Source organism: Aurantibacter sp., assembly GCF_039941195.1.
In the GTDB taxonomy this organism is placed as follows: Bacteria; Bacteroidota; Bacteroidia; order Flavobacteriales; family Flavobacteriaceae; genus Aurantibacter_A.
Window position 1 is genome coordinate 1 of the sequence record NZ_JBDVFA010000010.1, and the last position, 57,671, is coordinate 57,671.

The window sequence follows — 57,671 nt, forward strand, 5'->3', positions numbered from 1 at the left end:
ATTCTATACTATAATGGCAAACCCAGATTAATTGATGTTGGAGTTGATACGTATACAGCAAAAACTTTTAGCGATGAACGGTATTCCATTTGGACGATGCAATCTGGATATCACAACTTACCAACCATAAATGGTAGCGACCAAAAAGATGGAGTTGAATTTAAAGCTAAAAACAGTATATACGAATCTGATGAGGAAAAAGTATTTTACTCACTTGATATTTCAGATGCCTATCCTAAAGAAGCTAAAGTTTCTAAATGGAAACGTAATTACACACTTCTAAGAGGAAAAAGTTTTGAAATCTCAGATTCTTATTCGCTTTTAGAAAGGGTAGGTGAGACCTACCTAAATTTTATGGTGGCATCGGAACCAAAAATTTTAAAGTCTGGTCAGTTACGAATTGGCCAGCGTAAGGATGCTTTGCTTATGCAATACAATTCTGAAGTTTTAAATCCTGAGATAGAAAAAATAGTAATTGCAGAAGATTCAAAATTATACCCTATATGGGGGGGGGAACTTTATAGAATAAAATTTAATGTATTAAAAAACCTATTAGAACAAGATGTTAAAATCTCGGTTATTCCAGACTAAGTATAACAAGTTTTAATGCAATTATTTTAGTTCTTATTTTTAATTTCAGAAGCTCCAGACAACTTTTTACGAGCGATGGTGGCGTTGCCTTTAAAGTTTAATTCACTTGCGCCAGACGCCTCAATATCGATAGTCTTATTTACAGACAAATAGGCTTCACTTGCACCTGTCATATCCAAATTTAAATTATCAACGGAAAGATCGTAATCTCTAATGTCGCTACTACCAGATAAGTCTGCATGTAATGAGCCTATTTGACCATAAATATTAGCGGCTGATGCACCCCGTAAATCTAACTCTAATTGATTGGCAACAATTTCGCCTATAAAATCAGCAGCCCCTGAAAGTTCAACACTACCATTTTCAATATTCCATTGGTTTTCTAAAAAAAGACTAGAGGCTCCATTCATGTCAAATTCATTAATATGCTTAGTAGTTATATATGCATTTAGAGTGGCATTACCTTTAACATTTGTAATGTTCTTTAAACGAATCACCAAACTATTGCCATCTCTTTGTACAATTACTCTATCATGAACATTTTCGTTTGCTTCAATTCGTATGCTTTCTTCGGTATCTGAAAAAGTGACATAAGTGTTGAAGGCATTTGAAACTTTAATTTTAGAATATTCAGGTACAGAATAACTTAATGATGTTACTTCTCCTGATGCTCTAATAATGTCATGGTCGCAAGAAGTGAATAATCCAATATTTAAAAATAGCGCAATTAGTAATTTTTGTGTTTTCATTTTGATTGATTTAATAACCTGGTTAAAAACAGGTTAGATTGATGATTGATGAATGAAGTTTATTTATGTAAACTTTCTTTTAATTGTAATACAGGTATCCATTGAAAATTTATTGGGTACCATGTATCATTTTCATTTAATGCAGTTTCTTCAGAGTTTCCTTTAAGAAATACTTGATTCTTATGATTGAATACATGTTTCGTCTCAATATTACTTTTGGGTGTAGTAAACCATATAACTTTATTTTTCATAGCGTGTAATTTTATATTTTCTTCTTGTATCTATTTCTTCCCATATTAAAAACTCCTACTTTAATTCCAATGCCGGCTGAGAATCCATTTAATCTATTTACACTATTTGGCACCAAATCAATTTTACTCGTAAAGCGATATTTAATACCAGCTTCTAATTGTAAATATCTGGAAACATTAAATAACACATTTACACCGGGTTCGGCTACAACAAACCCATCGAAATCATCTTCGTCTAATTCTTCATTAAAGTCGTTGTCATTGTAATCGTTATCGATATAGCCAACACCTCCAGCACCGATTAATAATGGAAAAGATAAATTTACTCGTGACTTACTAAAGAGAATAGGCTCTAAGTGTAAACCACCATACGCACCTATTAAATCTTCATGTCTGGCAAGGGTAGTATTATATATGTCTTGTTCTGAATACAGAAAATTAGCTTCAAATCCCACTTCAAATTGTTGATTTGCTACATAGGCTATTTTAAGACCAGCCATATAGGCATCCTTATTCATTATTTCACCTAAACGCATATTTAGTCCGAGGTACACTCCATGTACTACATTATTTCGGTCATTGAATTCTACGTAATCATCATCGTTATTTTCATTCTCTTGTCCGTAGCTAAATATGCAAACAAACAGAAATATCATTAAAGCTATTGTTTTTTGATTGTTCATTTTTATTAGTTTTTTGATTGATTACTTTAAAGACAACTGCAATTATAAATAGTTGCATCTATTGCCTTATTCTTTTAAATTTTTTTTATATCGATTTTTACCCAAATTAAATACCCCAACTTTAAATCCTACACCAGCAGAGAATCCATTTAAATTTGTAACAGGACTTGTCTTTAATTCAAAATCACCAGTAACCCTATATTTAATTCCAGCCTCAAGTTGTAGATAACGCGAAACATTAAAAAGCACACTAACCCCTGGTGTAACTAATGGTGTTAGATTTACATTTTCATATTCTTCATCAATAAAATCATCATCAAAATCTCCATCACCTTTAGTTGTATAGCCAACCAATGCAATTCCGAATACGACAGGAAAAGACAAACTCACTCTATTCTGACTGAATAAAATTGGCTCTAAATGAATTCCAAGAGAACCGCCAGTTAGCTTGTTATCTATAGTATCACTTATTATAAATTGTTGATTGGATTGAAGTACATTAATATCCAAACCCATTTCAAATCTTTGATTAGCTACGTAGGCAAACTTTATCCCTAAATTATATGAAGGTTTCTTAAAGGTTTCTCCGTAATGGCCATATAATCCTAGGTAAACCCCATGTAGCACATTATTTCTATCATTAAATTCTACATAATCTTCACTGTCTTCTTGTGCATAATTTGAAACACAAATCAATAAAATGATACTAAAGGAAATTAATTTTTGAATTTTCATTTGAATGCTTATAAGATGTAAAAACTGTAGGTAAAATTTTTAATTGAAATAATTATAGTTCTTTTAATAATACCAATCCTTTGTTACCGGTAATGGAAATAATTCCAGTTGTGTTATTACCATAGGTCGCTTTTATTTCACGAAGTTTTTTACCCTTATCTAACATTTTGGAATTTATATTTTCAAATGATTTTGGTAGTCGCACCAAACCTTCTTCAACAGTAGCATCAAACCGATGTGAAAAATTGGTCACATTCAAACTTATTTCTGATGATTCTTGATCTAAGGTGATTTCCGCATTGGGATTTATAATTTGAGAAACTCTAAAATCAGATATTTTTAATGATAGGTCTGTGTTTTCGCCCAACCGTTCTAAAACCAGCGTTGTAAATTTTAGGCTTCCATAAATTGTTTTTACTTCTGCTAAAGTGATATCATCTTTATTAGAATCTATTTCAAGTGATCCAATATTTTGTAATACGATATCGGTACCACTACTATTAATTCGTAAACTTTTTGAATTGACCAAATTAAGACCACCATTCTTAATTTCTATACTAGCATAATTAATATTTTGTGCTCGCAATTTTCCATATTTCATAGCTACATCAGCATTATTTAAATTATCATTTATGTATAGGTCTCCGTGTTCTATAATGGCCTTTAATTTACCTTTCCAATCTTCTATAAAAACATCTCCAAATGTATTTGTAATATTCAGTTTAGATTTTTCAGGCATGTGTACGGTATAATCTATTTGAATATTACTTCTATTAAAATCAAATGGATTTGCATCTTCAAAGAGTTTGGTAAAAAAACCGCTACTCTTTTCCTCTATTTCATATTCAATGGAAAGAAAGTTTCCATTATGCTGAAAGCTAGGGCGAATACGATCTAATAATTCTTGTGCATTATCTCTTTTTCTATAGCTAACAGTTATCGCAATATCGACTGAAATTTTGTCTTGATCCCATCCATAAATATGCACATTACCATATTTGTTTTCCAGTTCAAATTCACCAGCATTTGTCATGGTATATGATTTCGATATCTCTTTAGATACGGTATCTTGTGCCATAGCAACCGACTGTCCAAGAAGCAGCACTAAGGCTAGCCACAGTAGTTTTTTACAATGTGTATCCATAATCTTCTTCTGTTAGTTTAGAATCGTTAATCTGTTTTAATAGATGCTCAATAAGCTCAATTCGCTTTTTATAATTAGAAACAATAGCCTCTAAGACCAATTCGTTATCTAAATTCTTTTGCATTTCTAATTTTAAATAATCGTATTCGACATCAAGTTCTTCCATAAAGGATAAAAACTCAGTTTTATCCTCTTTTGATAATTTTGGATGATTTTGCACCAATTGCACCTGATAGGAGACTAAGTTTTTATAGTGCATATCAATATCTAAAAGTTCACGCGATGCATATTTTTCTTCCATAGAAACACTATTTCCAAAGACCGATATTCCTATAAAACCAGCAAGTCCTAATATTAGTAGTATGCTAGCTGCCATTTTTAACATTGGCGATTTCCAGAAGGATATTACTTTAGGTTCTTCGCTTTCTAGCTCTAGTGCAATTTTCGACCACATAGCATCCCGATCAGCTTTATGCTCGTCGAACGCACCAGCATTCTCTCGTATATGTTTTTCAAAATTGTCCATTACAATTCCTTTATCAGTTCAACTAATTTTTTCTTTGCGCGATGGTATTGGGATTTTGATGTTGATGTTGAAATATCCAATACTTCACTTATTTCGTTATGATCATAACCTTCAATCAAATACAAATTGATTATCTGCTTATAACCGCTTGGTAATCTTTCAATACCTGCCTTTACCTTTTTTATATCCACGACATCAGTTTCAATCACTCTTTCCTCCTGCAGATGATATTCATGGGCCTCCATTGGTACAACAGGTAATTTTTTTGCCTTTAGATGGTTTATACTTTTATTAATCACGATTCGCTTTAGCCATGCACCAAATGAACTATCATAGTTAAAACTTTCCAGGTTTTTAAAGGCATTAACAAAACTCTCTTGTACGATGTCTTCTGCATCTTCTTTGCTGTCTAACATTCGAAAACCTATGTTATACATGGCATCTACGTAAAGCGAGTACAGTTCATACTGCGCACTACGATGCCCTTTCTTGCATTTTTCAACAAGATTTTCGTGTGTAAAACGTATATCGGTTTTCAATGAATTCAGCTTGGTTTTAACCTACTCAACTATCTATTGTTATTCTAAAGACAAGCGCTACTATAGAAGGTTGCATTATTGGAGAATTATTTTTACTAAAATATATTATTTTGGCTATAAATATTTACTATTTGTTGTAGATGAGATGATTAGAGATGTGTAAAGTGGAAATTTCACTTTGATTTAAGTTCAAAATGAATTTGTCTTCCCTCACGAATTACAATTTCAATAATTTCATTAATGTCTTTTTCTGATGTTCTGAAATTTACAATACAAGCACGCAAACAGTAACTATTGTTTACTATGGCATTTGATAAGAACACCTCACCGCCTGTTTGAAGTTTGTTTAATAACTTTTCATTTAGACTATTTAAATAGATGTCATCCGAATTGTATTTATCATCAGATGGTATATATCTAAAAGTAGTAATACTTAAATTTTGAGATATCGCCTCTAATTCTTGATGTTGTTCTGCTTGTTTAAACAGGAGTTTTGATAATTCTATATCTTCTCTAATTAATTTTATATATCCGTTTTTACCCAATTGTTTTAGTGTAAGCCAAACTTTTAGAGCTCTAAAACCTCTTGAGTTTTGTAGACCAAACTCGTAAAAGTTCTGGGCTACTTCACCTTCGGTACTTGTAAAGTTGTAGTACTCTGGGTGAGAGGAATACGTATCAATTAAATGCTGTGAATTTTTGACCAAAGTACACCCTGCTTCTAATGGACTATATAACCACTTATGAGGGTCAAGCGCAATGGAATCTGCTTTTTCAATTCCATTAAAAAGATTCTTCAGTTCTGGAATAATTGCAGCAGGTGCTCCATAAGCACCATCTATATGAAACCACAAATTATATTTTTTACTAATTGTAGCAAGGTTATTTAAATTATCAACTACGCCCGTGCTTACATCACCTGCAGTACCAACGACCATTAAGGGAAGGCATCCATTTTTTAAATCTTTATTTATAGTTTCTTCTAAGATTTCTTCATTCAATTGGTTCGATGTTGTAGTGGGAATCCATCGTATAGATTCGGTTCCAAACCCAAATAGAATTGCTGCTTTTTCTATCCAAGTATGGGTAGCTTTAGAGCAATACACAGTAAGTTGATTTGTTGCATTTGAAACACCTTTGTTTTTAATATCCTTAGGTGCTTTAGCCGTTCGAGCTGCTAGGAAGGCGGTAAAATTTGCCATATTCCCACCACTGACTAATATACCACCATAATCTGAAGAAACACCAATAAAATCGGCTAGCCAACCTATAGTTTGCTTTTCAATTTCTGTTGCAATGGGACTCAAAATATGAGCACCTACATTTGGATTCACAGAAGCTGCTAATAAGTCTGCCAGTGCTCCAATAGGTGCAGCCGAAGAGGTTATATAGCCCATAAATTTTGGGTGCCCATTAAATAGTGAATGTTCAAATAATAATTTTGAAGTATCAGAAAGAAGAACTTCTGCCGACATTCCATTTTCAGGTAATGAATAAGCGCCTATTATCTTTTGTAAAGTAGATGGTAGTTCGTTTGGAGTTACCTGTTTCTCATCAATGGTATCAATAAATTCTGCAATATCATCTATTAATTGATAGCCTATTTTTTTGAAATCACCTTTATTAATTTCAATGGAATTTTCTCGTGATTTAGTCATGATATATTCTTTGTTAAAAATTATAATGGGGAACAATCAAAACTAGCATTCTTATAAAAGTACTAGATTATCGCAAGAATTGTATTTAGTCATCTTAAACCTAAAGAGACAAATAAAATTTATTATCGTTTGTTTTTCCTTTTCTTATTCTGAATTTTATCTCCTCGTCTTTGCGGTTTTTTATACTTCTTTTTTAGTTTTCTTTCGTAGCTTTTCTCTTTTGGTCGTACTTTACTATTCTTTGCAGATTTCTTATGAAAAGAAGCACCAGTTTCCAATGCCGCTTTATTGTCTTCTTCTTCCTCTAAGTTTATAGGTTTACTAATTTCCTCTGGTATAAGTTCAGCACTAATAGCTACATCATCAGGCAATTCATTAAAAGGAATTTTATAATTCATTAAATTTTCAATGGACTCTTTTAAAGGAATTTCTTTTTCTTGATAAAAAAGAATCGACTTTCCTACTTTTCCAGCACGCCCTGTTCGACCAATTCGATGTATGTAATTTTCAGGATAAAATGGGGTTTCAAAACTAATAACGGTACTAATGTTTTCGATATCAATACCACGAGCAATTACATCTGTAGCAATTAGTATTCTACTTTTACCGTTCGTGAATTTATCTATCGATTTAATACGATGATTTTGTTCTTTACTAGAGTGTATCACCGAAATTTCAGATTCAAAATCCAAAACTTCAGCAAGTCGGTCAGCATTCACTTTACTGGCAATAAAGATTAATACTTTAGTATGGGTTTCTTTATTTGTTAACAGGTGGTTTAATAAATTCACTTTAGTGTAAAAATTAGGTACAACATAGCATTCTTGACTAATTGTATCTAAGGGAGTACCACTTATTGAAATAGTTTTTTTTACTGGATTAATTAAAAAATCATCCATTAACTCATCCACATAGGTGGTCATTGTAGCTGAAAAAAGAATATTTTGTCTCTTTTTAGGTAGGTATTCAAAGATATTTTTCAATTGTGTTTTAAAGCCAAAATCAAGCATAATATCTACTTCATCTATCACTAGCTTTTTTACAGATTTTAATCGAAGAACATTTGATAGCGCGAGGTCATATAATCTTCTAGGAGTACCTACAATAATGTCTAACCCTTCAGCAACGGCTCTTTTCTGAGCTTTAATGTTACTACTACCACCATAAACGCCTGCCACACGAACGCTGAGATATGGTGTAAGTTTTTCTATTTGAGCAACAATTTGGATGACCAATTCTCTAGTAGGAGCAAGAATTAATACTCTGGGTTGTAGTTGATCTGAAAATTTTAAGTCTTGTAAAATAGGAAGTAAGTATGCTATTGTCTTTCCAGTTCCCGTTTGGGCAATTCCTACAAAATCGGCACCACCAAGAATGGTAGAATATGATTCTTGTTGAATGGGTGTAGCCTTTTCAAAACCTAAATCGTCAACAGCTCTCTTTAGTAACTTTTTTATTTTAAAATCTTCGAAAGTATCCATGCCGTAAAGTAACCAAGAAAAATTCGTATTAATGACGTAATTGCACTAATTATAGCCAATTGACCTTTTTATCCGCTTTAGAAAAACAATTTAGCTATTAAAATAGGTTTCAAAATGACTTAAGAATTGTTTCATGCAAAAATAAAAGTTGAACCATACTGTAAATACTTTGTAATTGGGATAATGTGTTTTCAGTAGAATTCTGATTTGTTAGGAGTGAGAAGTCGTATAATTAAAATTATTAAGAGTTTCATAACTTGTTATTTAACTTATAAAACTAATCTTCGGAAAGTAGATTACTTCTTTGTTTTTACTAATTCTAGATGTACTTACAAGAATTAATATAATGTTTAAAATATACATTATTAGAAAGAAAATTAAATTCAAACTATAGCTTAGTATAAAATTTTTAACACTGACAATACCATTCGACTCCGTTCTAATAATTAAAATTAAAACGCTCATTATATATCCGGAAAAAAGAATTATAGTCCATGTTATTTGAAAATTAATTACATTTTTTGCAATACGATTTACATTTTTCAATTTATCTTTTTTGGAAATCCACATTATTAATGGAACTAAAAATCCTAATAAAGGGAATACTATAAAAGTAAGTGAAGAGAGATTTAAGGCCTTTAAATAACTATTGTCCTCTATTACAGCCCAATCAATTAATTCCTCTGGTTTTACATTTAATGCATATGATATTCTTTTTAGTGTTTCACCGGTTGGTTCGTTTTCTCCGTTTTCAATACGCTGTATAGTACGTAAACTTAATCCTGAATTTTCCGAAAGATCTTCTTGCGAGTATCCCTTACTCTTTCTTAAATGTCTTACATTTTCTGCTAAATTTTTATTCTTCATATTTCTATATTTTAATTCAGCATAAAACTATTTACAATACTAAAACCATCTAGCGTCATCCTTATGACATCTTTGCGTCATCATTGTCAATACCTATTAAATTCAGCCTTTAATTCACATTTAATATTCTAAATACATAATATGATTTGGATTTGAATGCGTTTCCGATAATTTAAAATCATAGGCACCTACAATTATAAATCCCATTTTCGAATAAAATTTTATGGCTCTTTGGTTTTCAATCCAAACGGCAAGCCACATTCCTTTTTGATCATTTCTTTTTGATTTGGTAACAATATGGTCGAACAATTTTGGTCCTAGTTTATGACCATAAAATTCTTCTAAAAGGTAGATTTTATCAAGTTTAGTGATTTTTAATTGATTAATATTTTCATTGGAAACATCAAGTTCAATTTTAGAAAACCCAGCAACTTTATTATTAAAATAAATAAGATGATATTGAACTTTCTCATTTTCAAGATCTACTTTAATGGCTTCTTTGGTGTATGTTTTTAAATTAAATTTATTTACATCTTCGTCAGAAGCACTATTTCCATGAGATTCTATAAAAGTTTGCTTGCCAATAATAACAATATCATTAACATGTTCAAAATTGGCTTTTACTATTACAATCATTTCAAAATATTAGTCCATTTTCACCTTATAAACCTGCGAATTCACCCTATTTGTTTGGTCAACATCCATTTTTATAATTGCTCTATCATAAGTCATTAGACCATTAACTTCACCTTCAACATCTGTAGTTTGGGTATATATTGCAGCTGACAAACCATTTTCTATTAGCGCAGGAAGTTGATTTATTAATTTGGAATAAGACTCAAATAACTTGGTTTTGTTTTCAATATTTCGATACCCCCAATTTTTATCTTTCTGCCATAAATGATCACGCATTACCAATCCTAAACCACCAAACTCTCCAAGAATCATAGCTCTATCTTTAAACATAATTGGAGCATGTAAATCTTTGTTGGGCATACCAGGACCGGGATAAACATGTGTATCTATCATATGCCCTACAGGAAAATAATTTCCACCACTTGGACCATCAACGAGTCGTGAAGAATCATACTTCATCGTCCAATTAATTACGTTCTCAGTATCAAATTGTCCCCAAGCTTCATTAAAAGGAACCCAAACAACTATGGAGGGGCTGTTATAATTTGCATCCATTATGTTTTTCCATTCTTTGCGGTATTGATGTGCAGATTGTGGTTTTCGTTTTGCTTGAATATAATCGTATCCTGAAGGGCTTTTCCAAGTACCTAAACCATCCCCATTAGGCATATCTTGCCAAACTAGCATTCCAATTCGATCACAGTGATAGTACCATCTAGCAGGTTCTACTTTTACATGTTTTCGTATGGTGTTAAACCCTAATTTTTTAGTTGTCTCAATATCAAATAGTAAGGCCTCGTCTGTAGGCGCAGTGTATAATCCATCAGGCCACCATCCTTGATCTAGGGTTCCAAAATGGAATAGAAATTCATTGTTTAATAGTAAGCGTTTATTTCCTTCTTTATCCTCTCCAAGAGCTATTTTTCGCATTCCAAAGTAGCTTTTTACTTGGTCTATAGTTTTATTGTTTTTTAGATAACTTATTTCAAGATCATATAAATGCGGTGAATCGGGTGACCATTGTTTTTGATTTGTAATTTTTATAGAAACGGTTTCACCAAAAGTAGCCTCTTCAATTGCAATTTCTTTACCGGCATCTAGTACCTTTAATACTATACGCTCATTTATAGTGCTAGACGTACTACTCTTAACAAGAACTTTTAATGTACTATCGTCAATGTTTGGAGTTATTTTAAATGAGGAAATAGATTGTTCTGGAACAGGTTCTAACCAAACGGTTTGCCATATTCCCGATACTGGGGTGTAAAAAATACCTTCAGGTTTTGTTTTCTGCTTACCAATTGGCTGTGTTCCATTACTGGTTGGGTCCCATACAGCAACCGTTATTTCTTGTTCTCTACCTTCGAGAAGAGCATCGGTAATATTCATTGAAAACGGATCATAACCGCCACTATGCGAGCCAATTTCTAAATCGTTTATATAAACTGTTGTTTCCCAGTCTACAGCTCCAAAATGAAGAAGTATTTGTTGACCTTTCCAATTAGCAGGTAATTTAAATGTACGATGATACCATAAAACTTCTTTGTCGGAAACCGATTTTTGAACTCCAGAGAGCAAGGATTCTATTGGAAAAGGAACAAGAATTTCACTTTCAAAATTTTCAGGAATTTCACCGTCTTTTTTAATAGCATATTGCCAAGTGCCATTCAAATTTTTCCAATCTTCACGAACCATTTGAGGCCGTGGATATTCTTTTAATACATTTTCTGCAGTGACCGTTTTAGCCCATTTACTTTTAATTTGGTCTTCATTAATTTGAGCATATGATAAATAAGAGATACAGTATAAAAGGATTGAAAAAGTAATTTTTCTAGTCATGAAATTTTAATTAGTAGTTTGGTTTTCTTAGTACTATCTAGCAAAGGAGGGAATACAAATAAAACGCCAAATTGCATTTACTAAAATAACAAAAATCATTGCCAATTATACACCAGAAGTGCTACTTATTTACAATTAACATTGAGCTAAGAACAACTTGTTTTACAAAATAGTATGCGGCTAGAGATTGCTCTTTCTATGTTTAAACTTTCGCTTTGTTCTGATAACTTTATAGCGCATGTCATCATAAAATAAACTTAGAAATAAAATTACTGCTCCAAAGATTAAGGTATTTAATTTAAGGTGTAACCGTGAATACAAAAACCCACCTATAATTCCGCCAAGAAAAAAGAAGCATATGATATAAATACGAAGCTTTATTGTTTCTTTAATTTTAGCTCTATCTGGATGTGATTCAGGAAAAAATAATTGTGAAAGTTCTATTCCCAAATCTGTGAACAAGCCCGTTAAGTGTGTTGTACGAACAATAGCATTTGAAATTTTTGTCACAAAAGAATTTTGTAATCCCATAGCAAAGAGTAGTAAACAAACAATTAAGTCGGGATAAATTATTTTTCCACTAAACGTAATCATTGCAATCGAAACTAATATCAAGCATTCTATTATGGTAGGTAGTAAAAAAACATTTAGTTTTTTATTCTCTTTAAAAACTTCAATTAAAAAACTGGATAAAAAAGAACCGAAGAGAAAAGAAAATATATAGAGGAAATAAACTGTTCCTTTCCAAACCTCAAAATTTGCAACATCGTTCATAAACAGCGCAAAATGTCCGGTTACATTTGTTGTTAATTGTTTAAAAGCTAAAAACCCGGTAACATTTACTAATCCTGCAACAAAGGATAAAATTGTGGCAATTCGCAAGTTATGATTCAGGGTTCTACTTTTGCCTTGATGTCTAAACATACATATACTATTTAGTTGTCAGCATTCATCTTTGAAGCTACAATACTTATTATCAATAATTGAATCGCATGAAATAACATCAGTGGTAAAAGGATTATTCCGATGGAAGGGATATTCCCAAAAATTATCTTCGAAAAGACCGTACCGTGAACTAATGATTTTTTCGTTCCACAAAACTGAGCCGTAATTTGATCTTCAGTAGTAAATTTCATTTTATTGGCTAAGAATCCCGTTAAAAAAAATAGGATGCAAAACAATATTAAAACAGCAATAAAGAGTAAAATTAAATCTAAGATTGATACTGAACTAAAAATTTTGTCGTGAAAGGAGCTTGCAAAACTTTTAAATATTATGAGTAGAATAATAGATTTATCGAATAAGGTTAATTGTTTGCTGTATTTTTTTGCAAACTCACCAAAGAAGCGCTGTAGCAAAACCCCTATAACAACTGGTAAAATTATTTGTGCTATGAGCTTTATGTAAATATCTGTAAAACTAAAGTTTGCTTCAGCGTGTTGTACAAATAATCCCATCCACAGGGGAGTTAGAATTACACCGATAATCCCAGAAATACTGGCATTAAAAATTGCAGCAGGAATATTACCTTTTGCAATAGAAACCATTACCACAGATGAAGATACAGTTGATGGAAGTGCAGCTAAGAAAAAAAATGCCAACCATATAATTTCTTGTTCTTCATTTTGAATAAATGGCTGAAATGCTAAAACAAGTAATGGAAATATTAAAAATGTGGATGCCTGAATAAGTAAATGTAATCGCCAGTTTTTAACTCCTGATTTTAGTTTCTCCGGACTCAGTTTTAGTCCATAAAAAAAGAATATTAATGATATTCCTATTCCACTAATAGTGTCAATTGGAATTTTACTTGTTGGAATACCCCATTGTGGAAATACGTATGCTAAGCCAATTACTGCTAAAATAGATAGCACAAATCCATCAATCTTCACTTTTTTCTCGGTTTGGTAGTGCTAAATTAAGAATTTGACCAATGGTAGTTTAATAAATTCAGGTAACATTTATGCATTAATTCTGGGCAAAGAATGCGAAAAACATTTATTTTTCATTCAATCGATTATACTTTTTCAGCGTTTTAATAAGTAAATCGTGCGGTAATGAATATGCTTTGTTTCCGTTTATGCCTTCCATAGTTTCAGCTGCGACCATTGCATTTATAATGGCTTCTTCTACTGCTTGTACCGTCGCTTCAAATACAGGCATTAATAGATCATTAGACATAGATGTCACTGTAGTAGATTCATCTCTATTAAATGCTGCTTCATTAGCAGTTGAAAACGCTAAAAATATATCTCCCGAGCCATTACTACCGCGTCCACCTACTATTCCAACACCTAAAGGAATTCTTTGTGCAATTCTTTTTAATTGATGTGGTAATAAAGGAACATCAGTCGCAATTACCACGATAATAGAACCATCTCCTTCCTGTCTTCTGGATTTAGGCGGTCCATTAAACTTATATTTTAGAGTGTCTTTTAACGCAATTCCAACGGGTACACCAGCGATTGATAAATTACGCTTAGCACCAAAATTAGATTGTACTATTGCTCCCACAGTATAGGTTGAATCTTTTATAGTTATCACTCTAGAAGAAGTTCCGGTTCCACCTTTAAAACCTAAACACATCATTCCAGTACCACCACCAACATTACCTTCCGCAATCTTTCCGCTAGCTGAATTTTTAATAGCCTCTAAAACATGTTTTTCTTTCACATGAAATCCATATATGTCATTCAAGAAGCCATCATAAGTTTCAGCAACTACTGGATAGGTATACCACCAATCTTCGCCACTATACCAATCTGTGTCTACATACCATTTTAATACAGCATCGCGCACAACACCTACACTATTAGTATTGGTAATCATTATAGGGGTTTCTAAAAATCCAGATTCTGTTACCCAGGTCGTACCTGTCATTTCACCATTTCCATTTAAACTATACCAGTTAGCATAAACTGGACTAAATTTTTTAGCTTTTCCTCTGGGGAAAATTGCAGTTACTCCAGTTCGTATAGGACCTTTTCCAACAATGTTTTCTCCTTCACCAGATATAATAGTGCTATAACCAACTTCAACACCATTAACATCTGTAATTGCATTAAAAGTACCCGTTGTGCCAACAAATGGAATTCCTAAATCTCTTGCTCTAGGTTTCTGAGCGTAGGAATGAAAATAGAGAAGGAGTATAATAACAGTTACTAGCGTTCTTTGCATATATCGTGATGTTTTAGGAATAAAGTTAATGCTTAATAATAAAATTGTATTACTAACGATTTTTTTTTTGATAAAATTTGCTACTAATTATTTCTGTAATAGCTGGTTTCATTTTAATATTTTCCAATTAACAATTAGGATTTCAAAGAATCACGTTGATTGACTAAAATTCTTCACGAGATAGCTCCATATTTATAACTGCACCTACGATATTTCCAGACGACACAGCATTGGCCACAGATCGCATTCTTACGCAATTGTCTCCACAGGCGTAAACGCCATCCATGGTGGTTTTATTCATCATATCTACTTGAATATAGCCTTGATCGTTTATTTCACAACCAAGTAATTCCGGAATATCGGTATGTTGCTCAAATGGTAGTGCCGCATATGCCGCTTCAAAAGGAATTTTACTACTATCATTAAAAACAACATTTTTTAAATGGCCATTAACATGTTCAATTTCAATAATTTCAGTTTCAATTACCTTAATGTTTTTATTCTTTAATTTTTGGAGTTGCTCTTTATCAAAGTTATGTTTTGCTGAAGTTAATATTGTAAGCTCTTTAGTTAAATTGTTTATTAAAGGAACAAGGTGCATTGCTCTTTCTCCATTTGCTATAATAGCAGTTTTTTTCTTTCTTATTTCATAACCATGACAATAAGGGCAGTGTACTACGGAAATACCCCAACAGTCTGAAAGACACTTTATTGAAGATGGCATTATGTCTTTAATTCCAGTTGCAAAAACCAATTTTTTACTTTCTAGTTCTTTTCCTGATTCAGTAAAAATTTGAAAATTATTTCCTGATTTTATTCCCTTCACTGCTTTATCTTCTAAAAAGTTTACAGTATCATATTTTAAAACTTCAGATTTTGCTTTTAACGAAATTTCTTTTGGGGTGGCACCATCTTGGGTAATAAAATTATGTGAATGTGGAGTTTGTTCATTACAAGGTTTGCCACTGTCTATAATTAGAACTTTGCGTAAAGAGCGTCCTAATGCCATAGCTGCTGACAAACCAGAATAGCTGCCGCCAATTATTATTACATCGTACGTATTAATCATACCTATTTTTTTGTAGTGGTTAGAAAGTGTTCTTATCAAATCAAAAACATTAAATGCAAAAATGTCGCAATAATGTATTTCACAAAAGTAATAATATTTTGTATTATTGCAACAACATCGCAATAGGTTATAAGCCAAGAATGAAAAGAAGAAATACAGTTACTAAAGAAGCAGTACTATCGGTTATAATTTCATCTGGAAAAGCTATGAGTCAGGCTGCTATAGAAAAGAAAATTGGGGTTGATATAAATAGAGCTACCATATACCGAGTGCTAAATAGATATTGTGAAGATGGAATATTACATAAGATTGTAGCCGATGATGGTAGACAATATTTTGCGGTATGTGTAAAGTGCGACTCAGATGAAAATCCATCACATCATTTTCATTTTCGATGTAAAATATGTGAAACTATTGAGTGTTTACCAGTACCAGTTAATTTTTCATTAACCAAAGACTATAAAGTAGAAGGGGTAAATTGTGTACTTACCGGGGTGTGTAAAGATTGCAAATAGTATAGTACTTATTATTTATCAAAGTTTCTCACCTTGTATTAGAATAGAAGTTTTTATTGATTTCTCTTTTAAATGTAAAAAGCTCTTTCGCTCCTTATCGTTTTTAAAATTGTCAAAATCTTTTTGAGAGTTAAATGTTACTATATGTATTTCATAAGGTTCTTCAATAGAACATTCCAATATAGAGTTATCATTTGGTCGTATTCGTAGCAATAAGTATCCATTATATTTTAAAATTGTAGGTATGGCGATTGCTTCAAATTGGTTGAAGATTTTTTCTTGTCCCTTATTAATATAAATTAATTGTGTTATATAAATCATTTCTATGTCAATTAGGATAGTACTTAATTCGAATAACTATCTAATTTAATAACAATTATTTATTGATGCAGTTTAAACCGAGTTCCCAGCTCCTTATATCGAATGATACATAAGATAAAACTCGTTTAGGCAATCCCCGGTTTGTAGTTGTTTAGCACAATTATTTAAAGTCAAATTATCTGCCGTACTCAAAACAAATAATATAGTCTAATTATTTGAAAACGAAGATGAAACAAACAATGTTATAAGGGGTGTCGTTAGATATTTCATAAATTACGCATTAAACAGTTCTGTTCTAATAGCACTTAAATAAACCCAAGTGATATATAGAAATTGCAAGGGAATTCTAAACCATAAATAATTAACTCCTTTACCAGTATAAGTACCATTCTGATAATTTATAGATTCAATAGCCGCCTTAATATTTGCTGGTATAATGAGTATGAAAAATAGTATTAAAAGCCAAGCAGTTATTACTCTTAATTGCGCAATATGCAATGCAAACGCTGCTAAAATTTCAATAATTGCAGTTGCATAAACCAGTTCTTTTTTAAAGGGAATAAAATCTGGAATCATCATAGCCATGCCTTCAGTAAATAAGAAATGGCCTAGGGCAGTAAAAAGTAGCAACATAGACATTGCAATCCGCGCTGATAAATTAAAATTGTAAATGCCTTCTTGAATTCTAAAGAATAGTAAGGCAACTGTAAATGTTACAAGTAATAGTACTAGTGGTTTCATTTTTTTTTGTCAAATATCGGAAGATGAATCACCTAAAACTATGAACCTAGGTTAAGTTATTCGTTTTCTAATTCTACTTAATGCCTGAGGAGTTACACCAATGTAAGAGGCTAAGTATTTTAAAGGTATTTCTTTAATTAATTGAGGTCGGTCTGTAAATAGTTTTAAATATCGTTCTTCTGCACTATCATTAAGTAACGACATTTCACGTTGTGATTTTAGTAAAAATAGATTTTCTGCGGTCACTCTACCAATGATGTTTCCGATTTCTGTTTTTTTATAAATTTCTTGTAAGTCGTTATAGTTTAACCTCCACAAAGTAGTTTTTGTTAATGTTTCGGTTTGATAGGTACTTGCTTTTTGGGTTAAAAATGAATCGTAGGCACTCATAAATTGTCCTTTAAAACAAAATCCAAAAGTAATATCGTTTTCCACTTTTGGAAGGTATAATCTAATTGAACCTTCTTCAATAAAGTTTAAATGCCTTTCAATTTTTCCAATTTTTAATAACGTGGTTTTTTTCTTGAATTCAGTTTTCACGAGTTTCGAAGAAAATAACTCCCAATCTGAATCACTTAATGGAACAATTTGTTCTAAATACGATTTAATTTGATTCATGATAACCCATTAAATGTTAAGCTAGTTTGTAACGATAATCATTTATTATATACAAATACCAAAAGTTGTGAACTTAATTTGAAATCTAAAGTTAATACCTAATTGGTTTTGTTTATTAAAAATTTATGATACTTCAAGCTTTTTTTACTAGTTGAAATATATCTTATTCAATTAATTTCACAAATTTTTAAGTTCGGTGCAACCTTTACTTATTTGCATTGTCTTTCAAAGAGAATTAATAAAACAATCATCTAAAAAAAACGATCAATCAATGTTTAAACAATCAAAAAAAATTAGACTATTTCTGTTTACCTGTGTACTTGTATGCACTGCGGTTAGCGCTCAAAATAGTTATACAATCAGTGGTACCATTACCGATGCCAGTAATGGTGAAACCTTATTTGGGGCGTCGGTATTTTTAAAGGGCACTACCAATGGTGTCGTTACCAACGAATACGGTTTTTACTCTTTAACAGCACCCAAAGGCGAATACACTTTAAATGTTTCGTATATGGGGTATAATGAAATTAGTAAAGCGGTTACCCTAGACAAAAATCAAAAAATAGATTTTGAAATTTCAGAGTTCTCTACCGCTTTAGAAGAAGTGGTAGTTACGGCTGAAGAACCGGAACGTGCTTTGCTACGCAAACCAGAAATGAGCGTTGCCAAAATGAATATAGGTACGGTAAAAAAAATGCCTGTTGTTTTAGGCGAAGTAGATATTTTAAAGTCCTTACAAATGCTTCCGGGGGTCACCAATAATGGTGAAGGTACCGGTGGTTTTCATGTACGGGGTGGTGCTGGTGATCAAAACCTAGTCTTGTTAGATGAGGCTATTATTTACAATACCTCACACATGTTTGGGTTCTTTTCGGTGTTTAATGCAGATGCTATTAAAGATGTAAAACTGTACAAAGGGGGCATACCAGCTCGTTTTGGTGGGCGTGTTTCTTCGGTATTAGATGTGCGCCAAAAAGATGGTAACAACAAACGTTTTGAGGCTACGGGTGGTATTGGTATTATTTCTAGTCGTTTGGCATTAGAAGGTCCGTTATTTAAAGAAAAAGGGTCGTTTTTAATTGCGGGTAGACGTTCGTATGCGGACTTACTTTTAAAGGCAGCAGGTGAAGACAATAGTGTTAGTTTTTATGACCTGAACCTAAAAACCAATTACAATATAAACGATAACAACAAATTATACCTGTCTGGGTATTTTGGTAGAGATGCCTTTGAATTGGGTGATAGTTTTTCGAGCAGTTATGGCAACTCAACTGGTAACTTGCGTTGGAATCATATTTTTAATGAGAAACTGTTTTCAAATTTATCGGCTGTTGTTAGTAGATACGATTACGATTTGGGTATTACTGCTGCAGAATTTGATTGGATATCATCTATCAGCAATTACAATTTAAAATATGACTTGAAATATTATTTCAGCAACAATTTTAAATTGGACTTTGGTGCGAGTGGTATTTATTATGATTTTAATCCAGGGCAGATAATTCCAACTTCAGATACAGCGGAAGTGAATCCGTTACTCTTAGATAGTAAAAAGGCTTTTGAAAGTGGTATTTATGTGAACGCAGAACATAAGCTTTCCGAAAAATTAAATGCGCAGTATGGAGTTCGAATAAGTGGTTTTACTCGTTTTGGTGGACAAGCAATGGTTGATTATGCCAACGACCAACCAGTAGTTTACAACCCAACTTTAGGTATTTACGAACGAGGTATAGCTGTGGGGGAGACAGACTATGCAAAAGGAGATGCCATTGAAAGTTTTACCAATTTTGAACCTCGTGCTTCCTTAGCTTATACCTTGAATGAAAATTCATCATTAAAATTAGGTTTTTCAAGAGCAGCACAATACATACACTTATTATCGAATACAGCTTCAGCAACCCCTTTAGATGTATGGACGCCAAGTGGTGAGTTTGTAAAACCACAATTATCAAATCAGTATGCTTTCGGATATTTTAGAAATTTCAAGGATCAAGTTTATTCTATGGAAGCAGAAGTGTATTATAAAAATACGGACAATAGAATTGACTATATAGATGGTTCGGATCTAATAGGACAGAATACCATTGAAACTGAAATCTTAAATGGGGAATCTCGCGCCTACGGATTGGAGCTTTTATTCCGTAAAAATGAAGGTAATTTCACAGGTTGGATAGCATATACCTTGTCAAAATCAGAACAACGCACGCCAGGAGGTTCAGCGGGTGGATTAGGAATTAACGATGGTGAATGGTATAATACACCGTATGATAGAACTCATGATGTTTCAATTTCTGGTTCGTACAGACTAAATGATAAGTGGAGTTTTGGCACCAATCTTGTTTTTCAAACAGGACGTCCAGTAACATATCCTAATGGACAATACGAATATGAAGGTTTGTCCATTGCGAGTTATGCTCCAAGAAATTCAGATCGCTTACCTGCCTATCATCGATTGGATTTATCAGTCAACTATAAACCGAATAGAAAACCAGAAAAACGATTTAAAGGTGAATGGGTTTTGGGAATCTATAATGCCTATAATCGTAAAAATGCGGCTTCCATTTCTTTTGGCCAGAACATAGAAACGGGTGCTAATGAAGCAACTAGAACCGCTATTTTCGGAATGGTGCCTTCATTAACCTATAATTTTAAATTTTAAGAAGATGAAAAACTATATAAAATTAACAATACTATTTGTAGCGGTTGCATTCGCTTCGTGTACCGATGTAATTGATGTACCAGTACAAACCGCAGAAACGAGATTGGTGATTGAAGCTTCTTTAGATTGGGATAAAGGAACAGCTGGTAATAATCAAACTATTTCTTTGCGAACGTCTACAGCATTTTTTGAAACAAACAGTAATACTTCGGCAACCGGTGCAACAGTTACCGTTACTAATGATGCTGACAATACACAGGTTTTATTTGTTGATCAGAACAATGGTGATTATACTACTGACGAATTTATACCTGTAATGAATCAATCTTTTACTTTAGAGGTTATTTATAATGGGGAAACCTATATTGCTACCGAAACATTAAATCCGGTACCAGATATTGAAGAGGTTTATCAAGGAATAGAAGATGGTTTTAATGATGAGGAATTGGAAGTGCATGTTGTTTTTCAAGACCCACCTGAGGAAGGAAATAATGTGTTTTTTAAATTTAAAAATCAACGCGATTTACTACCTACATTAGAAGTTGGTGATGATAGATTTGTAAATGGAAACGAAATTGATTGGTGGCTTGAATTGGATGATGATGATGAAACCGATGAAGTAGAATCTTTTCAACCTGGTGATATCGTCGACATTGAAATGGCAGCAATTTCAACAGCGTATAAAGATTATTTAGAAATTCTAATCAGTCAAATCGGAGGCGTAGGACTTTTTGAAGCTACACCTGTTGCTGTAAAAGGTAATTGCGCGAATCTAACAAATCCCGAGAATTATGCCCATGGGTATTTTAGATTGACAGAAGTGAATAAGTTCAGTTATACCTTCGAATAAAAATTGATTTATGAACTTGAAGTGGGTTATTTCTTTCGGGAAATAATCCACTTTTTTTTGTGCTATTTTTTACCACCATACTACAAAGAACTTCTTAAAATCAGTAGCTGATTTTTTCATCCAAACCATGGGTGCATTCTTTCGAAGCATATGTGTTGTAAGGGCTACAATTGCTTGAAGGTGTACTATCCATTCTACATCCTCATGCGGTTCTATTACCCATTCCGATTTAGAAGGAATATAGAATTGGAAAGTTTCGAATGCGTCTTTTTTTAAATCATCTAAGCGCAGCCAATATCCAGCTATGCAATCTTCATTTATAGGGTGCAACGTTGCAATAGCAGCATCATAGGGTTTAAATATTTGACCTTTAAAACAAGCTTGATGTACAATGTTTGTAGGGCTGATGTTATTTTCTTGCAGTGCTTGTGCCCCTTCAAACGAATGTAACAATTGAAATTGTTTGTTCTTTATTTTTTGAATTTTAGCAAAGAAGGCATCCCGTTTATTTGGTCCGATTAAATTGTGAATAGGATCTGTAATATCCGGATTTATGATGTAAAATTTATAGGTTAATTCTACATGAATTAGTTGTTCGGTGGATGTATCCTTTAGTATAAAATCAATTTCACCAAGTGTTTGCTTACCCCTATAAATAGGAAGATTATGCAACAACACCTCATAGCGCTTTGAGTGATTTAAGAGCTGTTTACAAATATATTCCATTTGATGCCCTAGACGGATATTCTTGGGAATGGGAGTGGGAGTGAAATAGGATAATTCAATATCGGGAAACTCAAATTGTTGCACACCAAATTGTTCCGTATTCCATAATGGCGGAGTATTTATGAATCCGGCGCATTGTTTATGTAGAAAGTGATACGGCATATTGTAAACTTAGCCTGTTAATTTACAGCTATTATAACGACCAAAGTAATAGAAAACACAAAAATGGCTAACGTTAACTTTTCCTAAAAAACGAGATACTCAGGTTCAAATATCTTAAATTTATACTATGGCTATGACAACAAGACAAGGATTTCGGTTTACACCTTACGAAGCCCCAGAACAAACTCCCTTTGAAAAGCTTTTTGAGATTTTTCAAGAGCTGATTACACACACTTCAGGTGATTTTGATGAAGCTATTGATTGGTTGCACGAATTAGATAAAGAATACGAGCTAACTACTGATGAATATACTATTGATGATTTTATTGAAGAGCTAAAAGCGAAAGGCTTTATTCAAGAAGAGTTTGAAGATGATGGCGATGCTTCAGGCGAAGAAGGAGATGATGATGGTGACGAAACTAAAAAGGGGGTAATTTCAATTACCGCTAAAATGGAACGTATTATTCGACAACATGCTTTAGATCAAATTTTTGGTAAGTTAAAAAGGAGTGGTGCTGGTAATCATAAAACAGGAAAATCTGGACAAGGAGATGAACATACGGGTGATATGCGCGAATACCGTTATGGCGATGGTTTAGAGCATATTTCGATGACTGAGAGCTTAAAAAATGCACAAATAAATCACGGTATTGGTAGTTTTTCTTTGGATGAAAATGACCTTGTGGTGGAGGACACGCAATACAAGGCCCAGATGAGTACTATTTTAATGATTGATATTAGCCATAGTATGATTTTGTATGGAGAAGATCGTATTACACCTGCAAAAAAGGTTGCAATGGCACTGGCAGAATTAATTACTACACGATATCCTAAGGATACACTGGATATTTTAGTGTTTGGTAATGATGCCTGGCCTATTCCCATTAAAGATTTACCGTATTTAAAAGTTGGTCCATATCATACAAATACAGTTGCTGGTTTACAATTAGCGATGGATATGTTACGTAGAAAGCGAAATACCAACAAGCAAATTTTTATGATAACCGATGGTAAACCAAGTTGTTTGCGGTTACCCGATGGTACCTATTATAAGAATAGTGTTGGCTTGGATGATTACATTGTTGAGAAATGTTACAACATGGCGCGGCAAGCACGAAAGTTACACATTCCAATTACGACTTTTATGATTGCACAGGATCCTTATTTGATGAAGTTTATACGTCAGTTTACGGAAGCCAATAAAGGCAAAGCATTTTTCACAGGGTTAAAAGGATTGGGTGAAATGATTTTTGAAGACTATGAGAGTAATAGAAGGAAACGATTGAAATAAAAGGTATAGCAATAAGTCTAAATAAGAGACTAAAACTAAATGGGCACACAAAATAGATTATGGTATCAGAAAAAGCGAACATGGTTTTTGTTATTCTTTGTAATCTGTACAGGTTTATTTATTTCTACTTTGCCGAAAGAGTTACCACGAAATGTAGCCTATTTAGCAAAAGCATATTCAGAACCAGAAATAGCAGAAGGTGCGTTGGCAATTGCTAAAAGGAACCCTAAAATAATTGCCTTATTGGGAGAATTGGAACCTATGCATACATTTGATATGGTAGAAGGTTCGGTTGGGTATTCTAAAACAGGTGATTCTGTGGCAATAACTATTGGCGTACGTGGCGATAAAAAAATTAAAAATATACGTTCAAAAATGGATGTATTAGCAGAGAAAGTGAATGGAAAATGGGAATATGTCAATATTAAAGTCCGAATTAAAAAACCGGATGAATTAAAACAAACAATTCCTATTTTAGTTAAATAATAGCACAAGATATATGAGTTTAAAGTATACAGAGATTACCACTTTAAAAGAATTAGAAAATGCGGGGTATAAAAGTAAAAGCATAAAAGATGAATTGCGTGATAACCTTCGTGAAAATATTAAAGCAGGTAAAGATAGTTTTGAGGGTGTTTGGGGTTATGAAGATAGTGTAATACCAGAACTAGAACGGGCAATTCTTTCACGCCATAATATAAATTTATTAGGCTTACGTGGACAGGCCAAAACACGTTTGGCAAGATTGATGGTGAATTTGTTGGATGAATATATTCCGGTAGTGGCTGGTTCTGAAATTAATGATGACCCGTTGGCACCAATGTCTCGATATGCTTTGGAATTGATTAAAGAAAAAGGCGATGATACTCCAATTTCTTGGTTGCATCGAAACGAGCGGTTTTATGAAAAACTGGCGACTCCTGATGTTACGGTTGCCGATTTAATAGGTGATGTAGATCCAATAAAAGCGGCAAATTTAAAATTATCATATGCTGATGACCGTGTGATTCATTTTGGAATGATACCACGTGCAAACCGTTGTATTTTTGTAATCAATGAATTGCCTGATTTACAAGCTAGAATTCAGGTTTCGCTATTTAATATTTTAGAAGAAGGTGATATTCAAATTCGTGGGTTCAAATTAAGATTACCATTAGATTTGCAATTTGTTTTCACAGCAAACCCTGAAGATTATACCAATAGGGGCAGTATAGTTACCCCTCTAAAAGATAGAATAGGGTCACAGATATTAACGCATTACCCAGATGATATTGAAACTGCCCGTAAAATTACGGAGCAAGAATCTAATCTAGATCAAAGACAAACAGATGTAGTGTATGTTCCAGATTTAGCAAAAGATTTATTGGAGCAGATTAGTTTTTCAGCGCGTAATAGTGAATATGTAGATGCTAAAAGTGGGGTGAGTGCTAGAACAAGTATTACGGCTTTCGAAAACTTATTAAGTGCTGCAGAACGTAGAGCTTTATTATCAGGTGCGGAAAATACAACGGTACGACTAAGCGATTTCTTAGGGGTTATTCCAGCAATTACAGGTAAGATAGAATTGGTGTATGAAGGAGAGCAGGAGGGAGCCGATGGCGTTGCTGCAATTTTAATTGATGATGCCGTAAAAATGTTGTTTCCAAAATATTTCCCAGCAATAAAGAAGTTAGAACGTAAAGATGCAGAAACCCCATACGATGGTTTGTTGTCTTGGTTTTTTCAAGAAAGTCAAGGTTTTGAATTATTGGATGATTTCACCGATGAAGAATATAAACGTGCGTTGGATGGAATACCTGAGTTAAGTATCCTTATAAAAGAATACCAACCAGACTTTCCAAAAGAAGATATTTATTTCCTTAAGGAACTTTTGATTTGGGGATTGGTGGCGTTTAAAAAGTTAAGCAAGCAAAGATTTGCTGAAGGGTATCAATTTAATGACTTGTATGGAAGTTATATTAGTGGGTTATAAAATTTTAGTAAATAAGAAAACCCTTCAGTGTTCTGAAGGGTTCTCCTTTTAGCAATTAATTTCCCCTAGGCTTGTTGGTACGAAGGCAAGTTGAAAATAAATGAACTTCCTTCTTTTGGTTTACTTAATACCGTAATAGTAGTATCGTGTAGTTCCATAATTTTTTTAACTATTGCAAGTCCTAACCCAGAACCTTGTTTCTTTGGACTTTTATCAACTTGCTTGTAGCGATCGAAAATAAAGGGTTGCTCATTAACTGGAATTCCAGTGCCGGTATCGGTAATATTAATTTCAATATTTTTTCCTTTTTTCTCTAACGAAAGCGTCACCGTACCATTGGTTTCAGTATATTTTATTGCATTTTCAATTAAATTTTGCAGTGCGCGTTCTACCAAACTAACATCTGCAAAAACCATACAATTTTCTTTGGGGTTTTGTAATTGAAGGCTAATGTCTTTTTTAGCAGCAAGAACATTAAACTTAGCAATAAGATCATAGGACAACTCAGTAATTGAAAAAGGTTCTTTTACTGGTACCACCTGTTCAGCTTCAAGTTTAGAATACTCAAATAGTTGATTAATCAATTTAGATAGACGATCAACATTATCATGAGTGATTTGCAGATATTCTTCTTTTTCAGATGCTGTTAGGGTATCACTTTTCATCTGCAAAGTTTCGATATATCCTTTTAAAATAGCTAAAGGAGTTCTTAAGTCATGTGAAACATTTGCTATTAATTCCCTACGTAATAAATCCACAGATTTCATTTTGTCCATATTGTCTACTATCGTATCCGCCATTTCATTAAAAGAATTTGCAAAAATTGCAATATCAGATTTATTTGGGTTTTCAATTCGGGCATCAAGGTCACCCTCTTGAAATTTACGTACAGTACTAGTTATCAACCTCAAGTTTTTTGTTAAAAACCATATAGCTAGCAATCCCAAAAGCGCTGTAAATAACATTGCAAGTACTGTAGCACCTGTGCCGAGTTTTGCAAAATATTGACCCATAAGTGTTTCACTTACTTCCTGAAACTTTTTACCTGCAAGTACTATATACACATATCCATTTCTTCCATCTACTGAATATGGCGCGGCAGAAAATATTTTTTGGGTATTTAGATTAATAGGGTCATCACCTAAAACGAACTCTTTGCCTTTGGCGTCTATAAATGTTTTAATGGGTGCTAATGAAACACTTTTAGTTGGAGCACCGGCATCGTGGTCTAAAACCACAGAATACAATATTTCGCCAACATCATTTAGCAAATACACTTCAATACCTTGATTAACGGCCATCATATCATGCATTAAATCACCAAATAATTCTTTATTTACGCTTCCATCTTCAAGGAAAGGAGAATCGTTTTGAAATTTTTCAGCAATTACATGGTTTGCCACATCGGCATTTAGACGTTGCGTTGTTTCTTGATTGTGTTTTGTAGCAAAGTAATTTGTGATTAAAATATATGAAGCTCCCATGAGCAAAACCAATAATATAAAGGCTGCCCATAGCTTTTTAATCAATTTTGGTGTTAAGGTTTTTTCGGCCATACTCATAATACGATGTCTTCATTAAATTTATACCCTACGCCCCAAGTAGTAAGAATATAAGTTGGGTTAGCCATATCCGATTCTATCTTTGCACGCAATCTGTTAATATGAGAATTTACAGTATGTTCATAGCCCTCGAAATTATACCCCCAAATAATATTCAACAATTCGGTGCGTGAATAGTTTCTTCCGGGATTTGATGCCATTAATACCAGTAGCTCAAATTCTTTAGGTGAAAGTTCTATGCGTTGATCATTTAATAGAACTTTTCTTTTTTCTATATCAACTAACATACCTTCCACAGAAATAGAAGCCGTATTTTTAGTACTAGTCTGTTTTATGTCAGTTCTACGCATTACAGCTTTTATTCTAGCAAGTAGTTCTCTAATACTAAACGGTTTTGTAATGTAATCATCAGCTCCAATTTCAAGTCCAAGTACACGGTCTATTTCTTCTGATTTCGCCGTAAGCATAATAATTGGAGTGTTTTTTTCTTTCCGTAATCGTTTACAGACTTCAATCCCATCCATGGATGGCAAGGTTAAATCTAGAATAATGAGGTCATAATCATTATCCATTGCCATTTTTAATCCTAATGCCCCATCAGTTGCTTTTGAGGTGGTATAGATTAAATCTGTCAGGTGAATTTCCAGAAGTTTAATAATTTCTGGATCATCTTCTATTATAAGTATTTGTTTCATAATTAATTGATTACGAAAGAAGTTAAAAAGTATCACATAGATATCACAAGTAACTTTTAAAAGTTAAAATGCAGATTTTCTAAGGACAACTACGCTTTTCTGGTTTTAGTTCAATTGGAAAACTTTAACAATAGTCGATAAGGTCACAAAACCCTAACAAGATTGCAATAAAAGTTGAAGTTTTCGTGACTCCGATAAATTGTTATAGGTCTTAGTTTGTGGAAATAATCCTAAAAACTATTAAAAATGAAAAACTTTAGAACATTTAGAAGCTTAATTGTAATTGCTGCAATTGCCTTATTATATTCTTGTGATGAGGAAACACCAATTGAAACTATTGCAGAGGCACAAAAAACAGAAACGGAGGCAACGGCTGAACCAGAGGCTGAAGCTGTAACCGAGACAGAAGTTGAGGAGGAAATTGAAACTACTTCCTTTAATATTACTATTAAAAACGTAGTACAATATTTAAGCGCTACTGTGTTTAATATGGATAACACAGCAACAGAACCTGGCCCAGTACCGGACGCGGGTTGTTTCTTTTCCATCGATTTTAAGGCGGCTGCTCCAGGTGGTCGAGTAAGTTTCGCAACAATGTCTGCTGTTTCTAACGATTGGTTTTTTGCACCTAAAGCAGAAGGAATAGTTTTATTTGAAGATGGAATGCCAGTTACTGGCGATGTTACCGACCAGGTTTATTTATGGGATGCTGGTGTCGAGGAAGAAGATCCGGCGACAAGGGCTACTGAACCGAATGGTGGTACTGCCGGTGAGCCTGATGATGACAATACAGTTAGAATAGTAACTACTGATGTAGCTGATTTCATTGCAGCTACACTGACATACGATGAAGCATCTATGATTTTTACATTAAAGTTAGAGAATGTGAGGGGAAATAAAGTAGAAACTGACCCAATTGTAATTACACCCGGAATTGCGGTCGTACATGCACAAGACAATCCGCTATTTGAACCAGGATATCCTGATTTTGGTCATGGATTAGCAGAAATTGCGTTGAGAGGAAATCCTACAAACTTATATGAGTGGTTAACAGCTACATGTGATACAGGCGCACCATTGCGTATGTCCTCATCTTTTACAGTATTAGCACCAGGCATTGTATATGCGTACAATACGGCGTCAGATCCTGTATTCACACAAGGGGAAGCGGCAATGATAACTAGTGGAATTGAAGAAATAGCAGAAGACGGTAATGCCTCTATTATGTATGAATATATCACCAATGATTTACTTATGCCAGCTGCAAAAAGTAACGAAATGGCACCAGTAGGTCCCGGAGGTAGTTTAACTTTTACATTAGATGCTCCAGTTGGTTATAAGTTAGGTTTTAATACCATGTTTGTTTTCAGTAATGATTGGTTCATAGCAGCTGATAATGGTGGTTATCATTTATTTAATGGAGATGGCACTCCTAGAACAGGTTATACGGCAACACATCACGCTTATTTGTTTGATGCCGGTACAGAAATTGATCAACCGATAGGTTTGGGTATGGATCAAGCGCCATTTCAATCAGGGCCAAATACAGGCGCATCCGATGAAAACAATACTATAAGAAGAGTAATGCATATTGATGATGTACAATACGGAAAAGGAATTATTGAATCTTATGAAGGTGTCGCAGGACATCCTGATTTAAGAGGTGGTTATAATTTAGTACAAATCAGTATTGAGGCAAACTAAAATATTTAGTACCACAAGAAGAAAGGCCTTGGTTATTAACCAAGGCTTTTTGCATTCATAGTTAAACAGATAAGCTATAGTAATTAACATGCGATGATAAAGTATCACAAATTCATCCCATAAATGCACATAATGTTTAAATATCCGTGACAGCCCTGTTATTTCGCAATAGTTAGTTTGTATAATAATTAAAACAAACGAAATGATAAATCTAAAATTTAAAATAGGCATGTTAAGTATTTTCCTTGCCTTAACGAGTATCTCCTGTAGTAACGATGATTCTGAAGACACTCCAATGGACACAACCACCAATTTAACTCTTAACCTATCCGGCTTGGAAGACCTTGGAGATGATTATTTATATGAAGGATGGGTTATTGTTGATGGTTCACCTATTTCAACAGGAACCTTCTCGGTAGATGCCAATGGTAGTCTTTCTCAAACTCAATTTGAAATGGATAATCAAGTATTAGATGAGGCAACAACATTTGTACTTTCTATTGAGCCTAACCCAGATCCATCACCAACTCCTGCGGATACTAAAATATTCGTCGGTAATTTCGATGGGAATACAGCTAATTTAGGGACAGGAACTGTAGCGCCGTCTTTTGAATCACTTTCCGGCAAATTTATTATAGCTGCGCCAACAGGTACTGGCGCTGATAATGAAAAATATAGTGGCGTATGGTTTTTAGATAATAGCTCAGGAAGTGCAATCGCAGGTTTAGATTTGCCTGAATTAGAAGCGGGATGGAAATATGAGGGATGGATAGTAGTAGATGGAGTACCATTAACTACTGGAACTTTTACATCTACTGAGGGCTCCGATGAAGGTGCTCCTTTTAGTGGCACTAATCCAGGACCGATGTATCCGGGTGAAGATTTTCTTCAGAATGCACCGGATAATGTAGTGTTTCCAACAGACGTTCGAGGTAAAATTGCTGTAATTAGTATTGAGCCTTTCCCAGATAATAGCCCTGCTCCATTTACTTTAAAGCCACTTGCCGGCATGGTTGCAGAAGATGCAATAGGAGTACAAGAGATTGTAAGTAATGTGACTGCTAGTTTTCCTAGTGGTTTTGTAACTCGATAAACTTGTCCTCATCAAAATTCAAAAGAGTATAAAATATAAAACTCCGATATTTCACAATATCGGAGTTTCTATTTGTAAATAATCCATAGTATTTTATTCCCATGAATCTATGTGTTGGTTTAAATCATCAAATTCATATGGTCCCACTTTATCTTTTCTGTACTTAAATGCTAATAATGTTAAACAAATTAGTGTCACATATAAAAGGAGTATTATAATCCCAACAGGAATAAAGGTTCCGGGTATAACATGATTTTCATACTGTCCATAACTAAATAGTATAGAAAGCGTACTGAAAAACTTAAAGACATAAACTACTAAAATCGCATAGAGTGCATATTCTAAATTCCTCATTTTAGGATCAGCTACTTCTTCTTCTTTTATTTTGAACCATAATACATACAAAAATCCAAAATGGACTAGTGTAAGCAATGGAAAAATATAATTATCAAATTTGAAAAAGTAAAACTTGTTTGTATATAAGCCGTAAAAATTAAAAATGATTAGTATAGCCAAAATTGACACTGTCATCACTAATATGCGTCTCCACGGCAATATTCGTAAAATTGAATTCATAGTAAAGTAGGTTATAAGGCTTGGGGAACCTTGTGGTTTATTTTAAAAAACGTGCCCATATAACGTTTATTTTATTTTTTCGATAAAGTGCGTAAATGTAAGATTTTACACTAAAACAGTACAATAAACAGCCTCTTTATCGTCAAGGGGTTAATAAAAAAGGATACTTTACAAATTATTTATAATATCCATTGTTTGCTATCTGATAGTCTAGCAAAAAAGACTAGTGCTACCGCTATTATAATAACCATAATTGGCAGCAACATTGCAGCTCCACCATATACTTCATAGGTATTACTAAGGAATTTCATGTAAATCTGTTGCCCTATAACACCTAAAAGTGAAACTAATAAAACGGGGCGTGCCCATTTTTTTCTCATTAATAAAAATACACAACCCAACGCACCAGCCCAAACGGCTATCGCATAGCACGCCGTAACCCATGCAGGTTGAGCTTCATGTAATTCTCGTTGTGCTTGTGTTAGTGCTTCTAAATCTTCTATAGACATAAAGGCGTCGGCTAAGTAAGCACCAACTCCCATTAAATTCCATAATAATCCAATGACGGAGATAATCCAAAACCACAGCGGTGGTTTTACTCTTAAGGTATTTTCCATATAAGGTTGGTTTTAGTTAGTTAAACTCTTTACAAAATACAAAAAATTGATTTAGTTTCGAATTTTCGCGTAATCCAGCATGCTATGAGTGATAAATATGTGTATTATTTGGTACGAATCCAATTTCTAGGTTTTCGCTTTAGTGGATGGCAAAAGCAACCAAATCAAAAAACTATAGAAGGAATGCTTTTGAAAACCTTAAAATTTATTCTTCCAAATAGAAAGCTTAAGATTTTGGGAGCTGGCAGAACAGATGCAAAAGTTTCCTCTTTAAATGGTGCTTTTGAAATATACCTCGAAGGGACACCTATTCCAAATTTAGAAATTTTTAAAAATATTTTTAATCTTAATTTACCTTCTGATATTAAGATACTTAGTATGGTTGAAAAGAATGAAAACTTTAATGTTATAAAAGATGTAAAATTAAAAGAATATGTTTATTTATTTTCTTTTGGAACAAAGAATCATCCTTTTGCAGCCCCGTTCATTACAAATATTCAAGAAGATTTAAATTTTGAATTAATGGTTGAAACTGCAACATTATTTGCAGGAAAGAACGATTTTTCAGCCTATACCGTTAAACAAAGTAAAAATAAGAATAACATCCGCGAGGTAGTTTCTTGCTACATCCAAGAAAACAATATTTTAAAGGCTAATTTTTTTCCAGAAAAGAGCTATGCATTACATATTAAAGCCAATGGATTTGTACGCTATCAAGTACGGATGATTATGGGCGCACTTATACAACTAGGAAAAGGTGAAATTGATTTAAAGATCATTGAGCAGTCATTAATGCCAAACAACAACATTGAACTTACTTATGTAGCGCCAGGGTCTGGTTTGCTTTTAAATCAGTTAGATTTTAGGGAATAGTAAGCGTCTATTCAAATAGGTTAGAGGAGAGGTAACGATCACCCCGATCGCAAACAATAGTAACAATAGTGCCTTTCTCTAGTTTTTCAGCTAATCTTAAGGCTACAGTAGCTGCCCCACCGCTGCTCATTCCAGAGAAAATACCTTCGTTAATTGCTAATTTTTTAGCAGTCGAAATAGCTTCTTCTCGGCTAACCTCAAACACCTGATCCACTTTATTTTTATCAAATATTTTTGGTAAATATTCTTCAGGCCATTTTCTAATGCCTGGTATACTACTGCCGTCAGTAGGTTGAACTCCAACAATTTGCACATTAGAATTTTGCTCTTTTAGGTAGGTAGAAGTACCCATTATTGTGCCCGTAGTGCCCATAGCAGATACAAAGTGCGTAATTTCACCTTTTGTATCTTTCCAAATTTCTGGCCCTGTACTTTTATAATGCGCCTTCCAGTTATTATCGTTTGCAAATTGGTTTATCATAACATAACCACTTTCAACAACTTTTTTTTCAGCATAATCTCTAGCGCCTTCAATTCCGATATCAGCACTAGTTAGCGTAACTTTTGCGCCGTATGCACGCATCGTTTGTACCCGCTCTTTAGTGGCGTTTTCTGGCATCACCAGTTCTATGTCCAAACCATAGATTCCGGCTATCATAGCTAATGCAATGCCGGTATTGCCGCTTGTAGCTTCAATTAATTTGGAATCCTCCTTAATAGACCCATCCTCAAGGCCACTTTTAATCATATTCAAAGCTGCTCTGTCCTTTACACTACCACCAGGGTTGTGCCCTTCTAATTTAAAGAACAATCTAACATTAGGATTCGTGTTTAAAACTTTTGATTCAACCAAGGGTGTATTTCCAATTAAATCTAAAATTGAATTAGGCATGCGGAAGAGTTTTTATTTTAATCTCAGGAGTATGGAATACGGTAGAATGTGCTGGTACGGAAGCAGTAATCCAGGCATTACCTCCAATTATACTGTTCTCGCCAATTATAGTCTCACCACCTAAAATAGTAGCATTCGCGTAAATGGTTACGTTATTCTCTATAGTCGGGTGCCTTTTTGTTTTCTGTAAATGTTTTGCCACGTAAAGCCCGCCTAAGGTAACTCCTTGGTAGATTTTTACATTATTTTTAATTATAGCAGTTTCTCCAATAACAATTCCAGTACCATGGTCTACATGGAAAGAGCTGCCAATTGTAGCTCCAGGGTTTATATCCACTCCCGTTTGTCTATGTGCATATTCAGTCATTAAACGTGGTACTAGCGGAAAACCCTCTAAAAATAGTTCATGTGCCAATCTGTAAATAGCGATGGCATAAAAACCAGGGTAAGCCATATAAACCTCTTCAATAGACAGTGAAGCAGGATCACAATTAACGGTGGCCTCCGCATCAAGGTTAAGACTTTCTAGCACTTCCGGTAATTTTACTACGTAATTCTCCCATAATTTTTTACAAGGCTTGTCGACCTCCCAACAAGCCAATTGAACTAGAACATCAAATTCTTGCTCTAATTTATCTAGATTCTCATCAACAGGAGTATCTATGTCGAAGAGCGTGTAAAAAAGAAGATTTGTAAACGATTCTACACGCTCTTTTAATGCAAAGCGCAGATTAGGCTGTTTCTTGTGTTTATTAATGCTATCAATTACTGACTGACGATTCATAATATTACTATTGTATTCCAAAATTAACCAATAATTCAAAACATAAGTCCTGAAAAGGTTAACTTTAGCTTAAAAGAAAACTACAGCTATCCAAAATATGCCAATATTCACAGTATTCTTAAAGAATTTCCCTGTAAGTATTAAAATATAATATCCTTAGACGAATGAAAAATACGGGCCTTACTTTCGAAACCTTAGCTTTTTTAAAACAGCTTGAAAAGAATAATAATAGAGAATGGTTTGCGGAACGTAAAACAATATTCAAAGAGCACGAAGCAGGTTTTAAATCTTTTATGAGTGATTTAAAAGACCAACTGTTATTTCATGATGAAATTGAAAAGACAAAGGTTTTTAGAATATATAGAGATGTGCGATTTTCTAAAAACAAGACGCCTTACAAATCAAATCTTGCAGGTTCATTTACTAGAAGTGGTGCTAGACTTAGAGGTGGTTATTATGTTCACATTCAACCAAATAAAAGCTTTATTGCTGTGGGTTTTTGGCAACCTAATAAAGAGGATTTACTCCGAATTCGTAAAGAATTGGAAACCGACGCCGAAGCGTTTAGAAAGGTAATCTCAGATAATAGTTTACATCAAAACTGGGGAGGAATTGTTGGTGATGAGCTTAAAACCGCTCCTAAAGGTTTTGATAAAGAACATGTTGCAATTGATTTAATACGGAAAAAGCAATATATTTTTACGAAATCATTTAGTGATGCTGAGGTTATATCTAAAGACTTTATCAATCAAATTGACACTTCTTTTAAGTCAATACGGCCTTTTTTTGATTTAATGAGCGATATTTTAACAACAAACCTAAATGGTGAGTCGCTATTATAAAGCAATCTCTTCAATTTCAAGGAGCTGCACTTGGTCCTTAATTCTATTAACTACCATATTCATCATACGCTTATTTAGCTTTGATGAATTTTGTATATAAAACTCATATTCTTCTAACGTAAATTGCCCAATGACCATACCTTTAAGGGAGTTTCTGAACTTAATATCTTTCTGTATGGCATTCTCAATGAATAATAATCGTTTCTCTATCGATAATTGATAAAACGAATTTTTGTGTTTTACGATATAATTACGAAAGGCAGCAATTAAAAGGAAGTTTTGCAATTTAATAACCGGTCGAAGCGTATTATTTTGAAAATGTTCTTCAGAGGAAATGGTGTCAAATACCTTTATTTTAGAAATTTCTGGTCTTATTTTCAAAATATTGTTAGAACGTTCATTCATTTTTCCAAAGGTTTCTTAAAGATACTAGTTAAGATATGTTTGGTTTAGTTTGTTTACCGCGAGTTTTCAACGAGGTTATGAACAAAAACATAATATTTACATAAACTACTATTATATAATGATTTATATGTTGTTGTTTAAAGTTATTATATCATAAACACCATAATTTTATTTGGAATTATTAATTAATCCTTCAAATCAAAATAGTAATCCATATCAATTAAGTTACAGTTAAAAAAACGATTAGCTTAAATTTACACACTTATACAAATCACATTTATAATTTAATAAGTACAGCATGAGATTTCATACAAGAAAATGGGTTAAGCCAGAAGATTTAAATGCAAATGGCACCTTATTCGGAGGTAAATTGTTGGCATGGATTGATGAAGAAGCAGCTCTTTATTGTATTGTTCAACTCGAAAACAAGAAGATTGTCACTAAATTTATGTCTGAGATAAACTTTGTTAGCGCCCCATTACAGGGAGATATTGTTGAAATAGGTATTGAAATTGTAAAATTTGGTAAAACATCTTTAACCTTAAAATCAGAAGTGAGAAATATGATGACCAGAGAGACCGTTTTAATGGTTGAAAACATTATAATGGTAAACTTGGGCGATGATGGTAAACCAGCGGTACACGGTAAAACAGAAGTAGAATTCGTTAAAGACAGACTAGCTTAGGTGCTAATTATTTTGAATTTGCGCTGCAATGGCTTGAACTTCGTCCAAGACTCTTAATAAATTACCACCCCAAAGTTTTTCAATTTCATCTTCGCTATAACCACGTTTAACTAGCTCTAAAGTTACGTTTAAGGTTTCAGAGGCGTCTGACCAGCCAGCAATGCCGCCACCTCCATCAAAGTCCGAGCTAATGCCTACATGGTCGATTCCAATCAATTTAACCATGTAGTCAATATGATTTACAAAATCTGAAACGTCTACGGCAGGAGGTACATCGGTTTTATTTATAACTGATTCCTTACCAATGGTCATCACATTGCGGTAGTTTTCTAAAAATGATTTTTTCTGCTCATCTGTTAGTGACCCAAATTTTGATCTATCATACCAATCAACTCCAATAGAATCGGCTACTTTCTGATATACAGATTTCATATATTCAGCATACTTGTCGTTCTTTTCTGTATTTAAATAGGATGAAAATGCGACCGTTTGAACCACCCCTCCATTCTCTTTCATAAGTAATAATTGCTCATCATCTAAATTTCTACTATGATTACACAATGCTCTAGCTGAAGAATGAGAAGCTATTATCGGTGCTTTTGATAAGGAAATCATTTGTTTCATAGATTCTTTAGATGGATGAGACACATCAATCATAATACCTAATCTATTCATCTCTTTTACAGCATCTTCACCTAATTTACTTAAACCATTATGTAACCATTCGTTATTCTCTTCTCCAGTATGAGAATCGCAAAATTGGCTATGCCCATTATGAGATAGAGAGATATAGCGAGCACCAAGTTCATAGTATTTTTCAATATTAGCTAAATCTTCTCCAATAGGATAAGCATTCTCAACACCAATCATGGCCACCTTTTTACCTTTTGATTGTATTTCTCTTACTTCATTAGAATTCATTGCTAAATCAATTTTATCAGGTGCAATTTCTTCACAAAGTCTATGAATAGCATCGAATTTAGCCATGGCATTATCAGATGCTTTTTTATATCCTTCAGCGTCTAAATCCCCTTGGCCAGTATATACAATTAGCCAAGCGACATCAAGTCCGCCTTCTTTCATTTTTGGAAGATTTATCTGAGTTTCTAGACGTTGCGAATAGTTAATACTGTCCGTAAAATTTTTGACATTTATGTCATCATGCGTGTCAATTGTAATTACCTCATCGTGAATTCGTTTCGCTTTTTCCTCAATGTTTTCCTTTAGCTCCTTAACATTGGTTTTTTTATTCTCTTGACAAGAAAGAATTAATAATATACAGAAAAGTAGTACAGAATTCCTCATAATAAATGGTTTAGACCTACAAATTAAGCCATTTGACAACATAAAGTAGTGGGTAGGTAACATTTTATTGTGATAATTGCCTGAATAGGTGATTTTTGAGTAACCAATCCCTGTTACTAGCAATGTTTTCATTAGGTGAGCGTCACCAACTCAAAATTTTATTTTGATTTAACTAAATAACAAAAATCAAGTCCCCCTTGAAAATCAACAACCTACTTTCTCTATTGGAGCAAATGGAATCTTTACTGAGCGAATTCTCTTTTGAAGAATTAAGCTCTGCAGAGGCAACCCATTTAAAAAAATCATTTCAAACTTTTAAGAGTGATTTGCAAATAAAAATTGATGCTCCCAATCCTATTCCGGAACCCTCAAAGGAGGAACATTTAATCAAAAAGAATACTAAGAAGCAATCGGATGAAAGTAATATAATAGCAAATGTTAGTCATGAAATTAGAACACCACTCAATGGTATTATTGGGTTTACTGATCTTTTAAAAGAAAGTAAACTTAATTCGAATCAACTAATCAATGTAAATGCTATACAAACAGCATCTAATTCTTTGTTAGAATTGGTAAACGAATTATTAGAATATTCGAAGCTCGCATCCGGTAAAGAAGTGTTTCAAAAGATTGAGTTCAATTTGTTTGGCTTAGTAAGAGACGTAATGTTTTTGTGTAATACGCTTGTGGTAAATAAAAAAGTGGAACTAATCAGCCATATCAGCGATAACGTACCAGAGTTTTTAATAGGAGACCCCTCCAAGCTTACCCAAGTATTATTAAATATAATGGGCAATGCCATAAAGTTTGTGGAAAAAGGTGAGGTTTCATTAAACATTACCTTATCGGATTCAAAAAAAGAAGCTGTTCAACTAATTTTTGAGATTACAGATAACGGAATTGGTATATCGAAGGCAAAACTCAACCAAATTTTTAAACCTTATACTCAAGCTGATTCCGACACTTCTTCAGAATATGGAGGAACTGGTTTAGGTTTAAGTATTGTTAAGCAAATAGTTGAAAATCTAAACGGTTCAATTCATGTAGACAGTAACCTAGGAGAAGGAACCACATTCAAATTTATCATTCCGTTTACACCAGGTAATGACAAATTAATTCCTATACAACCAATAGCAACAAAGAAAAGTACGAAAAATCTAAAATCAATTGTAGGGTTAAATATTTTAGTTTTTGAAGACAATGACCTCAATAAGAGATTGATAGAACAGCGCTTAAAATTGTGGAAATGCAATATGCATATAACAGAAAATGCACAAGAGGGAATTCATGTTCTTGAAAATCAAACTATTGACGTAATACTAATGGATTTACGAATGCCTATTATGAATGGGTTCGAAATAACGAAGCTCATTAGAAATAATAATAGTCAACGTATTCGTCAAATCCCAATCATAGCATTAACAGCAGATTATACAGTGCGCGATCAAGAAAAATGTACTGCATATGGTATTAATGATTATTTGCTAAAACCCTTTAGTCCAGAGGAATTATTGTCAAAAATAGTACTTCACAAAAATCAATTTATTGATATTGAAATGGTTAAGAAACCATTAAAGAAACAAAAACAAGAGAAGTTTAATTCTACAAAACTGGTAGACCTCACTAAACTTTATGAAGATAGTGATGAGGATATGGTCGTTTTAATAGATTTAGTTGGACTTTTTAAAAAGAATGCCAGCGAATTTATTTTAAATGCCGAGCAGCAGATAACTGATAAGGATAAGGAGGGACTTTCATTTTCTGCACATAAAATAAAAGCTGGGGTATTAATGGTTAAAGCCAATAGTTTAGCAAACATAGTTTTAAGAATTCAGAATGAATGTAAAAACTCGCCAGATTTTAAACATTTGGAATATTTGCATTCTCGTTTTGTAAGTGACTACAAAGAAGTGAATAAGGCACTTGATGAAGTCATTAGTAATTTAAAAAACAGCTAAATGACGAATCAAACTAGCATATTATTGGCGGAAGACGATGAGTTATTAGCGGCATTGCTAAGACATCGTTTGGAAAAAGGGGGGTATCAGGTTCTCGTAAGTAGAGATGGTAAAGAAGTAAAAGAATATCTCAGTCAAACTATTCCAGATATGATTATCTGTGATATAATGATGCCTTATTTCTCGGGGATGGAACTTATAGATTTTGTTCGAAATGAACTAAAACTAAATGTACCGATTATAATTATTTCATCAGCAGGAAATGAAGAGAATGTATTAAACGCTTTTGAGTTAGGCGCTAATGATTTCTTATCTAAACCTATTAGTCCTTCTGAGCTCTTAGTTAGGGTGGCCAAAGAATTGAAGAAAAATAAATTTGAAGCGTAGTCTGGATACATATTTTTTAAATACGCTTTTTGTGTCACCGCAAGTGAATACAGATTTGCTATGGACTTTTACGCTCATATTCGTAATTCTCTGTGGTTTATATTTTGGATTTATTTTCTTTTTCAGGAATAAATTATCGTATAGAACTAGAGCTATTGAGAAGCGAAAAAAAGAGTTAACACCGATGATAGTTGAATTTCTCTTTTATGATGAGAACTCGCATAAAGAAGAACAAACAGATTATATAAACTTAAAAGTTGAGATTCGAGAATTAATAAACAGTTCGTTTAATAGAAAAGTTTTAATTGATATTCTAATGTATTTAAGAAAGGATCTTTCTGGTGCAACGTTGAGTAAGCTGTTTAAGCTTTATCAAGAATTAGGATTGCATCATGATTCTTATGAGAAGTTAAAAAGTTGGAAATGGCAGAGAATTTCTAAAGGAATATTGGAGCTTACTCAAATGAACGTAGAAGAATCCTATGTTTTTATAACCAAGTTCATTAACGATAAGCGAGCTACTATTAGAAAACAAGCCGAGGTTGCCATTATAACTTTAAAGGCAGAGGGTCTAAATTATTTTTTAGATACCACTACCTATAGAATTTCGGAATGGCAACAACTTAAGATTTTAGAAGTACTAATTAATAAAAAGAATTATTTGCCACCAAGTTTCAACCATTGGTTGATGTCCAAAAATAACGATGTTGTGCTCTTTGCATTACGTTTAATGAAGAATTACAACCAGAGTGATGGTAATGAAGCACTTATTGAGTTATTAAAACATAGAAATTCAGATATAAAATTGGCAGCAATGTCTTGTATAAAAGAATTTCATGTAGTGGATGCATTAGAAAATTTGAAGCTAGTTTTTTGGGATAGTAAAATAGACGTAAAAATTGGTATACTCGATGTTATCAGTTCTTTAGGCGATATACAAGAAATAACTTTTTTAGAGTCTGTAGTAGCCAAGGAATCCAATTTTAATGTAAAAAGTAAATCACTTGCTTGTATAAACATTATACAACCCATGAGTGTTTTGCCAACTATAGATATACAAGCAACAGATATATTTACAACTCCAATGGATTTACCTAGAGTTGAACCCGAAGAACAAATAATTATTAAAAAGAGTAGTGTAGCTACTGAACCTAACAAAACCATTCGCAATGAACATGATATTGCTGAGGACAGATTTTCACCGCTTGAATCCAAAGTAGAAGATAAACCACCTAATGAATTAGCGAAATCAATAGAAGCTAAAAGTACTATTGAAGTGGAACAACAGGAGGAGTCGAAAGATTTAAGTGATAAACAAACCCTAGATAGTTTTAATCTTGGGTTTCTGCCTTTAATTATTTCACCTGAAGAAGGTCCTGTTTCAAAATATAAGCCAAATAACAATTTTAAAATAGCCGGTGCTATTTCCGATTTAGAAGTGGTATTTCAGGAATTTAGGAATAGCACAGATGAAGCACAAAAGGGTGTAGCATTAATTGAAAATACTAAAAACAATTTAAGTAAGATTGTTGCAGAATTTCTACCCTTAGTTATTCCTGTTGAAGAAAAATCTGAACGTATTTCAGAATTAAATGAACCCCATGATTACACTGAATTAACTGTTGTTTATTCAGAAATTTTGCCAGAAACAAATTTCCACCTAACACCATCAGCAATAAACACCATCGATATGAAAGATATTAGAAATATTGAATGTGATGTAAATGAAATAAAAAATAGCCAAAGAAAGTCTGATACTGATGAGACATCAGATACTCCCGAAATATATGAAAGTTTGGCTTCGAAGCGAGTAAATGAAAAAAGTGCTTTAGAATGGGTATTGTCTGAAAACGAGGCAAGATTAGAAATGAAACAAAAACTAAAGTCCATTTTAAAGGAACAAGATGGCATTTCCTTTAAACTTCCCAAACCAATATTTTATAACGAAAGAGAAGCAAATACAATGGCTCTATTAGATGATATAGAGGCATTAGGTGATTCACGTGAAATTCCACTTCTAAATGATTTGCATAAGAACGAAACCGAAATAACAATTAGGGAACGTATGGCCTATCTAATAGTGAAATTAGAAGGAACTGAAGTATTAAAAAGACAACCCATTAAACCCAATAGTGAAGTTGTAAGTGTATTTGAAAAAAACTTTTCAAGTTTAGCAGTGCAATCACAACTAATAATGTTAGATGAAATTGCCTTGGTAGGTGATGAGAAAGAAATACCCTTTCTAAGAAGATTGATTGCTGCATCATCTGAAAAAATAAGTAAAAAAGCAGAAAAATGTTTAGGGGAAATTCTAGTAAAATTAAATAGCCAAAAACAAAAACCTGAAGAGTTAAACCCTCCCGCTAAGAAAACTAAAACAGTTGAAGAGGGCAGAGTAGTACGTAAGGAAAACATTGAACCAGCAGAAGACATTATTGAAAAAATAGCTACGAAACCATTCAACGTTTTCGATATCGATTTTGATATTGATATGGAACAAGAAGATTTGAAAGACGCCAAATAATAAACATAGTAATTGATGGATGATGAGTTTCTAAATATAATCCTCGAGTACATGAACATCGTTTTCTTGGTGTTCACTACCGTCCTGTTTGGGGGGTATATCGTTATGTGCTATTTGGCTACACGAAACTCACTACACTATAAGCATAAAAACAGTTTTGGAGATTTGTCTAAAGTTATGGCTTCGCCACTTGCCCCTAGTATTACCATAATTGCCCCGGCATATAATGAAGGTTTAACCATAGTAGATAACATTAGATCTTTAATGTCCTTACGTTATGTAGACTACGAAGTAATGGTCGTAAATGACGGAAGTAAAGATGATACGCTTCAAAAAATGATTGATGCTTATGATTTAATAAAAATAGAGCAAGAAATAGATCCCGAATGGAAATCGAAACCAATTCGCGGAGTATACAAATCAAAACATCGTTCATTTTCAAAATTAACGGTAATAGATAAAGAAAACGGAGGTAAGTCAGATGCTTTAAATACAGGAATGCACCTGTCTACAAACCGATATGTAGGGTGTATTGATGTGGATTGTTTATTGTTGCCAGACGCTTTATTACATGTTGTAAAATCATTTTATCAGCGTTCCGAAAAACGAGTAATTGCTGTCGGGGGAGTTATAAGGGTTGCCAATTCATGCATTATAGAAGGTGGTCAATTAGAAGAAATTAAGTTGCCTAATAACTGGCTGGCGAAATTCCAGTTATTAGAATATACAAGGTCCTTTTTACTCGGGAGAATGGCCTGGGGACGCATCGATAGTTTATTAATTATTTCAGGAGCCTTTGGTTTTTTCGATAGAGAAATTGCATTGGCTGTAGGGGGTTACGATACGAATACAGTTGGCGAAGACATGGAAATTATATTTAAGATGCGCCGATACATGCACGAACAACGTTTGGCATATACTATCGAATATATTCCCGACCCGCTTTGTTGGACTGAAGTTCCGGAAGACCTCAAAATTTTAGTTAATCAGCGCGACCGATGGACTAGAGGAAACCTAGAAACACTGCAGAAACATAAGGCTATGTTTTTTAATCCTAAATATGGTCGATTAGGAATGATGAGTTATCCATATTGGTTTTTCTACGAATGGTTAGCACCCTTGTTAGAATTTACAGGCCTCCTTTGTATTTTGCTTTTCTGGTATTTAAACATTCTTAATTGGGAATTCTTTTTTGCTATAACGGCAGCGGTATGGACTTGTTCAATAATGGTGTCATTTTACGCTGTATTATGGGAGGTATATTCATACAATCAATACAATCGAAAAGATGTATTAACACTTTTGTTATTTGCTATAATCGAACCCTTAGTATATCATCCAATAGTAACGTGGTCGGCAGTTCGTGGAAATTATAAAAAATTATTTAAAGTAAAGTCTGGTTGGGGATCCCAAGTACGAAAAGGTTTTGCAAAAGCTAGTTAAAAATGAATACAAGTACGATACCTAGATATAATTTAAAGCAGTACACGAGAGTGTTCATTGCTTTTTTTGTGTCATTGGTTATTCTTTCTGTATTTCAGTATACAACTCTATATTTTAAAGATGTAGTAGATGTAATATTCAGTGTTAGTTTTTTGCAGGCAATTGTACATCATATTGGATATACTTCATTGGTTGCACTTATTCTTGTGCCTATTTTCAATTTTTTCGAAAATTGGCGTCCTAAAGTCGGGTTTAAAATAGTTTCTACTGTACTCGTTATTCTTTTAATTATTGAAACATTATTAATAGGATACTACTATACAAACTATGTTCCACTAGGGCTGGATTTAGTAGGTAATGGTTTAAATGCAATCCATCATGCTATCGTTAATTCTCAGGGAATTTCTATTTCGATAATTATTCCAATAGTAGTTATCACAGGACTATTTCATGGTTTATATAGGCTAACAAAAAAGGTCTATCATCACATTGGTAAAATGTATCCGTTTACAATTATACTATTTACCATGTTTATTGCCACGCTTTTTATAGATGGTAAACCGATAAACCTTAATAAAACGAATTATTTAGTCTCCCAATTAATTTCAAAATCTAATACAGTACAGGTAAGTGCATCAAACCATTTTGAGAATCAAGAAGTTATTTGGATAAATAGTGTTTTTAATGGGGTAAATGTGGATAAGGCCTATTTAACAGCTAAAGATCTGGCTTACGATAAAAAGTATGAACGGTCTTTACTTTTATGTAAATACATTTTAGCAAAAGCTCCAGATCATATTGACACTAAAATTTTAACAGGAAGAGTAAATGCCTGGAATGGAAATTTTGATAGGTCTATAGAAATCTTAATGGATTGTGCTAAAACTAGTACTAGCTACGTTGATATTTATTCCGCTTTGCTAGATGTTTGCTATTGGTCTAATAATAAGACCTCCACTATTGAAGTTTTAGCTTTAATAGACAAAAATAATGTGGACACCACGCAATTGGAATCAAAAATAAAACGAGCTCAAAATACTGAGAAAAAGGTAGTTGAAGTCCCTATAGAAAATTATAATCAATCCGGGAAAGTTGACTTAGTATCGACAAAAATTGAAGATGAGTAAACACGTACTTTTAGTTTTAATACTGTTTATGGCAGTTTTACCAATAAGCGCTCAAGAAGTTGCGTATAATGGTAATCCCGACCGTTCATTTTTAATTGCACGTGGTCTTGCCTTTGAAGGTCATCGCACAACAGCTCGTGATACATTGTATAGGATTCTATCGAAGTACCCTGACTATTCAGATGTTCGTAACTTATTGGCTAGTACCTATAGTTGGGATGGTAATTATGAAACGGCTAGAGCACATTTTAATAAAATTACTTCAGAAGATCGCCAGAATAAAGAAGCGTGGGTCGCAGCTATTAAAAATGAACTTTATGCTGATAACTATTATTTAGCATATAGTTTAAGTAATAAGGCATTACAATATTTAAAAAATGACATAATAATAAAAGAATTACAATCAAAAGCACTAAGCGATTTAAAGAATGCTCAAGCAATAAAATCTGAAAAAGCAATAATTGCCAAACAAATAGATACTGTTGCTCCTCAGGTTGCTAAAAATAGGATTGGCATGGGCCTTGCCCTTGAAGTATTTGATGTCGTTTTTGATCCTATGATATATAGTCATATTGAATATAGAAGAGAAACACAGGCAGGTACAATTATACCTAGAATAAACTACAGCAACAGATTTGAAACACACGGGGTACAATACGAATTGGACTTTTACCCAAAGTTTTCCAAAAAAGCATATGGCTACTTAAATTATGGATATTCTAATTCTCCAATTTATCCTTTACATAGAGCAGGAGCTGAGTTATATTTAAATTGGCCAAAGAATGTAGAACTTTCGGCAGGAATGCGTCATTTAAGTTTTACGGGGGCTACTGCAAATATCATTACCGGTAGTATCGGACTCTATAAAGGAAACTACTTCTTTTCGTTGCGACCATATGTTACACCAATAACGAGCGAATCACAAAGTAAAATTGGTTTATCAGGCAGTTTACTTGCTAGAAAATATTTTAGAGATGGAGATAATTATTTAGGATTAAATGCTATTTATGGATATTCACCAGAATTGAAACAATTACGTAGTGATGATGTTTTATTAGCAGAATCATTACTTTATATCGAATCTCAGCAATTGTTAATTGAATATCAATTTAGTTCTAAGAAAGATACCAACAATATATACAAGAGTAACTTCGGTATTACCCGTCAAGAATTGGCTTTTGATAGTGGAAATTATTATTGGTCTTTATCCGCTGGTCTCACTTGCCAAGTAAAATTTTGAGTCAGATCCGACGAAATGCAATGTAGATCGATGAACTACACCTCTCGAAATTACCGTTAATCGGGCCTTCCATAAGATTTGATGTTTTCACAACTAAAATCAAGAGATTGACCACAATTTATTGTTTCAATTGGCCGTTCTTAATATGTTTACAAAAGCAAACAAACAGAAACCCAAATCTAAATTGTTTAATCGAAACAAATAAATCAAATACTATGCTTTATGATACCTACGGGGAAGAGTACCTAGACTTCCTTCAAGAGTTAAACGAAATTTTAAGTATTAATGAACTGGCTGAACTTGACTATATGTAGTCAAATGAAGTCTACTAATCCAAATCTAAATAACATGGCAAATCTAAATCCTGACAACGCAGCTTACTTGAATTTTATTGAAGATTTAAATGATATCCTTGTTGATTTCAACATCAGCAAACTAAGTTATTCTTAGATTAAATTTAGTTGAACAAAAAAAGCCTCAATGTATATCGAGGCTTTTTTGATTTCTTGTGAGTTTTGGTTTACCCTAAATAGGTTTTTAATAATTTACTACGCGAATTATGGCGTAATTTTCGAATAGCCTTTTCTCTAATTTGTCGTACTCTTTCACGCGTAAGATCAAACGTTTGGCCAATTTCGGCTAAAGTCATGGACTGTTGATCACCAATACCGTAATATAATTTTACAACATCCGCTTCTCTTGGTGACAATGTTTCTAATGCCCTATTAATTTCAGTATTAAGCGACTGTTGCATTAATATTTTATCAGGCTTAGGAGATTCGCCAGAACGTAAAACATCGTAAAGATTTGAATCTTCGCCTTCGCGAAGCGGTGCATCCATAGATACATGACGTCCAGAATTTTTCATAGACTGTTTAACTTCGCTAACAGTCATTTCCAATTCTTTTGCTATCTCTTCAGCAGAAGGTGGTCTTTCATGTGCTTGTTCCAAATAAGAAAAAGTCTTTTTAATCTTATTAATTGAACCAATCTTGTTTAGCGGTAAACGAACAACTCTAGATTGTTCAGCTAATGCTTGTAATATGGACTGACGTATCCACCAAACAGCATAAGATATAAATTTGAATCCACGGGTCTCATCAAAGCGCTTAGCAGCTTTAACGAGGCCTAAATTGCCTTCATTAATTAAATCGGGTAATTTTAATCCTTGATTTTGATATTGTTTGGCAACAGAGACGACGAATCGTAAGTTAGCCGTAGTTAATTTTTCGAGAGCTATTTGATCTCCAGCTCGTATACGTTGTGCTAACTCAACTTCTTCACTTGCTGTAATTAAATCAATTTTACTGATATCTTGCAAGTACTTATCGAGTGATTTTGATTCTCTATTTGTAACCTGCTTGATAATCTTTAGTTGCCTCATATATTAAGTGTATTTAAGTGAATAGTAATAATTCTCATAATACATCATTCTTACGTCTTTTCCAAGAAAGAAAGAGTTTTCTTATACATTAATTATGACAATTTCGCATAGAATATATACCGTTCGATATTTATTGAGCTCAATCGTTTTTAAATACTATTTTTGAATCTTTTTAGAGGTATAAATGAGTAAAAGAGCACTAAAGAAATACTTAACCGAGCTTCCAAAAAAAGATCTTGAGGAGCAAATGATGGATTTATATACGCGATTTCCTGTGGTTAAGGAGTATTACGATTTTGTATTTAATCCGAAAGAAGAAAAGCTTTTACAACAAGCAAAGTCAAAAATATCTAACGAGTACTTTCCTATTAAAAGAAGAAAAGCCAAAGCCCGAAGGTCAACCGCTCAAAAATTTATAAAGCATTTTATAAAACTTGGAGTAGATGCACATTTAATAGCAGACCTTATGTTATTTAACATTGAAATTGCACAAACTTTTGAGGCAGAAAAAAATGTTGCTGATTCTTTTTATAAAAGCATGTTAAATTCATTTACAGAGGCTGTACATTATATATCGCTTAATGGACTTCTTGCTGATTACAAAGAACGAATAGTGAAAGTATATACCATTGTACAAGAACGTGAATGGTTATATTTAGATGAATTTTCTAAAGCTCTTGATTTTATTGATTGAAATCAAACCTCTTTAATGCTTAATGTTTTAGCTCAATTTGTGTCCATAAAAACAGTATCAGGAATTACTAGGTATAACTAAATAATACTCCAATATTGATATTAAAATTAAAGTGCAAAGAATACTAATTTTTATATTTCATGATGATTTTTTCGTTCAACTATTATTTTCTTTTAATTTTGCAAAATTGTGGTTTACACTAATTGATTGTAAAACCATGTTTAAAAATTAAACCCCATTCGATTCTTGGAGCAGCAAAAAAATACTACTGAAAAGACACTTTACGATTATCAGATAGACGATCTAAATACAATTTTTGAGCATTTAGAATCATCGTCTGCAGCTGATAATATATTATATCAACTACCAACGGGTGGGGGTAAAACCGTAGTATTCTCGGAGATTACAAAGCGCTATATCAGTCAAATGAAGAAAAAGGTAGTTGTTCTAACTCACCGTATTGAGCTTAGTACGCAAACTTCAAAAATGCTTGGTGGATTTGGTGTAAAGAACAAAATTATTAATAGTGAGGTAAAGGTATTAGACGATCAAGATGAGTATATGTGTTTTGTGGCTATGGTTGAAACCTTAAACAATCGACTGCAAGAAAATGCTATCGCACTTAAAAATGTTGGTTTAGTAATTATTGATGAAGCGCACTATAATTCTTTTAGAAAGTTGTTCAAATATTTCGAAGAAGCAACAATATTAGGTGTAACCGCAACTCCTTTAAGTTCCAATATTAAGTTGCCGATGAAAGACAACTATAAAAAGTTGATTATTGGTGAGTCTATAGGTTCTTTAATAGAAAAGAAATTTTTAGCTAAAGCTGAAGTTTATAACTACGATGTTGGATTACAAAGCCTAAAGTTGGGTATTAATGGTGATTATACCGTAAAATCATCCGATGAGTTGTATGGTAATCAGAGCATGCTTGGTAAGTTAATGACCGCTTATAATGAAGTTGCAAAGGGTACCAAAACGCTTATTTTTAATAATGGTATAAATACTTCACGTTATGTTTATGACACCTTTAAAAAGGCAGGGTATAATATTCGACATTTAGATAATAAGAATAGTGCGGCGGAACGTAAGGAAATATTACAATGGTTTCATGAAACTCCCGATGCTATTTTATCTTCTGTGAGTATTTTAACCACTGGTTTTGATGAACCGACTGTAGAAACGATTATCTTGAATAGAGCTACAAGGTCTTTAACGTTGTATTTTCAAATGATAGGTAGGGGGTCAAGGGTTTTACCTAATAAGGAGTCTTTTAATGTTATTGATTTAGGTAATAATGTTGCCCGTTTTGGAATGTGGGAGGCCCCGGTAGATTGGCAAGAAATATTCCATTTCCCAGATTTTTATCTAGAAAATATCAAAAATGATGAAGATATCGAGCGTGAATTTGTTTATGAAATGCCCGCAGCATTACGTAAAAAATTCAGTAAATCCACAGAAATCAAATACGATATAAAAGAGGAATACAAAAAGGTATTTGCTCAAGGATTAAAATCTAAAATAGTTCTGGAACGCAGTATAGAGCAGCATGCTAAGATTTGTGTAGAAAATTCTGAAGACGTTTTTGATGCTAGAATATTAGCCAAAGAGCTAAAAGAAGAAATAGCCTTTCGTGTACGGCAATATTCGTATTGCATTATGAACAACACAAAGAATTATAAAGAATGGCTAGAAGAGGATTATGAGCGTAAATTACGTCTTAATATATCTCAAAAGTTTGCCGCACGAATGTAACAACTAACACTTCGTATTTTAAACATATAATTTAGCTATTCTCTTGAAAAAGCTCCTGATAATTGCGCAAAACTGGCCAGCTCCCGATTATTCGGCTGCCGGAGTACGACTTATGCAATTGGTCACTTTTTTTAAGATTGAAGGTTATAAAATTACGATTGCAAGTACTGCTGAAAAGAGAGAAGCTTTTAATTCTGATTCAGTTGAAACCGTAAATATTAATTTGAACCATGATAGTTTTAATGGTTTTGTAAAAGAATTAAATCCTGATGTAGTTCTGTTTGATCGCTTTATGTCTGAGGAACAATTTGGATGGCGAGTTTCCGAAAATGTTCCTAATGCCATTAAGATTTTAGACACCGAAGATTTGCATTCACTACGCAAATCAAGAGAAGAAGCATTAATAACCAATTTAGTTTGGACTACCGATTTATGGAAATCACATGAGCTAACCAAGCGCGAAGTTGCTAGTATACTACGATGCGACTTAACATTAATTATCTCTAATTTTGAAATACAATTATTGGAAGAAGTGCTTCCAAACTGTGAAACGCTTTTATTGTATTTACCTTTTATGGTAAAGACTCCATCAATTCAAGAAATACAAAGAAAACCAAAATTTGAAGAAAGAAAGGATTTTCTTTTTATTGGCTTTGGCGGTCATTCGCCAAATATTGATGCAATTAACTATTTAAAAAAGGAAATATGGCCTATTATTCGAAAACAATTACCAAGCGCAAATCTTAACGTATACGGAGGTAATTTACCTCAAAAAATTACAGAATTACATTCCATTAAGGATGGTTTTCTGATCAAAGGATGGGCTAGAGATGCTCATGAGGTTATTTCGAATGCCAAAATATTATTAGCTCCATTACGTTTTGGTGCTGGGCAAAAAGGTAAATTATTAGATGCGATGCTTGGTGGAACGCCAAGCATTACCACATCAATAGGAGCTGAAGGTATGCATAATGACTTACCTTGGTGCGGCGAAATTCACGACAATTCTAAAGCATTTGCAGCGTCGGCAATCAAGACCTATACTAATTTTAAGGTATGGCAAGAATATCAAAAAAACGGGCAACAAATCCTAATTGAGAACTTTGATTCGGAAAAACTGACTAAAAATTTAAAAATCAAAACTTCAAATATTCAAAAGAATATTATAACTCATAGAAGCAACAACTTCATTGGCAATTTAATTCAGCATCAATCTATGATGGGGGTTAAATATATGTCGAAATGGATTGAAGAAAAAAATAAGTGATTTTTGATTAATTCTTTAAATAGAGAAGAATAAAAAGGGTATGTCTACATATTATATTGTCAATAAAAAGGTATATATTGAGCGCTTGAAAAATTCAATTAATTACTTACCATAAAACACAATACCATGAGCTTTTTGTATAAAAATTTGATTTTATCAAATCTATTTATAATGTTTTGTTTTACTTCGGTTGCACAAAATGATGACATTATTGTAGAAGATAGCACGGCGAACCAATTAAAAAATGATGTAGAATCAGTTGACATAATTAAGGCAGACAGTATTGTAAATTTAGATAAACGTTTGAAGTTCGGTTTGGGGTTTGGGCTAAATTTTGTTGGTGGAACAAATATTGGATTATCTCCAAATTTAGTATATCAGTTAAGTAATAAAGTGAGTCTTGCTGCTGGACTACAAGGGAATTACGCGTCTATAAAAAACTTGCAAAAAACAACAACTATTGGCGCAAATGCGGTAGTGTTATATAGCCCAGTAAATAAGTTCATTACTTTGTTAGAGTTTGCAGAATTAAATGTGAATAGAACGACTGAATTACCTACTGGTGATGTAAAAGATAAGTTCTGGGAATCAGCCTTATTTTTAGGAATAGGAATGCATCTAACTAATAATATTTCTTTAGGAGCTAAATATAATTTATTGTATGACAAAGATGAAAGTGTTTATACAAGTCCAATAATTCCCTTTGTAAATATTACTTTTTAAAACTGGAAAATAAAATACATCTGGAAACAATATATTTATTAGTTGGAAAAAACTAATTCCTGACTATTTTCATATCTAATCAACTTTTCGATGGTATGCGTATAAGTAATTATACTATTTTCTAATAAAAGCGGATTCGTCATTCCTAATTCTTCTCTATTTAATTTGATTGCTAAGTTTTTAGAATTAATGGCAGTATCATTAAAAAAAGACTTAGAAATAATATATTCCCCAGAACTTGAATAAAGAGTGTCCTTCAAAGCACCATTGTAATTAAAAGTTGTTCTTAATGATTTGTTATTTAGATTAGATTCAGGGCTATTTACTAATTCTATTTGATGCGGAGTATTTAGATCTGTCCATTTAAGAATAAAATCTTCATTTTTTGGCAGGTGACTTGGTAGGTTAAATTTGGCGCACAAATTGTTATTGTAGGGTTTTATATACGCTAACGGATGTCTCGATTTGTCTGGTAGTATTATTTCAAAATAGTACGAACTAGCTCTTATCAAACTTGGTGCTTTATAAAATGATGTTTTGTTTAATAACATTTCCTGGGTTACAGAAAGTTCTAATTCTTTGTCGTTAAGTAGAATTTTAATATCATTTTCGATTATCTGTTTTACACCATCAGTAAGTAAAACTTTAATCTGATCTAAGCCATTTTCTTTTATTCCATCATCTATTGTAATACTTACTTTTATTTTGGAGAGATCTTGTAAGTCCTTTTTAGACAATGTAGACACATTACAAGAATTAAGAAAAAGATATGATACTAGAAATAGTAGTAGTTTATGGTTTTTCATATTGGTTATTAGGGCTATTCGAATTTAAAGGAATGTTTTTAAGAATAGAATTATAGTTAGCGTATAGTATTAACATTTTTTTCAACATTTTAAATTATATCAAATTCCGTTACTTTGCATTGTATTAAAAAAGAATACTATAATGAGCATAGCCTGGAAAACAGCGATTGAATTTGAAGATATTACCTATAAAAAATGTAATGGGGTTGCCCGTATTGCTTTTAATCGACCAGAGGTGCGTAATGCTTTTCGCCCAAAAACCACCAGTGAACTTTATAAAGCCTTTTATGATGCTCAAGAAGATACCGCTATTGGTGTTGTATTACTTTCTGGAGAAGGACCTTCTAAAAAGGATAGGGGATGGGCTTTTTGTAGTGGAGGCGATCAAAAAGCAAGAGGTCACCAAGGATATGTTGGAGACGATGGAATGCATCGATTGAATATACTGGAGGTGCAACGATTAATTCGTTTTATGACTAAAGTGGTTATTGCCGTTGTGCCAGGATGGGCTGTTGGTGGTGGGCATAGTTTACATGTAATTTGCGATTTAACATTAGCCAGTAAAGAGCATGCAATTTTTAAACAAACAGATGCAGACGTTACCAGTTTTGATGGTGGTTATGGCTCTGCATATTTAGCCAAAATGGTAGGACAGAAAAAAGCTCGAGAAATCTTTTTCTTGGGTAGAAATTACTCCGCGCAAGATGCTTATGAAATGGGTATGGTAAATGCTGTGATACCTCATGATGAGTTGGAAGAAACAGCATACCAATGGGCTCAAGAAATACTTGAAAAATCACCAACCTCAATTAAAATGCTGAAATTTGCAATGAATCTTACTGATGATGGTATGGTAGGGCAACAAGTTTTTGCAGGTGAAGCCACCAGATTGGCATATATGACAGATGAGGCTAAAGAGGGTAGAGATGCATTTTTAGAAAAGCGAAAGCCAAATTTTGGCAAGAATAAATGGATACCGTAAATGCAGTAATTTTTATGGAGTTACCTAATCATCAGATAACATCGGTTTCTTTTTAGATTCAGTAACTAAGGCATTAATAGCATCCGCTTCTTTGTTAATTTCAATGTAATGACCTCCTCCAAGTTCAGAAAGCTGTTGGAGGACATCTTTCTTGGAAATTTTACCCTTAGGGGATAAATAATGAAAAGTAGATAAGTAAATATCTTTATCAAGATTTTGAATTATAAGGTTTTTAAGTTCGTTATCTATTTTAAACATACCGTCTGAAGCTAGAATAATTTTATTATTGCCACCGTATACAAAATTACTAACCGCTTCACGATACGCCATTTGCAAACCTGCTTTACCGTTTGATTTCCCGGAAGCTTTAAGTGAATTTATAATAGTTATCAATTCTTCTTTATTAGTGATCTCCCCAGTTTCTATTACCTTTTTGGCCTTTCCTGAATATGTAATTACAGTCAGTTTATCTTGGGTTCGTAATACATCAATTAAATAATTTATGGAACTTTTAAGCTTTTCCAATTTTTTATGATAACGCATAGATATAGAAACATCTATTAACAAAACCATATTATTCGTTAAAGCACCATCGAGTGTATTAATATTATTTGGATCAAAAAGCAACTGTTTTATACCTTCTGTTGAAAACCAAGTGGCATTTTCATCAGGCAGTTTTATTTCCTCAGGAAAAATAACTGTAAATGGAGGTACCTCATTTACAATTTTTAAAACAGGTTGGTCACATCGTTCTATAAAAAGATTATATTTCTCAGCAATTCCGACACCCTGACTATTAAAAATATCAATTAATAATTCTTCAAATCGGTAGGCGCGATCATACTCTTGTTCGATTTCAAAAAGTTCTTCACCTTTTAGATACTTTTCTGCCCAGCGGTAAATTAATTTTGCATGTTCATCAATAGCTTTACGATCTTCATTTTGAGAAGTATCCAAATACGGAAAATTACCATATTCATCCAAAATTTTTCTATGTTCTAAATTAATATGAAATTCATACTCTTCCTGCCATTGATGCATAGTTCTACCTACTTTGTCATTTCTACCTTGACCTAATTGAAAAATAATTCTTTTAGACAGTGTCACCAATCTTTTAGCTCTGCTTAAGGCTTTTGGGAGCTCTTCTTTCCCAAATAAATCAGTAATCGTACTACTGAACCCGTAATTTAAAACATAAAGTGTTCGAAGGTTCTTTTCATAAGCATGCAATAGGGAATAGGCTTGTCTAAATCGAATATCCTCAAAAAAATACACCTTGTCAGCCGTGAATTTCATTAAGGCATTGACAATGGACTTCACTTGGTCGAAGACTTTTTGATAATGCTTTAATTCATTTTCAAGTCTTTTGGCCGCTCCTGCGGGTAAATTGATTCTTACAAGCGCTAATGAGTCATATTTTTGAGAAATTATTGTCAATTGTTTTTTATTATCGATAGTTATTTGGCCATAGGATAGTTCTAACGCGTTGTGATTAAGAACTTCTTCTTTCTCTAATAGCTCGGCATATTCATTTAATTTTTTATTAAAAGCTTTTAATGTGTGCTGCGTAGCATCAATATAGTAGCTACACGCATTAATATAGTCTACATGTAAATTAATAGCAGCTTTTGTTTTGGCATCTAATGTTTCTTGCGCAAAACAAAAACTGGATAAACTTAAAAAGAATAAGATTGCAACTTTCTGCATTTACTAATTTTCAAAAAAAATTACATTAATGCAAAATTAGAACGACCTAATGCCTAATAATGAGGTATATAGGATAACCCTTTAACCAAAAGAGTTCATTTTACCATTGTAGACTACATGTAAGAGGCAGGTATAATGATTGCAGAATTACCTATAAAAAAGATAGGTCTTAAAATGTTGATTCTCAATTTGTAAGATATATCTTGTTAAAGTATAATTCGATTATTATTGAGGACTTTTAACAAACTTCGTTAAAACCTTCTTATACAACACATTCTCCTATTTGTTACAACAATTTATTTTTCCTTGATATTATATTTAAAATATTTGATTTCAATTCCTCCATAGAACCAAGTCTCCTAATTTTTATAAAATTATATGAACATGCCTAGTAAATTCTTAAAATGCAAAAAGAATAATAGTAAAAACCTTTGGTTGGCACTAGTGTTCATATTTCAAGCAATTGTTTTACAAGCTCAATGTGATATAACGAATTTCACTGCCACTCCAATAGTCGGTGCCTGTGTTCAAGACGCAAGTATTGATATACAAATTACAGGAGCAACAGATTGTACTACTGTACCAACTTTTGCAGAAATTTTTGAATCAGAATCTTCTACAGCTCTTAATCTAATAACCTTATCGACGTCTGGTACAGGTACATTTCCAAACCTTAGACCCGGTAGTTATGATGTAGTCCTACGACAAGGCAATGACTCGTCGTCTCAAGAAGGAATTGAGGTGACTAGTACCTATACACCTATGAGCCTGACACCAAGTGCAACCAATACCTCATGTAGTGCTACCGATACAAACAATCCCGCAAATGGAGCTGTTTCTTTAAGTGTTACTGGTGGTGTAGGTCCATTTACCTATCGTCTTATCTTAGATGGTACAGTAATTGAAACAGAAAATAATACTTCAGCTACAAGCCACAGCTTTTCAGGCTTAGCTCCAGCTGAATATAGAATTAGTGTTACTGATAATAGTGTGAGTTGTACTAGTTCTGAAACACGAAGTGTTACTGTAGCGGAAACTGTAAATATACCTATACAGTTTTACTATGAACGAACCAGACCAGATGAAGACACCTGTGGCCTTGTAACTTATAGGTTAGCCATAACCTATGGTAATAAACTTGGCTTAGCTCTGGGTACCGCTGCTAGTGCAACCCTAAACGGAGGTGCAACTATTTACGCCGATCTCATTAGTAATAATACCAATACTGTTTACGATTTTACAGGCTTAACACCGGGCGATGTATTAACAAATATTCAGGTAAGTGATATTTGTAATGCAATTACACGACCGGATTTAGTATTAGCAACTTTACCAGATGATTATTTAGATGTTAGCTTGGAAGCTTCAAAAACAGAAGATTGTCTTGATGGGGTAAATATTAATGTGGAAGCGCAAGTAGATGGAGGGCTTCCCGAAGGAAGAATTGCTTATACTTTTCAAGTATCAAATACATTAAGTGTGTATAAAGAGGAGCCTGCAGGTTCTGGAAGTTTTGTGCTTCTTGAAACTAGAAATAATGTTCGTTTTCTAAGTAACTCAGGTGGTAGAGCGACTTTTACATTTGACGATCCCACCGCGACTTACCAAATTGTAGCTGAAGACGACTGCCATAGGGTGGAGCGAATTATAACACCAGATGTTACTTATGAAAATCCCTTATTTAAAATAGGATTAGAAGAAGGTCCGAGTCTTTTAGAAGGAACTTCTGCAATAAACATTAGAAAAACACAAACTAACGGAAATCTTACTCATTGGGCACAATTAGACCCTTTAAATTACCCAATAACCGCAACAATTACTCGTACTGATGGAAGTTC

Annotated in this window: 55 protein-coding genes (1 of these 55 running past the window's edge); 24 read left to right on the forward strand and 31 right to left on the reverse strand. The window is 33.2% G+C overall.

The window, feature by feature from the left end; all coding sequences use genetic code 11:
• Positions 1 to 591, forward strand: a 591-nt coding sequence (locus ABJF52_RS01250) for a heparinase II/III family protein (RefSeq protein WP_348145125.1), incomplete at its 5' end; no start/stop codon positions are given.
• Positions 592 to 617: 26 nt separating this feature from the next.
• Here the strand turns inward: ABJF52_RS01250 and ABJF52_RS01255 are convergent.
• The 16 genes from ABJF52_RS01255 to ABJF52_RS01330 all read right to left on the reverse strand — a co-directional run bounded on the left by ABJF52_RS01255 (position 618) and on the right by ABJF52_RS01330 (position 15,945).
• Positions 618 to 1,340 (reverse strand): head GIN domain-containing protein, encoded by a 723-nt coding sequence (locus tag ABJF52_RS01255; RefSeq protein WP_348145128.1) that lies wholly within the window; start codon positions 1,338 to 1,340, stop codon positions 618 to 620.
• A gap of 59 nt (positions 1,341 to 1,399) precedes the next feature.
• Entirely contained in the window at positions 1,400 to 1,591 is a 192-nt protein-coding gene (locus ABJF52_RS01260; RefSeq protein WP_348145131.1) for a hypothetical protein, read from the reverse strand.
• A gap of 11 nt (positions 1,592 to 1,602) precedes the next feature.
• On the reverse strand, positions 1,603 to 2,274 hold the full coding sequence (locus ABJF52_RS01265) for a hypothetical protein (RefSeq protein ID WP_348145134.1): 672 nt from the start codon (positions 2,272 to 2,274) through the stop codon (positions 1,603 to 1,605).
• A 66-nt stretch (positions 2,275 to 2,340) separates the two neighbouring features.
• Positions 2,341 to 3,009, reverse strand: coding sequence for a hypothetical protein (locus ABJF52_RS01270; RefSeq protein WP_348145137.1), 669 nt, complete (start codon positions 3,007 to 3,009; stop codon positions 2,341 to 2,343).
• Between the two features lie 52 nt (positions 3,010 to 3,061).
• Complete coding sequence (locus tag ABJF52_RS01275) at positions 3,062 to 4,153, reverse strand: hypothetical protein (protein ID WP_348145140.1); 1,092 nt, start codon at positions 4,151 to 4,153, stop codon at positions 3,062 to 3,064.
• On the reverse strand, positions 4,137 to 4,679 hold the full coding sequence (locus ABJF52_RS01280; protein ID WP_348145143.1) for a hypothetical protein: 543 nt from the start codon (positions 4,677 to 4,679) through the stop codon (positions 4,137 to 4,139). The genes ABJF52_RS01275 and ABJF52_RS01280 overlap by 17 nt, the downstream gene beginning before the upstream one ends.
• Positions 4,679 to 5,218, reverse strand: a complete 540-nt coding sequence (locus ABJF52_RS01285; RefSeq protein ID WP_348145146.1) for an RNA polymerase sigma factor — start codon at positions 5,216 to 5,218, stop codon at positions 4,679 to 4,681. The genes ABJF52_RS01280 and ABJF52_RS01285 overlap by 1 nt, the downstream gene beginning before the upstream one ends.
• A gap of 173 nt (positions 5,219 to 5,391) precedes the next feature.
• Entirely contained in the window at positions 5,392 to 6,876 is a 1,485-nt protein-coding gene (locus tag ABJF52_RS01290; protein WP_348145149.1) for an aminotransferase class V-fold PLP-dependent enzyme, read from the reverse strand.
• Positions 6,877 to 6,998: 122 nt separating this feature from the next.
• Positions 6,999 to 8,357, reverse strand: coding sequence for a DEAD/DEAH box helicase (locus ABJF52_RS01295; RefSeq protein ID WP_348145152.1), 1,359 nt, complete (start codon positions 8,355 to 8,357; stop codon positions 6,999 to 7,001).
• A gap of 264 nt (positions 8,358 to 8,621) precedes the next feature.
• Complete coding sequence (locus ABJF52_RS01300) at positions 8,622 to 9,224, reverse strand: helix-turn-helix domain-containing protein (protein WP_348145155.1); 603 nt, start codon at positions 9,222 to 9,224, stop codon at positions 8,622 to 8,624.
• Positions 9,225 to 9,344: 120 nt separating this feature from the next.
• Positions 9,345 to 9,860 (reverse strand): GNAT family N-acetyltransferase, encoded by a 516-nt coding sequence (locus ABJF52_RS01305; protein WP_348145158.1) that lies wholly within the window; start codon positions 9,858 to 9,860, stop codon positions 9,345 to 9,347.
• A gap of 9 nt (positions 9,861 to 9,869) precedes the next feature.
• Positions 9,870 to 11,699 (reverse strand): sugar-binding domain-containing protein, encoded by a 1,830-nt coding sequence (locus ABJF52_RS01310; RefSeq protein WP_348145161.1) that lies wholly within the window; start codon positions 11,697 to 11,699, stop codon positions 9,870 to 9,872.
• 180 nt (positions 11,700 to 11,879) lie between these two features.
• Complete coding sequence (locus ABJF52_RS01315) at positions 11,880 to 12,623, reverse strand: YoaK family protein (protein WP_348145164.1); 744 nt, start codon at positions 12,621 to 12,623, stop codon at positions 11,880 to 11,882.
• Between the two features lie 11 nt (positions 12,624 to 12,634).
• Positions 12,635 to 13,591 (reverse strand): bile acid:sodium symporter family protein, encoded by a 957-nt coding sequence (locus ABJF52_RS01320; protein ID WP_348145167.1) that lies wholly within the window; start codon positions 13,589 to 13,591, stop codon positions 12,635 to 12,637.
• Between the two features lie 106 nt (positions 13,592 to 13,697).
• A complete protein-coding gene (locus ABJF52_RS01325) occupies positions 13,698 to 14,876 on the reverse strand; it encodes a P1 family peptidase (protein ID WP_348145170.1) in 1,179 nt (392 codons plus the stop codon).
• Positions 14,877 to 15,039: 163 nt separating this feature from the next.
• Positions 15,040 to 15,945, reverse strand: coding sequence for an NAD(P)/FAD-dependent oxidoreductase (locus tag ABJF52_RS01330; RefSeq protein WP_348145172.1), 906 nt, complete (start codon positions 15,943 to 15,945; stop codon positions 15,040 to 15,042).
• A 140-nt stretch (positions 15,946 to 16,085) separates the two neighbouring features.
• On the opposite strand from ABJF52_RS01330, the gene ABJF52_RS01335 reads away from it, so the two are divergent.
• Positions 16,086 to 16,460, forward strand: coding sequence for a transcriptional repressor (locus ABJF52_RS01335; protein WP_348145175.1), 375 nt, complete (start codon positions 16,086 to 16,088; stop codon positions 16,458 to 16,460).
• Positions 16,461 to 16,478: 18 nt separating this feature from the next.
• Here the strand turns inward: ABJF52_RS01335 and ABJF52_RS01340 are convergent, their stop codons facing one another.
• The 3 genes from ABJF52_RS01340 to ABJF52_RS01350 all read right to left on the reverse strand — a co-directional run bounded on the left by ABJF52_RS01340 (position 16,479) and on the right by ABJF52_RS01350 (position 18,140).
• The gene (locus tag ABJF52_RS01340) at positions 16,479 to 16,781 is read right to left on the reverse strand and encodes a hypothetical protein (RefSeq protein WP_348145178.1); all 303 of its coding nucleotides are present in this window, start codon (positions 16,779 to 16,781) and stop codon (positions 16,479 to 16,481) included.
• 273 nt (positions 16,782 to 17,054) lie between these two features.
• Entirely contained in the window at positions 17,055 to 17,522 is a 468-nt protein-coding gene (locus ABJF52_RS01345; protein ID WP_348145181.1) for a hypothetical protein, read from the reverse strand.
• A gap of 51 nt (positions 17,523 to 17,573) precedes the next feature.
• Positions 17,574 to 18,140 (reverse strand): Crp/Fnr family transcriptional regulator, encoded by a 567-nt coding sequence (locus ABJF52_RS01350; protein ID WP_348145184.1) that lies wholly within the window; start codon positions 18,138 to 18,140, stop codon positions 17,574 to 17,576.
• 271 nt (positions 18,141 to 18,411) lie between these two features.
• On the opposite strand from ABJF52_RS01350, the gene ABJF52_RS01355 reads away from it, so the two are divergent.
• Both ABJF52_RS01355 and ABJF52_RS01360 read left to right on the forward strand, forming a co-directional pair.
• The gene (locus tag ABJF52_RS01355; protein ID WP_348145187.1) at positions 18,412 to 20,799 is read left to right on the forward strand and encodes a TonB-dependent receptor; all 2,388 of its coding nucleotides are present in this window, start codon (positions 18,412 to 18,414) and stop codon (positions 20,797 to 20,799) included.
• A 4-nt stretch (positions 20,800 to 20,803) separates the two neighbouring features.
• Entirely contained in the window at positions 20,804 to 21,649 is an 846-nt protein-coding gene (locus tag ABJF52_RS01360; protein WP_348145190.1) for a DUF4249 domain-containing protein, read from the forward strand.
• A gap of 69 nt (positions 21,650 to 21,718) precedes the next feature.
• On the opposite strand, the gene ABJF52_RS01365 is transcribed toward ABJF52_RS01360, so the two are convergent.
• Positions 21,719 to 22,537 carry a DUF1853 family protein gene (locus ABJF52_RS01365; RefSeq protein WP_348145192.1) on the reverse strand — a complete coding sequence of 273 codons (819 nt, stop codon included), beginning with the start codon at positions 22,535 to 22,537 and terminating at the stop codon, positions 21,719 to 21,721.
• Between the two features lie 127 nt (positions 22,538 to 22,664).
• On the opposite strand from ABJF52_RS01365, the gene ABJF52_RS01370 reads away from it, so the two are divergent.
• Genes ABJF52_RS01370 through ABJF52_RS01380 form a run of 3 tightly spaced genes read left to right on the forward strand, consistent with a single transcriptional unit; the run spans position 22,665 to position 25,800 of the window.
• The gene (locus ABJF52_RS01370; RefSeq protein WP_348145195.1) at positions 22,665 to 23,828 is read left to right on the forward strand and encodes a VWA domain-containing protein; all 1,164 of its coding nucleotides are present in this window, start codon (positions 22,665 to 22,667) and stop codon (positions 23,826 to 23,828) included.
• Positions 23,829 to 23,867: 39 nt separating this feature from the next.
• Positions 23,868 to 24,314, forward strand: a complete 447-nt coding sequence (locus ABJF52_RS01375; RefSeq protein WP_348145198.1) for a hypothetical protein — start codon at positions 23,868 to 23,870, stop codon at positions 24,312 to 24,314.
• Positions 24,315 to 24,327: 13 nt separating this feature from the next.
• Positions 24,328 to 25,800: an AAA family ATPase gene (locus tag ABJF52_RS01380; RefSeq protein WP_348145200.1), complete on the forward strand. Its 1,473-nt coding sequence runs from the start codon at positions 24,328 to 24,330 to the stop codon at positions 25,798 to 25,800.
• A 65-nt stretch (positions 25,801 to 25,865) separates the two neighbouring features.
• On the opposite strand, the gene ABJF52_RS01385 is transcribed toward ABJF52_RS01380, so the two are convergent.
• Both ABJF52_RS01385 and ABJF52_RS01390 read right to left on the reverse strand, forming a co-directional pair.
• The gene (locus tag ABJF52_RS01385; protein ID WP_348145202.1) at positions 25,866 to 27,362 is read right to left on the reverse strand and encodes a HAMP domain-containing sensor histidine kinase; all 1,497 of its coding nucleotides are present in this window, start codon (positions 27,360 to 27,362) and stop codon (positions 25,866 to 25,868) included.
• Complete coding sequence (locus ABJF52_RS01390) at positions 27,359 to 28,057, reverse strand: response regulator transcription factor (protein WP_348145204.1); 699 nt, start codon at positions 28,055 to 28,057, stop codon at positions 27,359 to 27,361. Before ABJF52_RS01390 ends, ABJF52_RS01385 begins: the two co-directional genes overlap by 4 nt.
• A 246-nt stretch (positions 28,058 to 28,303) precedes the next feature.
• Between ABJF52_RS01390 and ABJF52_RS01395 the strand changes: the two genes are divergently transcribed.
• Both ABJF52_RS01395 and ABJF52_RS01400 read left to right on the forward strand, forming a co-directional pair.
• Positions 28,304 to 29,761 (forward strand): spondin domain-containing protein, encoded by a 1,458-nt coding sequence (locus tag ABJF52_RS01395; RefSeq protein WP_348145207.1) that lies wholly within the window; start codon positions 28,304 to 28,306, stop codon positions 29,759 to 29,761.
• A gap of 202 nt (positions 29,762 to 29,963) precedes the next feature.
• Positions 29,964 to 30,854, forward strand: coding sequence for an anti-sigma factor (locus ABJF52_RS01400; RefSeq protein WP_348145210.1), 891 nt, complete (start codon positions 29,964 to 29,966; stop codon positions 30,852 to 30,854).
• Positions 30,855 to 30,947: 93 nt separating this feature from the next.
• Here the strand turns inward: ABJF52_RS01400 and ABJF52_RS01405 are convergent, their stop codons facing one another.
• Together ABJF52_RS01405 and ABJF52_RS01410 are read right to left on the reverse strand one after the other, a co-directional pair.
• On the reverse strand, positions 30,948 to 31,286 hold the full coding sequence (locus ABJF52_RS01405; protein ID WP_348145213.1) for a hypothetical protein: 339 nt from the start codon (positions 31,284 to 31,286) through the stop codon (positions 30,948 to 30,950).
• A gap of 323 nt (positions 31,287 to 31,609) precedes the next feature.
• The gene (locus tag ABJF52_RS01410; RefSeq protein WP_348145216.1) at positions 31,610 to 32,047 is read right to left on the reverse strand and encodes a hypothetical protein; all 438 of its coding nucleotides are present in this window, start codon (positions 32,045 to 32,047) and stop codon (positions 31,610 to 31,612) included.
• 84 nt (positions 32,048 to 32,131) lie between these two features.
• On the opposite strand from ABJF52_RS01410, the gene ABJF52_RS01415 reads away from it, so the two are divergent.
• On the forward strand, positions 32,132 to 32,920 hold the full coding sequence (locus ABJF52_RS01415; protein WP_348145218.1) for a tRNA pseudouridine(38-40) synthase TruA: 789 nt from the start codon (positions 32,132 to 32,134) through the stop codon (positions 32,918 to 32,920).
• Positions 32,921 to 32,927: 7 nt separating this feature from the next.
• On the opposite strand, the gene cysM is transcribed toward ABJF52_RS01415, so the two are convergent.
• Both cysM and epsC read right to left on the reverse strand, forming a co-directional pair.
• A complete protein-coding gene (gene cysM, locus ABJF52_RS01420; RefSeq protein ID WP_348145221.1) occupies positions 32,928 to 33,812 on the reverse strand; it encodes a cysteine synthase CysM in 885 nt (294 codons plus the stop codon).
• Positions 33,805 to 34,596, reverse strand: coding sequence for a serine O-acetyltransferase EpsC (gene epsC / locus ABJF52_RS01425; RefSeq protein WP_348145224.1), 792 nt, complete (start codon positions 34,594 to 34,596; stop codon positions 33,805 to 33,807). Before epsC ends, cysM begins: the two co-directional genes overlap by 8 nt.
• 164 nt (positions 34,597 to 34,760) lie before the next feature.
• Here epsC and ABJF52_RS01430 point away from each other — a divergent pair, with 164 nt between their 5' ends.
• The gene (locus ABJF52_RS01430) at positions 34,761 to 35,438 is read left to right on the forward strand and encodes a DUF2461 domain-containing protein (protein ID WP_348145227.1); all 678 of its coding nucleotides are present in this window, start codon (positions 34,761 to 34,763) and stop codon (positions 35,436 to 35,438) included.
• Here ABJF52_RS01430 and ABJF52_RS01435 read toward each other — a convergent pair.
• Positions 35,433 to 35,843, reverse strand: a complete 411-nt coding sequence (locus tag ABJF52_RS01435) for a glyoxalase (protein ID WP_348145230.1) — start codon at positions 35,841 to 35,843, stop codon at positions 35,433 to 35,435. The two genes, ABJF52_RS01430 and ABJF52_RS01435, sit on opposite strands and share 6 nt — an antisense overlap.
• Before the next feature lie 298 nt (positions 35,844 to 36,141).
• Between ABJF52_RS01435 and ABJF52_RS01440 the strand changes: the two genes are divergently transcribed.
• Complete coding sequence (locus ABJF52_RS01440; protein WP_348145233.1) at positions 36,142 to 36,528, forward strand: hotdog domain-containing protein; 387 nt, start codon at positions 36,142 to 36,144, stop codon at positions 36,526 to 36,528.
• Positions 36,529 to 36,531: 3 nt separating this feature from the next.
• Here ABJF52_RS01440 and ABJF52_RS01445 read toward each other — a convergent pair whose 3' ends face one another.
• Positions 36,532 to 37,833 (reverse strand): dipeptidase, encoded by a 1,302-nt coding sequence (locus ABJF52_RS01445; protein WP_348145236.1) that lies wholly within the window; start codon positions 37,831 to 37,833, stop codon positions 36,532 to 36,534.
• A gap of 197 nt (positions 37,834 to 38,030) precedes the next feature.
• On the opposite strand from ABJF52_RS01445, the gene ABJF52_RS01450 reads away from it, so the two are divergent.
• From ABJF52_RS01450 to ABJF52_RS01475, 6 genes are read left to right on the forward strand one after another with little or no spacing between them, the layout of a single operon-like run.
• On the forward strand, positions 38,031 to 39,791 hold the full coding sequence (locus tag ABJF52_RS01450) for an ATP-binding protein (RefSeq protein ID WP_348145239.1): 1,761 nt from the start codon (positions 38,031 to 38,033) through the stop codon (positions 39,789 to 39,791).
• Positions 39,792 to 40,178, forward strand: coding sequence for a response regulator transcription factor (locus tag ABJF52_RS01455; protein WP_348145242.1), 387 nt, complete (start codon positions 39,792 to 39,794; stop codon positions 40,176 to 40,178).
• 31 nt (positions 40,179 to 40,209) lie between these two features.
• Entirely contained in the window at positions 40,210 to 42,702 is a 2,493-nt protein-coding gene (locus tag ABJF52_RS01460; protein ID WP_348145245.1) for a hypothetical protein, read from the forward strand.
• Between the two features lie 51 nt (positions 42,703 to 42,753).
• On the forward strand, positions 42,754 to 44,145 hold the full coding sequence (locus tag ABJF52_RS01465; protein ID WP_348145248.1) for a glycosyltransferase: 1,392 nt from the start codon (positions 42,754 to 42,756) through the stop codon (positions 44,143 to 44,145).
• A 2-nt stretch (positions 44,146 to 44,147) separates the two neighbouring features.
• Positions 44,148 to 45,272, forward strand: a complete 1,125-nt coding sequence (locus ABJF52_RS01470) for a hypothetical protein (RefSeq protein ID WP_348145250.1) — start codon at positions 44,148 to 44,150, stop codon at positions 45,270 to 45,272.
• Entirely contained in the window at positions 45,265 to 46,512 is a 1,248-nt protein-coding gene (locus tag ABJF52_RS01475) for a YaiO family outer membrane beta-barrel protein (RefSeq protein WP_348145253.1), read from the forward strand. Before ABJF52_RS01470 ends, ABJF52_RS01475 begins: the two co-directional genes overlap by 8 nt.
• A 520-nt stretch (positions 46,513 to 47,032) precedes the next feature.
• Here the strand turns inward: ABJF52_RS01475 and ABJF52_RS01480 are convergent.
• Positions 47,033 to 47,896 (reverse strand): RNA polymerase sigma factor RpoD/SigA, encoded by an 864-nt coding sequence (locus ABJF52_RS01480; RefSeq protein ID WP_153754523.1) that lies wholly within the window; start codon positions 47,894 to 47,896, stop codon positions 47,033 to 47,035.
• A gap of 184 nt (positions 47,897 to 48,080) precedes the next feature.
• Here ABJF52_RS01480 and ABJF52_RS01485 point away from each other — a divergent pair, with 184 nt between their 5' ends.
• The 4 genes from ABJF52_RS01485 to ABJF52_RS01500 all read left to right on the forward strand — a co-directional run bounded on the left by ABJF52_RS01485 (position 48,081) and on the right by ABJF52_RS01500 (position 52,338).
• A complete protein-coding gene (locus tag ABJF52_RS01485; RefSeq protein WP_348145257.1) occupies positions 48,081 to 48,590 on the forward strand; it encodes a DUF6155 family protein in 510 nt (169 codons plus the stop codon).
• Positions 48,591 to 48,836: 246 nt separating this feature from the next.
• On the forward strand, positions 48,837 to 50,348 hold the full coding sequence (locus ABJF52_RS01490; protein ID WP_348145260.1) for a DEAD/DEAH box helicase: 1,512 nt from the start codon (positions 48,837 to 48,839) through the stop codon (positions 50,346 to 50,348).
• Positions 50,349 to 50,391: 43 nt separating this feature from the next.
• Positions 50,392 to 51,615, forward strand: coding sequence for a glycosyltransferase (locus ABJF52_RS01495; RefSeq protein WP_348145263.1), 1,224 nt, complete (start codon positions 50,392 to 50,394; stop codon positions 51,613 to 51,615).
• Positions 51,616 to 51,786: 171 nt separating this feature from the next.
• A complete protein-coding gene (locus tag ABJF52_RS01500; protein ID WP_348145266.1) occupies positions 51,787 to 52,338 on the forward strand; it encodes a hypothetical protein in 552 nt (183 codons plus the stop codon).
• A 38-nt stretch (positions 52,339 to 52,376) separates the two neighbouring features.
• Here ABJF52_RS01500 and ABJF52_RS01505 read toward each other — a convergent pair whose 3' ends face one another.
• Complete coding sequence (locus tag ABJF52_RS01505) at positions 52,377 to 53,144, reverse strand: hypothetical protein (protein ID WP_348145269.1); 768 nt, start codon at positions 53,142 to 53,144, stop codon at positions 52,377 to 52,379.
• A gap of 142 nt (positions 53,145 to 53,286) precedes the next feature.
• Here ABJF52_RS01505 and ABJF52_RS01510 point away from each other — a divergent pair, with 142 nt between their 5' ends.
• Complete coding sequence (locus ABJF52_RS01510; RefSeq protein WP_348145272.1) at positions 53,287 to 54,126, forward strand: 1,4-dihydroxy-2-naphthoyl-CoA synthase; 840 nt, start codon at positions 53,287 to 53,289, stop codon at positions 54,124 to 54,126.
• 24 nt (positions 54,127 to 54,150) lie between these two features.
• Here the strand turns inward: ABJF52_RS01510 and ABJF52_RS01515 are convergent, their stop codons facing one another.
• A complete protein-coding gene (locus ABJF52_RS01515; RefSeq protein ID WP_348145275.1) occupies positions 54,151 to 55,833 on the reverse strand; it encodes a VWA domain-containing protein in 1,683 nt (560 codons plus the stop codon).
• A gap of 384 nt (positions 55,834 to 56,217) precedes the next feature.
• Here ABJF52_RS01515 and ABJF52_RS01520 point away from each other — a divergent pair, with 384 nt between their 5' ends.
• Positions 56,218 to 57,671 carry the 5' end (the start) of a gliding motility-associated C-terminal domain-containing protein gene (locus ABJF52_RS01520; RefSeq protein WP_348145278.1) on the forward strand. It continues 1,657 nt past the right edge of the window, so only the first 1,454 of its 3,111 coding nucleotides appear in the window; the start codon lies at positions 56,218 to 56,220; the stop codon falls past the right edge of the window.

Coding starts and splice junctions, on each gene's coding strand:
- ABJF52_RS01255 (WP_348145128.1), bottom strand. CDS start 1,340: ATGAAAACACAAAAATTACTAATTGCGCTATTTTTAAATATTGGATTA.
- ABJF52_RS01260 (WP_348145131.1), bottom strand. CDS start 1,591: ATGAAAAATAAAGTTATATGGTTTACTACACCCAAAAGTAATATTGAG.
- ABJF52_RS01265 (WP_348145134.1), bottom strand. CDS start 2,274: ATGAACAATCAAAAAACAATAGCTTTAATGATATTTCTGTTTGTTTGC.
- ABJF52_RS01270 (WP_348145137.1), bottom strand. CDS start 3,009: ATGAAAATTCAAAAATTAATTTCCTTTAGTATCATTTTATTGATTTGT.
- ABJF52_RS01275 (WP_348145140.1), bottom strand. CDS start 4,153: ATGGATACACATTGTAAAAAACTACTGTGGCTAGCCTTAGTGCTGCTT.
- ABJF52_RS01280 (WP_348145143.1), bottom strand. CDS start 4,679: ATGGACAATTTTGAAAAACATATACGAGAGAATGCTGGTGCGTTCGAC.
- ABJF52_RS01290 (WP_348145149.1), bottom strand. CDS start 6,876: ATGACTAAATCACGAGAAAATTCCATTGAAATTAATAAAGGTGATTTC.
- ABJF52_RS01295 (WP_348145152.1), bottom strand. CDS start 8,357: ATGGATACTTTCGAAGATTTTAAAATAAAAAAGTTACTAAAGAGAGCT.
- ABJF52_RS01300 (WP_348145155.1), bottom strand. CDS start 9,224: ATGAAGAATAAAAATTTAGCAGAAAATGTAAGACATTTAAGAAAGAGT.
- ABJF52_RS01305 (WP_348145158.1), bottom strand. CDS start 9,860: ATGATTGTAATAGTAAAAGCCAATTTTGAACATGTTAATGATATTGTT.
- ABJF52_RS01310 (WP_348145161.1), bottom strand. CDS start 11,699: ATGACTAGAAAAATTACTTTTTCAATCCTTTTATACTGTATCTCTTAT.
- ABJF52_RS01315 (WP_348145164.1), bottom strand. CDS start 12,623: ATGTTTAGACATCAAGGCAAAAGTAGAACCCTGAATCATAACTTGCGA.
- ABJF52_RS01325 (WP_348145170.1), bottom strand. CDS start 14,876: ATGCAAAGAACGCTAGTAACTGTTATTATACTCCTTCTCTATTTTCAT.
- ABJF52_RS01330 (WP_348145172.1), bottom strand. CDS start 15,945: ATGATTAATACGTACGATGTAATAATAATTGGCGGCAGCTATTCTGGT.
- ABJF52_RS01335 (WP_348145175.1), top strand. CDS start 16,086: ATGAAAAGAAGAAATACAGTTACTAAAGAAGCAGTACTATCGGTTATA.
- ABJF52_RS01340 (WP_348145178.1), bottom strand. CDS start 16,781: ATGATTTATATAACACAATTAATTTATATTAATAAGGGACAAGAAAAA.
- ABJF52_RS01345 (WP_348145181.1), bottom strand. CDS start 17,522: ATGAAACCACTAGTACTATTACTTGTAACATTTACAGTTGCCTTACTA.
- ABJF52_RS01350 (WP_348145184.1), bottom strand. CDS start 18,140: ATGAATCAAATTAAATCGTATTTAGAACAAATTGTTCCATTAAGTGAT.
- ABJF52_RS01355 (WP_348145187.1), top strand. CDS start 18,412: ATGTTTAAACAATCAAAAAAAATTAGACTATTTCTGTTTACCTGTGTA.
- ABJF52_RS01360 (WP_348145190.1), top strand. CDS start 20,804: ATGAAAAACTATATAAAATTAACAATACTATTTGTAGCGGTTGCATTC.
- ABJF52_RS01365 (WP_348145192.1), bottom strand. CDS start 22,537: ATGCCGTATCACTTTCTACATAAACAATGCGCCGGATTCATAAATACT.
- ABJF52_RS01370 (WP_348145195.1), top strand. CDS start 22,665: ATGGCTATGACAACAAGACAAGGATTTCGGTTTACACCTTACGAAGCC.
- ABJF52_RS01375 (WP_348145198.1), top strand. CDS start 23,868: ATGGGCACACAAAATAGATTATGGTATCAGAAAAAGCGAACATGGTTT.
- ABJF52_RS01380 (WP_348145200.1), top strand. CDS start 24,328: ATGAGTTTAAAGTATACAGAGATTACCACTTTAAAAGAATTAGAAAAT.
- ABJF52_RS01385 (WP_348145202.1), bottom strand. CDS start 27,362: ATGAGTATGGCCGAAAAAACCTTAACACCAAAATTGATTAAAAAGCTA.
- ABJF52_RS01390 (WP_348145204.1), bottom strand. CDS start 28,057: ATGAAACAAATACTTATAATAGAAGATGATCCAGAAATTATTAAACTT.
- ABJF52_RS01395 (WP_348145207.1), top strand. CDS start 28,304: ATGAAAAACTTTAGAACATTTAGAAGCTTAATTGTAATTGCTGCAATT.
- ABJF52_RS01400 (WP_348145210.1), top strand. CDS start 29,964: ATGATAAATCTAAAATTTAAAATAGGCATGTTAAGTATTTTCCTTGCC.
- ABJF52_RS01410 (WP_348145216.1), bottom strand. CDS start 32,047: ATGGAAAATACCTTAAGAGTAAAACCACCGCTGTGGTTTTGGATTATC.
- ABJF52_RS01415 (WP_348145218.1), top strand. CDS start 32,132: ATGAGTGATAAATATGTGTATTATTTGGTACGAATCCAATTTCTAGGT.
- cysM (WP_348145221.1), bottom strand. CDS start 33,812: ATGCCTAATTCAATTTTAGATTTAATTGGAAATACACCCTTGGTTGAA.
- epsC (WP_348145224.1), bottom strand. CDS start 34,596: ATGAATCGTCAGTCAGTAATTGATAGCATTAATAAACACAAGAAACAG.
- ABJF52_RS01430 (WP_348145227.1), top strand. CDS start 34,761: ATGAAAAATACGGGCCTTACTTTCGAAACCTTAGCTTTTTTAAAACAG.
- ABJF52_RS01435 (WP_348145230.1), bottom strand. CDS start 35,843: ATGAATGAACGTTCTAACAATATTTTGAAAATAAGACCAGAAATTTCT.
- ABJF52_RS01440 (WP_348145233.1), top strand. CDS start 36,142: ATGAGATTTCATACAAGAAAATGGGTTAAGCCAGAAGATTTAAATGCA.
- ABJF52_RS01445 (WP_348145236.1), bottom strand. CDS start 37,833: ATGAGGAATTCTGTACTACTTTTCTGTATATTATTAATTCTTTCTTGT.
- ABJF52_RS01455 (WP_348145242.1), top strand. CDS start 39,792: ATGACGAATCAAACTAGCATATTATTGGCGGAAGACGATGAGTTATTA.
- ABJF52_RS01465 (WP_348145248.1), top strand. CDS start 42,754: ATGAACATCGTTTTCTTGGTGTTCACTACCGTCCTGTTTGGGGGGTAT.
- ABJF52_RS01470 (WP_348145250.1), top strand. CDS start 44,148: ATGAATACAAGTACGATACCTAGATATAATTTAAAGCAGTACACGAGA.
- ABJF52_RS01475 (WP_348145253.1), top strand. CDS start 45,265: ATGAGTAAACACGTACTTTTAGTTTTAATACTGTTTATGGCAGTTTTA.
- ABJF52_RS01480 (WP_153754523.1), bottom strand. CDS start 47,896: ATGAGGCAACTAAAGATTATCAAGCAGGTTACAAATAGAGAATCAAAA.
- ABJF52_RS01485 (WP_348145257.1), top strand. CDS start 48,081: ATGAGTAAAAGAGCACTAAAGAAATACTTAACCGAGCTTCCAAAAAAA.
- ABJF52_RS01500 (WP_348145266.1), top strand. CDS start 51,787: ATGTTTTGTTTTACTTCGGTTGCACAAAATGATGACATTATTGTAGAA.
- ABJF52_RS01505 (WP_348145269.1), bottom strand. CDS start 53,144: ATGAAAAACCATAAACTACTACTATTTCTAGTATCATATCTTTTTCTT.
- ABJF52_RS01510 (WP_348145272.1), top strand. CDS start 53,287: ATGAGCATAGCCTGGAAAACAGCGATTGAATTTGAAGATATTACCTAT.
- ABJF52_RS01515 (WP_348145275.1), bottom strand. CDS start 55,833: ATGCAGAAAGTTGCAATCTTATTCTTTTTAAGTTTATCCAGTTTTTGT.